The organism is Dactylosporangium sp. NPDC049525 (assembly GCF_040676755.1).
Lineage (GTDB): Bacteria > Actinomycetota > Actinomycetes > Mycobacteriales > Micromonosporaceae > Dactylosporangium.
This window is the reverse complement of the sequence record NZ_JBFAPO010000046.1, coordinates 1-56,679: the sequence shown is the minus strand read 5'-3', so window position 1 is coordinate 56,679 and position 56,679 is coordinate 1. Positions and strand designations below refer to the sequence as shown.

49 protein-coding genes and 1 pseudogene (1 of these 50 only partly in view) are annotated in these 56,679 nt (G+C 73.6%); 33 read left to right on the top strand and 17 right to left on the bottom strand.

Translation table 11 applies throughout. From position 1 onward, the window contains the following. The 4 genes from AB0K00_RS42145 to AB0K00_RS42130 form a co-directional block, all read right to left on the bottom strand. A protein-coding gene (locus AB0K00_RS42145; RefSeq protein ID WP_363533344.1) for a hypothetical protein crosses the window boundary here: on the bottom strand, nt 1-866 show its 5' portion. The gene continues 175 nt to the left of window position 1, outside the view; the window shows 866 of its 1,041 coding nt (coding positions 1-866); its start codon is at nt 864-866; the stop codon falls past the left edge of the window. Between the two features lie 44 nt (nt 867-910). Continuing rightward, entirely contained in the window at nt 911-1,339 is a 429-nt protein-coding gene (locus tag AB0K00_RS42140; protein ID WP_363533342.1) for a DJ-1/PfpI family protein, read from the bottom strand. A gap of 86 nt (nt 1,340-1,425) precedes the next feature. After that, on the bottom strand, nt 1,426-2,391 hold the full coding sequence (locus tag AB0K00_RS42135) for an ROK family protein (protein ID WP_363533339.1): 966 nt from the start codon (nt 2,389-2,391) through the stop codon (nt 1,426-1,428). Next, nucleotides 2,384-3,232, bottom strand: coding sequence for a cupin domain-containing protein (locus AB0K00_RS42130; protein WP_363533336.1), 849 nt, complete (start codon nt 3,230-3,232; stop codon nt 2,384-2,386). Before AB0K00_RS42130 ends, AB0K00_RS42135 begins: the two co-directional genes overlap by 8 nt. Before the next feature lie 138 nt (nt 3,233-3,370). On the opposite strand from AB0K00_RS42130, the gene AB0K00_RS42125 reads away from it, so the two are divergent. Then, the gene (locus AB0K00_RS42125; RefSeq protein WP_363533333.1) at nt 3,371-4,126 is read left to right on the top strand and encodes a GntR family transcriptional regulator; all 756 of its coding nucleotides are present in this window, start codon (nt 3,371-3,373) and stop codon (nt 4,124-4,126) included. A gap of 42 nt (nt 4,127-4,168) precedes the next feature. Here AB0K00_RS42125 and AB0K00_RS42120 read toward each other — a convergent pair whose 3' ends face one another. From AB0K00_RS42120 to AB0K00_RS42110, 3 genes are read right to left on the bottom strand one after another with little or no spacing between them, the layout of a single operon-like run. After that, nucleotides 4,169-4,993, bottom strand: coding sequence for a carbohydrate ABC transporter permease (locus tag AB0K00_RS42120; protein WP_363533330.1), 825 nt, complete (start codon nt 4,991-4,993; stop codon nt 4,169-4,171). Next, on the bottom strand, nt 4,990-5,949 hold the full coding sequence (locus tag AB0K00_RS42115) for a sugar ABC transporter permease (RefSeq protein WP_363533327.1): 960 nt from the start codon (nt 5,947-5,949) through the stop codon (nt 4,990-4,992). Before AB0K00_RS42115 ends, AB0K00_RS42120 begins: the two co-directional genes overlap by 4 nt. Nucleotides 5,950-5,953: 4 nt before the next feature. Next, nucleotides 5,954-7,219 carry an extracellular solute-binding protein gene (locus AB0K00_RS42110; protein ID WP_363533324.1) on the bottom strand — a complete coding sequence of 422 codons (1,266 nt, stop codon included), beginning with the start codon at nt 7,217-7,219 and terminating at the stop codon, nt 5,954-5,956. Nucleotides 7,220-7,595: 376 nt separating this feature from the next. Between AB0K00_RS42110 and AB0K00_RS42105 the strand changes: the two genes are divergently transcribed. Then, complete coding sequence (locus AB0K00_RS42105; protein ID WP_363533322.1) at nt 7,596-9,239, top strand: hypothetical protein; 1,644 nt, start codon at nt 7,596-7,598, stop codon at nt 9,237-9,239. On the opposite strand, the gene AB0K00_RS42100 is transcribed toward AB0K00_RS42105, so the two are convergent. Both AB0K00_RS42100 and AB0K00_RS42095 read right to left on the bottom strand, forming a co-directional pair. Then, entirely contained in the window at nt 9,190-10,134 is a 945-nt protein-coding gene (locus tag AB0K00_RS42100; RefSeq protein WP_363533319.1) for an amidohydrolase family protein, read from the bottom strand. The two genes, AB0K00_RS42105 and AB0K00_RS42100, sit on opposite strands and share 50 nt — an antisense overlap. Then, nucleotides 10,131-11,093 carry an acetylxylan esterase gene (locus AB0K00_RS42095; protein WP_363533316.1) on the bottom strand — a complete coding sequence of 321 codons (963 nt, stop codon included), beginning with the start codon at nt 11,091-11,093 and terminating at the stop codon, nt 10,131-10,133. The genes AB0K00_RS42100 and AB0K00_RS42095 overlap by 4 nt, the downstream gene beginning before the upstream one ends. Before the next feature lie 134 nt (nt 11,094-11,227). Between AB0K00_RS42095 and AB0K00_RS42090 the strand changes: the two genes are divergently transcribed. Continuing rightward, entirely contained in the window at nt 11,228-12,340 is a 1,113-nt protein-coding gene (locus tag AB0K00_RS42090) for a C45 family peptidase (protein ID WP_363533313.1), read from the top strand. A 43-nt stretch (nt 12,341-12,383) separates the two neighbouring features. Further along, the gene (locus AB0K00_RS42085; RefSeq protein ID WP_363533310.1) at nt 12,384-13,061 is read left to right on the top strand and encodes an FCD domain-containing protein; all 678 of its coding nucleotides are present in this window, start codon (nt 12,384-12,386) and stop codon (nt 13,059-13,061) included. A 16-nt stretch (nt 13,062-13,077) separates the two neighbouring features. Here AB0K00_RS42085 and AB0K00_RS42080 read toward each other — a convergent pair whose 3' ends face one another. The 3 genes from AB0K00_RS42080 to AB0K00_RS42070 all read right to left on the bottom strand — a co-directional run bounded on the left by AB0K00_RS42080 (nt 13,078) and on the right by AB0K00_RS42070 (nt 14,932). Further along, entirely contained in the window at nt 13,078-13,335 is a 258-nt protein-coding gene (locus AB0K00_RS42080) for a hypothetical protein (protein WP_363533307.1), read from the bottom strand. Between the two features lie 144 nt (nt 13,336-13,479). After that, nucleotides 13,480-14,037, bottom strand: a complete 558-nt coding sequence (locus tag AB0K00_RS42075; RefSeq protein ID WP_363533304.1) for a nuclear transport factor 2 family protein — start codon at nt 14,035-14,037, stop codon at nt 13,480-13,482. Then, complete coding sequence (locus AB0K00_RS42070; protein ID WP_363533302.1) at nt 14,024-14,932, bottom strand: LLM class F420-dependent oxidoreductase; 909 nt, start codon at nt 14,930-14,932, stop codon at nt 14,024-14,026. The genes AB0K00_RS42075 and AB0K00_RS42070 overlap by 14 nt, the downstream gene beginning before the upstream one ends. A gap of 148 nt (nt 14,933-15,080) precedes the next feature. Between AB0K00_RS42070 and AB0K00_RS42065 the strand changes: the two genes are divergently transcribed. Then, entirely contained in the window at nt 15,081-16,037 is a 957-nt protein-coding gene (locus AB0K00_RS42065; protein WP_363533299.1) for a DUF5996 family protein, read from the top strand. Between the two features lie 31 nt (nt 16,038-16,068). Here the strand turns inward: AB0K00_RS42065 and AB0K00_RS42060 are convergent, their stop codons facing one another. Beyond that, entirely contained in the window at nt 16,069-17,262 is a 1,194-nt protein-coding gene (locus AB0K00_RS42060; RefSeq protein ID WP_363533296.1) for a cytochrome P450, read from the bottom strand. Between the two features lie 199 nt (nt 17,263-17,461). Here AB0K00_RS42060 and AB0K00_RS42055 point away from each other — a divergent pair, with 199 nt between their 5' ends. Then, the gene (locus AB0K00_RS42055; protein ID WP_363533293.1) at nt 17,462-18,397 is read left to right on the top strand and encodes an NAD(+)/NADH kinase; all 936 of its coding nucleotides are present in this window, start codon (nt 17,462-17,464) and stop codon (nt 18,395-18,397) included. Between the two features lie 20 nt (nt 18,398-18,417). Here AB0K00_RS42055 and AB0K00_RS42050 read toward each other — a convergent pair whose 3' ends face one another. After that, nucleotides 18,418-19,542, bottom strand: coding sequence for an ROK family transcriptional regulator (locus AB0K00_RS42050; protein WP_363533290.1), 1,125 nt, complete (start codon nt 19,540-19,542; stop codon nt 18,418-18,420). Between the two features lie 457 nt (nt 19,543-19,999). Between AB0K00_RS42050 and AB0K00_RS42045 the strand changes: the two genes are divergently transcribed. The 5 genes from AB0K00_RS42045 to AB0K00_RS42025 all read left to right on the top strand — a co-directional run bounded on the left by AB0K00_RS42045 (nt 20,000) and on the right by AB0K00_RS42025 (nt 27,334). Then, nucleotides 20,000-22,345, top strand: coding sequence for an adenylyl cyclase (locus AB0K00_RS42045; RefSeq protein WP_363533287.1), 2,346 nt, complete (start codon nt 20,000-20,002; stop codon nt 22,343-22,345). An 80-nt stretch (nt 22,346-22,425) separates the two neighbouring features. Next, entirely contained in the window at nt 22,426-23,580 is a 1,155-nt protein-coding gene (locus tag AB0K00_RS42040; RefSeq protein WP_363533284.1) for a DUF916 domain-containing protein, read from the top strand. 94 nt (nt 23,581-23,674) lie between these two features. Next, nucleotides 23,675-25,420 (top strand): MFS transporter, encoded by a 1,746-nt coding sequence (locus AB0K00_RS42035; RefSeq protein ID WP_363533281.1) that lies wholly within the window; start codon nt 23,675-23,677, stop codon nt 25,418-25,420. A gap of 128 nt (nt 25,421-25,548) precedes the next feature. Next, nucleotides 25,549-26,022: a sigma-70 family RNA polymerase sigma factor gene (locus tag AB0K00_RS42030; RefSeq protein WP_363533278.1), complete on the top strand. Its 474-nt coding sequence runs from the start codon at nt 25,549-25,551 to the stop codon at nt 26,020-26,022. Further along, the gene (locus tag AB0K00_RS42025) at nt 26,012-27,334 is read left to right on the top strand and encodes a hypothetical protein (protein WP_363533275.1); all 1,323 of its coding nucleotides are present in this window, start codon (nt 26,012-26,014) and stop codon (nt 27,332-27,334) included. The genes AB0K00_RS42030 and AB0K00_RS42025 overlap by 11 nt, the downstream gene beginning before the upstream one ends. Nucleotides 27,335-27,363: 29 nt before the next feature. Here the strand turns inward: AB0K00_RS42025 and AB0K00_RS42020 are convergent, their stop codons facing one another. Beyond that, on the bottom strand, nt 27,364-27,927 hold the full coding sequence (locus tag AB0K00_RS42020; RefSeq protein ID WP_363533273.1) for a helix-turn-helix domain-containing protein: 564 nt from the start codon (nt 27,925-27,927) through the stop codon (nt 27,364-27,366). A gap of 102 nt (nt 27,928-28,029) precedes the next feature. On the opposite strand from AB0K00_RS42020, the gene AB0K00_RS42015 reads away from it, so the two are divergent. The 4 genes from AB0K00_RS42015 (at nt 28,030) to AB0K00_RS42000 (ending at nt 31,970) form a co-directional block, all read left to right on the top strand. Further along, on the top strand, nt 28,030-29,106 hold the full coding sequence (locus AB0K00_RS42015) for a hypothetical protein (RefSeq protein WP_363533270.1): 1,077 nt from the start codon (nt 28,030-28,032) through the stop codon (nt 29,104-29,106). 67 nt (nt 29,107-29,173) lie between these two features. Continuing rightward, on the top strand, nt 29,174-29,755 hold the full coding sequence (locus tag AB0K00_RS42010) for a SigE family RNA polymerase sigma factor (RefSeq protein ID WP_363533267.1): 582 nt from the start codon (nt 29,174-29,176) through the stop codon (nt 29,753-29,755). Then, nucleotides 29,755-30,510 carry a hypothetical protein gene (locus AB0K00_RS42005; protein ID WP_363533264.1) on the top strand — a complete coding sequence of 252 codons (756 nt, stop codon included), beginning with the start codon at nt 29,755-29,757 and terminating at the stop codon, nt 30,508-30,510. The genes AB0K00_RS42010 and AB0K00_RS42005 overlap by 1 nt, the downstream gene beginning before the upstream one ends. A gap of 116 nt (nt 30,511-30,626) precedes the next feature. Further along, the gene (locus AB0K00_RS42000) at nt 30,627-31,970 is read left to right on the top strand and encodes a YncE family protein (protein ID WP_363533261.1); all 1,344 of its coding nucleotides are present in this window, start codon (nt 30,627-30,629) and stop codon (nt 31,968-31,970) included. Between the two features lie 27 nt (nt 31,971-31,997). On the opposite strand, the gene AB0K00_RS41995 is transcribed toward AB0K00_RS42000, so the two are convergent. Both AB0K00_RS41995 and AB0K00_RS41990 read right to left on the bottom strand, forming a co-directional pair. Continuing rightward, a complete protein-coding gene (locus tag AB0K00_RS41995) occupies nt 31,998-34,811 on the bottom strand; it encodes a hypothetical protein (protein WP_363533258.1) in 2,814 nt (937 codons plus the stop codon). A gap of 207 nt (nt 34,812-35,018) precedes the next feature. Further along, entirely contained in the window at nt 35,019-36,263 is a 1,245-nt protein-coding gene (locus AB0K00_RS41990) for a PQQ-binding-like beta-propeller repeat protein (protein ID WP_363533255.1), read from the bottom strand. 182 nt (nt 36,264-36,445) lie between these two features. Here AB0K00_RS41990 and AB0K00_RS41985 point away from each other — a divergent pair, with 182 nt between their 5' ends. The 18 genes and pseudogenes from AB0K00_RS41985 to AB0K00_RS41900 form a co-directional block, all read left to right on the top strand. Further along, complete coding sequence (locus AB0K00_RS41985) at nt 36,446-36,820, top strand: YciI family protein (protein WP_363533251.1); 375 nt, start codon at nt 36,446-36,448, stop codon at nt 36,818-36,820. Nucleotides 36,821-36,900: 80 nt separating this feature from the next. After that, a complete protein-coding gene (locus tag AB0K00_RS41980) occupies nt 36,901-39,642 on the top strand; it encodes a WD40 repeat domain-containing protein (RefSeq protein WP_363533248.1) in 2,742 nt (913 codons plus the stop codon). Nucleotides 39,643-39,807: 165 nt separating this feature from the next. Next, a complete protein-coding gene (locus tag AB0K00_RS41975; protein ID WP_363533245.1) occupies nt 39,808-40,635 on the top strand; it encodes a CHAT domain-containing protein in 828 nt (275 codons plus the stop codon). Continuing rightward, nucleotides 40,622-43,885, top strand: a complete 3,264-nt coding sequence (locus tag AB0K00_RS41970) for a WD40 repeat domain-containing protein (RefSeq protein ID WP_363533242.1) — start codon at nt 40,622-40,624, stop codon at nt 43,883-43,885. Before AB0K00_RS41975 ends, AB0K00_RS41970 begins: the two co-directional genes overlap by 14 nt. After that, complete coding sequence (gene amrS, locus AB0K00_RS41965) at nt 43,882-44,925, top strand: AmmeMemoRadiSam system radical SAM enzyme (protein WP_363533239.1); 1,044 nt, start codon at nt 43,882-43,884, stop codon at nt 44,923-44,925. The genes AB0K00_RS41970 and amrS overlap by 4 nt, the downstream gene beginning before the upstream one ends. 2 nt (nt 44,926-44,927) lie before the next feature. Then, a complete protein-coding gene (locus AB0K00_RS41960) occupies nt 44,928-45,137 on the top strand; it encodes a radical SAM-modified peptide, FtsH ternary system-associated (protein WP_363533236.1) in 210 nt (69 codons plus the stop codon). Next, nucleotides 45,128-45,835, top strand: a complete 708-nt coding sequence (locus AB0K00_RS41955; protein WP_363533233.1) for a hypothetical protein — start codon at nt 45,128-45,130, stop codon at nt 45,833-45,835. The genes AB0K00_RS41960 and AB0K00_RS41955 overlap by 10 nt, the downstream gene beginning before the upstream one ends. Then, nucleotides 45,835-46,932, top strand: a complete 1,098-nt coding sequence (locus AB0K00_RS41950; RefSeq protein ID WP_363533230.1) for a ThiF family adenylyltransferase — start codon at nt 45,835-45,837, stop codon at nt 46,930-46,932. The genes AB0K00_RS41955 and AB0K00_RS41950 overlap by 1 nt, the downstream gene beginning before the upstream one ends. Beyond that, nucleotides 46,911-47,888 (top strand): effector-associated domain EAD1-containing protein, encoded by a 978-nt coding sequence (locus AB0K00_RS41945; protein ID WP_363533227.1) that lies wholly within the window; start codon nt 46,911-46,913, stop codon nt 47,886-47,888. Before AB0K00_RS41950 ends, AB0K00_RS41945 begins: the two co-directional genes overlap by 22 nt. Then, nucleotides 47,885-48,499: a ubiquitin-conjugating enzyme E2 gene (locus tag AB0K00_RS41940; protein ID WP_363533224.1), complete on the top strand. Its 615-nt coding sequence runs from the start codon at nt 47,885-47,887 to the stop codon at nt 48,497-48,499. Before AB0K00_RS41945 ends, AB0K00_RS41940 begins: the two co-directional genes overlap by 4 nt. 10 nt (nt 48,500-48,509) lie before the next feature. Next, nucleotides 48,510-49,523 (top strand): JAB N-terminal domain-containing protein, encoded by a 1,014-nt coding sequence (locus AB0K00_RS41935; RefSeq protein WP_363533221.1) that lies wholly within the window; start codon nt 48,510-48,512, stop codon nt 49,521-49,523. Further along, entirely contained in the window at nt 49,520-50,452 is a 933-nt protein-coding gene (locus AB0K00_RS41930) for a hypothetical protein (protein WP_363533218.1), read from the top strand. Before AB0K00_RS41935 ends, AB0K00_RS41930 begins: the two co-directional genes overlap by 4 nt. Next, nucleotides 50,449-52,443, top strand: a complete 1,995-nt coding sequence (locus AB0K00_RS41925; protein WP_363533215.1) for an ATP-binding protein — start codon at nt 50,449-50,451, stop codon at nt 52,441-52,443. Before AB0K00_RS41930 ends, AB0K00_RS41925 begins: the two co-directional genes overlap by 4 nt. After that, complete coding sequence (locus AB0K00_RS41920; protein ID WP_363533212.1) at nt 52,440-53,633, top strand: AAA family ATPase; 1,194 nt, start codon at nt 52,440-52,442, stop codon at nt 53,631-53,633. Before AB0K00_RS41925 ends, AB0K00_RS41920 begins: the two co-directional genes overlap by 4 nt. After that, nucleotides 53,626-54,393 carry a molecular chaperone DnaJ gene (locus tag AB0K00_RS41915; RefSeq protein WP_363533209.1) on the top strand — a complete coding sequence of 256 codons (768 nt, stop codon included), beginning with the start codon at nt 53,626-53,628 and terminating at the stop codon, nt 54,391-54,393. The genes AB0K00_RS41920 and AB0K00_RS41915 overlap by 8 nt, the downstream gene beginning before the upstream one ends. Nucleotides 54,394-54,397: 4 nt before the next feature. Next, on the top strand, nt 54,398-54,673 hold the full coding sequence (locus tag AB0K00_RS41910) for a hypothetical protein (RefSeq protein ID WP_363533207.1): 276 nt from the start codon (nt 54,398-54,400) through the stop codon (nt 54,671-54,673). Further along, the gene (locus tag AB0K00_RS41905; protein ID WP_363533204.1) at nt 54,666-55,262 is read left to right on the top strand and encodes a hypothetical protein; all 597 of its coding nucleotides are present in this window, start codon (nt 54,666-54,668) and stop codon (nt 55,260-55,262) included. The genes AB0K00_RS41910 and AB0K00_RS41905 overlap by 8 nt, the downstream gene beginning before the upstream one ends. Beyond that, nucleotides 55,259-56,679, top strand: a pseudogene (locus tag AB0K00_RS41900) (hypothetical protein); the annotation flags it as partial. The gene AB0K00_RS41905 and the pseudogene AB0K00_RS41900, both read left to right, overlap by 4 nt.

Sequence of the window (56,679 nt, the reverse complement as noted above, 5' to 3'; positions counted from 1 at the left end):
AAGAACCACCGGTCGAACGACAGGACGATGCGGTCCAGGTAGCCGTCCTCGATGAGCTCGATGAGGGCGTTGGCCATCGCCTCGTCCAGCTCCTCCGCGCTGCCGACGCGCCAGGGGATGCCGATGTGGTCCAGCTGGACGTTCGCGCCCATCTTGAGGACTTCGCGCATCATGGCGACCTGCGGCGGGACGAAGGCGTGGCCGATGATCACCTTGGACAGGTCCATGCCGACCTCGTCGAGGATCTCGAGCTGCTCGCGTCCCGGGTTCGTGACCTCGAAGTCCATCGGGTCGATGTGGGTGTTGATGCCGCAGCCGGTCTCCATGGCCGCCTTGCCGGCCGCCCGGATCAGGCGGTCCTCCACCTCGTGGACGTGGCGGCCGTAGGCGCCCACCGGGCTCGGCTTGGGAAAGACGCTCTCCTGCCCGGTGGCGATCTTGATGGCGCCGGCCTTGTACGGCGTCTGCTGCCACGCGAACACCATGCCCTCGGTGAGGTCGCGCACGAAGAACTCGGTGAGCTCCTCGATGGTCTGCCGGCGCCAGTAGTACGGCACGCCCATGCGCTCCGGGAAGAACCCGGTGATCGCCACGACGTTGATGCCGGTGCGCTTGGCGACGTCCACCATGAACTGCGGGTGGCGGCCGACCTCGGCCGGGGTCATGTCGATGAGGGTGTTGTACCCGTTGGGAATCATGCCGTCGATGACCTGGGCGCTGACCCGTTCGACGGCGGCTGGGTGGTCGAACGCGGTCCGGTGGTCCAGCTCGGCCCCGGGGTACCCGTAGAGCAGGTGCTCGTGGGTGAGGATGCGGCCCGACTTCTCGGCCGGGACGTCACCGAGCACGGTACGGAAGATCTGCATGACGAAACGCTCCTTCGACGTCGACGAGAGCAGGCGGGCGCGGCTCAGCCGGCCAGCTCGGTCCGCAGCCGGGTGAACATGGAGGGGAGGGCGTCGGCGTCCGCCGCGACGCGGTCGGGATCGACGTCGAGGACGAGCTCCCGGACCAGGTGGGCGCCGGAGCCGCTGGCGAAGATGGGCACCTGCGCGGCGCGCAGCCGGCGCAGGAGTGTCACCTGCTCGTCGCTGACCGCCGGGCGACCGGCCACGGTCCCCGGCACCACCAGTGCGTCCACGTCCTCGGACACGACCTCGTCCGGGACCGTGTCGCCGAGGACCGGGTAGCCCAGGTGGCTCTCACACGGACCCTCCCCAGGACCGACGACCTTGACCTCCGCCCCCTCCTCCCGGGCGCGCAGGACCGGGTACCAGAACTCGAGCTCCTGGTAGCCGTCGAAGGCGAAGACGACGATCGAACGGTTGGACAAACTCATGCGGAGTGACCTGGCCTCTCAGGAAAACTGGTCTACAAGAAGGACCAGTTGGAGTGTGTCACAGGATTGATTGGCAGGGAAGCTCGTCAGGAGCCGGGCCGGCCCGCGGCGAGCTTGTCGAGCGCGTAGGACGCGGCCCCACGCAGTGCCGCGTCCTCGTCCTCCGGCACGTGGTGCAGCTCCGTGCGGGCCCAGCGCGGCCGGGTGCGGTCCCAGTGTGTTCGCACCGCCCGCCCGAACCAGGTGTCCGGGGCCAGGGCCGCGCCGGCCAGGACGATGCGGTGCGGGTCATGCGTCGCGACGATCGTGCGCAGGCCCGCGGACAATGCGAGCGCGGCCCGGTCGAGCACGTCGGCCGCCCGCTGGTCGCCGCTCCCGGCCGCGTCCTGCAGGTCTCCGGCGTGCAGGACACGCCCGCTGCCCGCCCGCGCGGCGAGCACCGGACTCGACCCGTCCCCCGCGAGCGCGTTCGCGGCGTCGGCCAGGCCCCGTCCGGAGACCAGCCGCTCCAGGCAGCCGGTGCCGCCGCAGGGGCAGCGGGGACCGTCGACGTCGATCACCACGTGGCCGAAGTCGCCGGCTCCGCCGAGCCCGGGATCCAGCGAACCGTCCCTGATCACCGCTCCGCCGATGCCGGTGCCCATGGTCAGGACGGCGGTCGTCCCGTGCGGCCAGCGTGCCGCCACGCCCAGCGCGGTGGCCTGGGCGTCGTTGAGCAGATGGACGGGCAGCGGCAGGTGCGGACGCAGCGCGGCCGCGACGTCGGTGCCGTCGGTGAAACCGAGGTTGAGGGCGGTGCCGACGATGCCTTCCTGGACCACGCCCGCGAGTCCCACGCCCACCGCGGCCGGCGCCTGGGCGAGCTGCGCGGTGGTGCGCAGGACCAGGTCGGCGACCGTGGCGTACTGCTCGGCCAGGCCCGGCGGCTTGGCGCGGCGGTCCTTGCGCACGATCCGGCCGCCCGACACGGCGGCCGCCCGGATCCAGGTCCCGCCCCAGTCGACGGCGGCCACGAGGACGTCGTGACCACCGCCGACCGCGACGTCAGTCAACGCAGCCCGGCCGGTACTCGCCGGCCACCGAGAAGAGGCACGTGGCGGGCTCGTGGCTCATGTTGTAGAACGAGTGCGGTGTGCCGGCCGGGATGCGCACGCCGTCCCAGGGGTCCAGCTCGACCCACTTCTTCGTGCCGGTGAGCTCGACGTGCAGGTTGCCCGACTCCACGAAGATCACCTTGTCGGCGCCGTGGCTGTACACGTCGCTGCGCTGGCCGCCCAGGAACGACATCTTCCCGGCGGTGAGGTGCTCGGTGCTGGCCAGGATGCCCACGAGGATCTCGCGGCCCCGGGTGGAGCCCTCCATCCGCCAGAGGGTGTCGGCCTCCCGGATCATCCAGGTGGTCCGCTCGCGCGGGGTGTCGCGGGCCATCGGCCAGTTGCCGAGCAGCTCGTCCTGGCCCTGCTTCGGCGGGCCGTCGAGCGGGGGCTGGGAGCGGGCGTAGGCGCCGCCCGTGCCGGCCTTGGGGGCGGGCTGGAAGAACTCCAGCATCCGCAGCTGGACGTTGCTGTGGTTCCACTGGTAGTGCCAGGTGTCCTTGCGGAAGAAGATGGCCTCACCCGGGTTGACGACGAAGACCTCGCCGGTGACCGGGTTGCTCTGGACCATGCGCCCCTCGAGCACGTAGAAGAGCTCGTCCGCGCCGAACACGGTGGGGTGGGCGGGCGAGGAGATCGCGGAACCGTTCGGCGGCATTCCCACAATATTGAGGTTCATCGTTGCGTCGTCGGCGTAGAACCAGTCGCACAGCCGTCCGGTGGTCTCGTCGCCCCACGTGCGCCGCTCGAGGTCCCGGTATCGAAGGACCTGCGGCTCGCGGATGCTCTCGTCTGTCATGTCGCCCTCTCGTGGCACCAACTGGTCTGTATATTAGACCAGTCTGGAGGACCGGGCCGGGCGTGTCAATCGAATCGGCCATGCGCGGCAAGGGCGTTAGGATGCAGCGCACACGAACGAACCCGAGGAGTGGCAGCCGTGGCGAAGGCACTCGACCTCAAGGTCTCCCCGGCCCGGGTGGAGGGCCGCAACAACGCGGTCGAGGCCTACCGTGCCCTCTCCGAAGCGCTGACCGTGGGCCAGTTCCCGGCCGGCACCCGGCTGCCCGGTGAGCGGACCCTGGCCGCCGAGCTCGGGGTCAGCCGGGTGACGCTGCGGCAGGTGCTCAGCGCCCTGGCCGATGCCGGACGGATCGTGCCGTCGCCGCAGCGCGGCTGGTTCGTGGCCGAGAACCGGCTCGTGCACGAGCCCAACCGGCTGCGCGGGCTCAGCGAGGTCGCGCGCGAGCGCGGCATGGAGGCGACGTCCCGGGTCGTGCGGGCCATGGTCCGCCCGGCCACCCTGGCCGAGGCGGAGGTGCTGGGCATCGACGACGCCCAGCCGGTGGTCGACCTGCGCCGGGTCAGGTTCCTGGACGGCTCGCCGCTCAGCGTCGACCACTCGTGCCTCGACGCCGCCCGGGTGCCCGGCATCGAGGCCGTCGACTTCACCGGCCAGTCGCTCTACGACGTGCTGCGCGACCGGTATGACATCGCGGCCAGCCGGTGCGACTACGAGCTCGCGGCGGAGGCGGTCAAGGCGCGGGAGGCCAAGGTGCTCGGCCTCGAGCCCGGCGACCCGGTGCTGGTCGGTTACCAGAAGACCTTCGACCAGCACGACCAGTGCTTCGACGTGGGCCGCCAGCTGTACCGCGGGGACGCCTACCGGTTCCAGGCGTCCCTGTTCCGCTTCTAACCCTGCAGCTTCCCGCCTCTTCAGCGTCCAGCCCTTCCGCTTCTAGCCTTTCATCGCGCCCGATGCCATGCCCTGCATCAGCCGCTTCTGCACGAAGAGGAAGAAGATCACCACGGGGATCGTGAAGATCACGCTCGCCGCCATCACCCCGCCCCAGTCGGTGTAGTAGCTGGAGAAGTACTGCTGCAGGGCGACGGGAAGCGTTTCGATCTCGGGCCGCTGCATGTACGTCGCCGAGAACATGAGCTCGTTCCACGACGTGATGAACGCGTAGACGGAGCTCGCCGCCAGCCCCGGCCAGGCCAGCGGGAACACGATCGACCAGACGGCGCGCAGCCGGCTCGCCCCGTCGACCAGCGCGGCCTCCTCGAGCTCGAACGGGATCTCCACGACGAACGAGCGCAGCATGAACGTGCACAGCCCCACGGTCAGGGCCAGGTGGCTCAGGGTCAGCCCCTGAAACGTGTTGAGCAGGCCGGCGTTGCGGAACAGCGTGAACAACGGGATGACGAGGATGGTCTGCGGCAGCAGCTGCGTGACGAGGATGACGACCGTGAGGATGTGCCGGGTCCGCAGCCGGTAGCGGGCCAGGGCGTAGCCCGCCAGCAGGGCGATGAGGCCGGTCAGCGCCGTCGTGGCGACGGCGACGATGAGGGAGTTGCGGAACTGGGTGGGAATGTTGCCGTCGAGCAGGTGCGTGTACCGCTCCACGGTCGGCGACGTGACGATGAACCGCGGGGTGCGGGTGAACAGCTCGCTGTCGGGCTTGACCGACGTGACCAGCATCCAGAAGAACGGGAACAGGCTGCTCACCACGATCACGGCGACGAACAGGAACAGCGCACCACGGCGCAACAGTGACGTCATCGAACGTCCTCTCGATTCAGCCGGACGTACAGCACGCTCACCGCGGCCAGCATGAGGAACAGGACCACGGCCATGGCCGCGGCGGAGCCCTGATCGAGCTGGGCGAAGGCCTCCAGCCAGGTCAGCAGGGACAGCACCTCGGTCGAGTGGTCCGGGCCGCCGGGCGGTGTGGTCATCACCAGGAAGTGGTCGAAGGACTGATACGCCCAGATGGTCGAGATCGTGGTCATCACGACCAGCAGGGGACGGATCATCGGCAGCCGGATGCGGCGCAGGATCTGCCAGGCGCTGGCGCCGTCGACCCGGGCCGCCTCCACCACCTCGCCGTGGGTGCCGCGCAGCCCGGCGAACAGGGAGACCGCCACGAAGGGGACCGAGTGCCAGACGACGGCGACCGTGATGGCCACCATGGCCGGTGTACCGGTGCTGAACCAGGAGTAGCCCTTGAAGGAGTCGAGGCCGAACCAGTTGACCAGCAGCCAGTTGACCACGCCGTACTGGTCGTCGAACATCCACTTCCAGACCACGCCCGACGCGACCCGCGGCATGGCCCAGGGGAGCAGCACGATGACGCTGAGCACCTTGGCGGCGCGGGGTGCGGCGTCCAGAACCAGGGCGATGGCCAGGCTCAGCAGGATCGTGGTGACGACCACCGCGGCCGCGAACAGGGTCGTGCGCAGCAGCGCGGCGGTGTAGTTCGGGTCGGCGAAGATGTCGCGGTAGTTCTGCAGCCCGACGAACGGTCCGCGCTGCAGGTACTCACCGTCGTAGAACGACAGCCAGATCGTGCGCACCACCGGATAGCCGACCACGCCGGCGATCACCGCGAGCAGCGGCGCCAGAAAGGCCCATGGCAGGAAGCGCTTCTCGAAGCCTTGCTGCCCGCGCGGCAAGCGCCGCTCGCGCAGCGCCCCCGGGGTTGCCGAGGACGCTGCGCGACGGATTGTGGTCTTCACATTCTTAACCAATTGCCTGGTTCACCTGGTCAGCGAGTTCCTTCATGGCGGCGTCGGCCGTCTTCTTGCCGCTCATGATCGATTGCATGGCGTTCACGATGGAGTTGGCCCCCTCGACCTTCCCCCAGCTGGCCACCGGAGGAATGGAACGGGTGTGGTCGGCCTGGTCGGCGTACGCCTTGAACAGCGGGGCCGAGAAGGACCCGGTGGCCTTCTCCTGAGCCAGCGCGTCGTTCGTCGCCGGGAGCAGACCCAGGTTCGAGGTGACCGGCACGAGGTTTTCCTTCGTCATCATGAACTTCACGAAGTCGTTCGCCACCGCCTTGTTGTTGCACCCGCGGAACACGGCAAGGTTGCTGCCGCCGGCGAACGTGTCGTTGTTCCCGCCCGGCCCCTTGGGCAGGACGGCCGTGCCCAGCTTGCCCTCCAGATCGGGGCTCTGCTTGAGAATGGTCCGCAGGTCCCACGATCCGCCGACCATCATCGCCGTCTGGCCCAGACCCATGGACTTGTCGACGTCGGCCGCGGTCCAGGCCGATGCGCCGGCGGGCGACAGGTGATCCTTGGTCAGCAGATCGGAGTAGAACTGGAACGCCTGGACGGACTGCGCCGAGCCGGCCTCGGAGACCCACTTGTCGCCGTTCTGCTTGGCGATCTCCCCGCCCCAGTTCCAGATCAGCGGCAGGTAGTACCAGTGCGCGCCGCCGATGATGCCGAACCCGTTGACGCCCTGATTCTTCGCCTGGATGGCCAGGGCGTCCTCGCGCAGCTCCTCCCAGGTGGCGGGGGCCGCGGACTTGCCGATTCCCTCGAGCATGTCCTTGCGGTAGATCAAGGCACGGACACCGGTGTCGTAGGGAACGGCGTAGGACTTGCCCTTGAAGATGGTCGACTCGATCATGCCGGGCACGTAGGTGCCCTGGAGCGTCTTCGGGTCGTCGGCGTACACCTCGAGGGCGTTGAGTGCCGCGAACTCGGGGGTCCAGGTGTTGCCGATGAGCGCGACACAGGGAACGCTGCCGCCCGCGATCGAGGTCAGGTACGTCTGATGTGCGTCCTTGCCGAGGAACCGGAGGTTCACCTTGGTCCCCGGGTGTGCGGCGGCGTAGTCGTCCGCCAGCTTCTGCATGATCGGCTGCTGGACGTCCCCGATGGGGTCGCCCATCCAGAAGTCAATGTTTCCCTTGATCTCGCCCGAGCTGTTCGCGCCCGAGTCACTTCCTCCACCACAGGCCGCGAGGGCCAGGGCCCCCGTCAGCCCGATGACCACGGCGACACGGCCGCGCCATACGTTCCTTGCACGCATCGCTGCTCTCCTCTGCTGGGGACCGAAGACCTGCCAAGCGCGGGGTACGCGGTGCCTCCGGACCTGTCAACCTGCCCGGCTGTCTGACAGCCCGATAGGTTGTCCCTCAGGGTGCACCGCGGTCGGATGGATCGCAAGGGCCTCCGCTCTGTTCGTTACGAACTTTCCTTGCGCCCGGGGGGCGCGGTTTGGTACACACGGGGGAGAGATCGGTTTCGGATCGCCGCTGGTCAGGTGGGGTGTCGGCCGGTCGCGAAGCGGCTCGGAAGGTGAACATGTAGTAACACGACTCAGTATCTTGACCTTGTGCTAGCAGGTCAAGAATGGTTTGGTCGTAGGCATGTTTCTGCGGTTCACGTCGCGGACCAACGCCGACGGCGCGGTGGTGCGCTACGTCGCCCTGGCCCACAACCGGCGGGTGGACGGGCGGATCAAGCCGGACGTCCTGATGAGCCTGGGCCGGGTGGACCAGGTCGACGCGGCCGGGCTGCGGCGGCTGGCGGCCTCGATCGGCAAGCACTTCGGCGACGAGCCGGCCGGTGCCACGCTGACCGGTGCCGCGCCAACCCGTGCCGCGCCAACCCGTGCCGCGCCGGCGGATGCGGCCGCCCGAACCGCGATGCTGGAGGTCGTCGACGTCCGGACCGTCGGCGCCACCTGGCTGCTCGACGGGCTGTGGCACCGCCTCGACGTGGGCGCGGCGATCCGTGCCGCCACCGGCGCGCGGCGGTTCACCGCCGGCCTGGAACGGGTGTTGTTCGCGCTGGTCGCCCACCGGGCGGTGGCGCCGGCGAGCGGGCTGCCGGCCGCGGAATGGGTGCGCGAGGAGGCCGCCGTACCGGGACTGTCCACGATGGACGATGAGCACGCCCGCCGGGTGATGGAGCTGCTCGTGGACGCGGACACGCAGGCGCGGGTGCAGGAGTCGCTGTTCCTCGCCGTGGCCGACCGGCCCGACCGGCTGTTCTTCGACACCGTCCAGTTCGAATGCGACGGGGAGCCGGTCGTCGTCGGCCTGGCCGTGACCAGGGAAGGCATCCCGGTCCGCTGCTGGTGCTGGCCGGGTGGTGCCGGTGCCGGCGCCGTCCCGGCCGAGGTCCGCGACGACCTGCTGGACCGGTATCCGGGCCGGGTCGTCACCGTGGTCGAGCGCGCCTTCTCCGGCGCGGACGACCTGGCCGGCCTGCGCCACGCCGGCGGGCACTACATCGCCGGGATGCGCATGTGCGACGGCAACCGCCTCGTCGCGGCGGTGCTGTCCCGCTCGGGCCGCTACCGGCACGTCCGCGACGACCTCCGCGTCCGGGAGGTCCGCCTCGACGGTCAGGACGCCCGGTTCGTCGTCTGCCACGACCCGGACCAGGAGCAGCGCGACCGCCGGCAACGCGACGAGGCGATCGGCCACCTCCAGGCCGAACTGGCCCGGATCGCCGAGCGGTGCGCCCGCGACGATGCCGCCCGGGTGCGGGCCGAGCGCGCGCTGCGCGACCACCCCACCCTCGGCCGCTGGCTGATCCGGCCGCCCGGCGGGCGCCTGAAGGTGGACCTGGCGAAGGTCAAGGCCCAGGCCAGGCTCGACGGCAAGCACCTCATCGCCACCTCCGACCCGCACATCAGCGCCGAAGACGTCGCCCTGGGCTACCGGAACCTCCTGGAAGCCCGTGACCTCAAGGCACAGCTGCTGCCCGGGCCGGCCGCCCACCGCTCGGGGCACAACATCCACGCGGACGTGCTGATCTGGTGGCTGGCCCTGCTACTGACCCGCGTCGCCGAGCACGCCAGCGGTCAGACCTGGCGGACCATCAACCGGCGGCTCGGGCGGGTGGCCCAGGTGACCCTCGCCGGTCCGGCCGGCACCGTCACGCAGACCACGCCGCTGGGACCCGAGCAGGCGGCCATCTACCAGGCGCTGGCCATCCGGCCGCCGGCCCGGGTCACCGGGTCCGCCCCAGCTCGCCGAGCAGCTCGCGGGCGTTCTCGCTGAGCACGGCCGAGCGGTGCGCGTCGCCGAGGTACTCGCGCAGGAGGGCGTAACGCCCGGCCACCTCGTCGAGCGACGAGAACGGGAAGTCCGTGCCGAGCACGACCCGCGAGTCGTCGATGAAGGACAGCAGCGCGCCGAGGTCGGCGGCGGTGTGGGACAGGGCGGTGTCGTAGCGGAACGCCGCCAGCGCGCGCAGGACGCCGTCCTGGGCGACGGCCGCGAGCTCCGGCATGCCCTCGGCCAGCACCATGCGCGGAGCGACGACCGGCATCGCGCCGCCGCAGTGCGAGAAGACCCACCGGATCCGCGGGAACCGGCGCGGCACGTCGGTGAGGAGCAGGTTCGTGATGAGGCGCGTCGAGTCGAAGAGATACTCCAGGACCGACGGCCGGAGGGGGATCTCGCCCTCGGGCCACCACGCGGGCAGCACCGGGTGCACGTGGACGAACGCACCGCGGTCGTTCAGGGTTTCCAGCAGGCGGTCGAACTTGGGATGGCCGACGTACGACCCGGCGTAGCTGGTGAGCAGGCCGACGCCGGCGAACTCCGGCCGGTCGAACACCCGCTCGACCTCGGTGAGCGCGGCGTCGACCGAGGGCAGCGGCAGGCAGGCGACCGCCGTGAACCGCCCGTCGCCGTCGCGGACCACCTCGGTCAGCTCGTCGTTGGTGTCCCGGCACAGGGCCGTGGTGAAGGCCTGGTCGCCGAAGTAGAACCCGGGTGAGGCGACGGACAGCACGGCAAGGTCGATGCCCAGCCGGTCCATCATCCGGACCGAGTCCGCCGGTTCCCACACCGGGAACGGGGCGCCCGGCTGGGCCTGGATCCCCAGCGCCGTCAACCGGCGGACGTAGGACGCCAACGGCGCGTGGTGGTGGAAGTCGACGATGGTCATGACACCAGCTCTCGGACGGCGCGAATGGTTCGCAAGAGGTCTTCGGGCCCGCCCGCCTCGTGGCCGTTGAACTGCCACACGGTCATCTCCTTGGGCCCGGCATAGGCATTGTATGCAGCGAAAACGGTGGAAGGCGGGCTCACGACGTCGTGCAGGGCGACGCAGAACCGGCCGGGACAGGCGGCTCGCCGGGCGAAGGACACGGCGTCGAAATAGGCGAGCGTCTCGAAGGCGCGCTCCACCGAACCACGGTGGGCGGCCAGCCATTTCACGATCTCCCCGTGGGGGCTGTGGTCCGTCACCTGGACCGCGCGCCGGAACGCGGACAGGAACGGCACATGCGGCATCGCCAGCCGGACGTCGTCGCGCAGGCCGGCGGCCACGAGCGCCAGGGCACCTCCCTGGCTGCGTCCTGTCACCGCGATCCGGTCGCGCGCCACGGCCTCGTGGGTCGCCACGGCGTCGACGAACCGGTACGCGTCGGTGAACAGGCGGCGGTAGTAGTACCGCTCGGGATCGAGGATGTCCCGGGTCATGAACCCCGGCGCGGACGGGCCCGCCCCGTGCGGGTCCGCGGTGTGGCCGGCCCGCAGGGCGCTGCCCTGGCCGCGGGAGTCCATGACGGCGTGCGCGAAGCCGGCGCTGGCGTAGGCGAGCGACTCGACCGGGTGCCCGCGTCCGCTGCCGTAGCCCAGGTACTCCACCACGAGCGGCAGGGGGCCGGTCCGCTCGTGCGGCAGCAGCAGCCACCCCCGTACGTCGTCCCCGGCGTATCCGGCGAATGTGACGTCGTACACCTCGACGGTCCGGAGCAGGGCGTCGACCGGCTCGAACCGCGGATCGAGGGGATACGCGCCCTGTTCGCGCAGCGTCCGGCTCCAGAAGGCGTCGAAGTCCCCGGGCTCGGGGTGCGGGTACTCGTACCGCACCAGTTGCTCGAGGGGAAGGTCTACCTGCATTGCGCGACTCCTGTCCGACAGTCCGACAGGAGTCTAAGCACTGGCGGCCGCACCGGGGAAGGACAACTTGTCATGCAACCTGATAGCCTGCTAGGCGGGCGAGGGCCAGGAGCTACAAAAGTGGAGGTGCGGGTATGGCGCGGACAGTCGCCTCCGGGTACGACGTCGTTACCGTCACGGGCGACCCGGAAGAGCGGGGATACCAGTACGGCCTCGCCGCGAAGACCCGGATCGAGCACGCGTTGCGGACCTATGCCGGCGTGTTCATGCACTACGCGTCGTGGGACTGGGAAACCGTGCGGCGACATGGACTCCGGTTCGCCGGTCCGATCGAGGACTTCTCGCCGGCGTCGGCGCGGGAGATCCGGGCGATCGCCCGCGGCGCCGGCGTCGAGGTGGCCGACATCCTGGCTCTGAACACCCGCAGCGAGATCATGTTCGCCGCTCCCGGGCGGGCCCGGGCGGTGGCATCCACGGAGTGCACGTCGTTCGCGCTCACCCCCGAGCGCACCACCTCCGGCACGGCGCTGATGGGCCAGAACTGGGACTGGATCGAGGGGGCCCGGGACACCGCGATCGTGCTGCAGGTGCGCCGCGACGACGGCCCGGACTTCGTCACGGTGGTCGAGGCCGGGATGCTGGCGAAGGTCGGGATCAACTCCAGCGGGGTCGGCCTGTGCACCAACACCCTCATCTCGGACGGGGACGAGGGCCGGTTCGGCGTTCCGTATCACGTGCTGCTGCGATCGGTGCTCGACAGCGACAGCGGCGCGGAGGCCGCCCAGCGGATCCAAGCCACCTCGCGGGCGAACTCCGCGAACTATCTCATCGCCGACGCGGGCGGGTTCTGCGCGGACATCGAGACCGGGCCGGGCGACGGCCCGTGCGGCGTGATCACCCCCGTCGACGGTGCGGTCACCCACGCCAACCACTTCCTGGTCGACGGCCTCACGGGGGTGGACCGCTATCTGGAGCGCAAGGCGCACACCCGCAACCGGCTGCACCACCTGACCGCGCGCGTGCGGCAGCACGACACGCACACGACCGAGAGCCTGCAGGACGCCCTCGCCGATCACGCGGACGCGCCGTACAGCGTGTGCCAGCACCCGGACGCGGCCCAGCCGGTGGCTGAGCGCACCTGCACCATCGCGGGGATCGTGATGGACCTTTCGGCCCGTTCGCTGGTGTACGCCGCCGGCAGCCCGTGCGAGTCGACCTGGTCGAAGCCGGTGCGCGTCGATGCCTAGTTCTGACCGGACGGCTGCCCGACAGGCTGTTAACCTGGCAGCCGTGAAGGTGATCCCCGTCGCGCAGCGCACCGCCGCGGAACATGTGCGATCGCAACTCGTCGAACTCATCGAGTCGGGCGAGTTCGCGGTGGGTCAGCGGCTGCCCTCCGAGGCCGAGCTGTCCAAGTCGTTCGCGGTCAGCCGTTCGGTGATCCGTGAGGCGCTGCACAGCGTGAACGCGCTCGGTCTGACCCGTTCGTATGCCGGCAAGGGCACCTTCGTCGACGCGCAGTTCGCGCCGTCCCAACTGCTGACCGGCAAGTATCTGCCCCGCGACCTGCACGAGGTCCGCCGGACGCTGGAGGTGCCCCTGGCCGCCCTCGCGGCCGAGCGCCGTTCGCGGACCGACATCAAGACGATGACCTCGCTGCTCGTGCGGTTCCGTGAGGAACAGGACCCCACCATCCGGGTCGGCATCGACGCCGACTTCCACGTGGCCATCGCCACCGCGACCGCCAACCCCCTGTTCCCGCGGCTGGTCTCGGAGCTCCGCTCGGTCCTGCAGGAGCAGGCCATCGCCGCGGCCGCCGTCCCGGGCCGGGCGACGCAGGCGGCCGACGAGCACGACGCCATCCTCGCCGCCATTTCGGAGCGGGACGCGAAAGCGGCGGCCGATGCGATGAAGCTGCATCTGGCCGCCGTGGAGGACACCGTGACCGGGCCGGGACGCCGCAAGTAGCGGCGCGGCAGGATCGTCAGGCGGACGCGCCGGCGAGCGCCGGCGCCATGGCGCGGGCGCACCGCTCGCGGGCCCACTGGATCCGGCCCAGTGCAACCTCGGGGCGGTCGCCGAACACCTCTGCGGCCCGGGCGTAGCACTCGTCCGGCCCGAGCTGCTCGAGCGTGCGGTCAACGGTCTCGCGAATCGTGGCGTCGTCCTGGTCGCCGGACGCGGAGACGTCGGAGACGAACAGTGCCATGCTCAGCATCGGCTCAACCGGGCAAGTCGTCATGGGGATCACCTGTTCAAGTGGGGCATGTAATGTTTCTCTATACCCAGGTTCTCTCGTACGGTTGGGGGACGGCCTCGGCGCCAGCGGGACTCTCCGACTGACGGTTTCCGTACCCGCTGATACCTGCTGGCAGGTATAGCCACCTCACCGTTCATCCTCCTCCCGGTTGCGTGGCGCGGGGTCGCTTTCCGGACCAGCCGATCCGGCACCTGGCCGCTCGCCGACTGCCGCGCTGAACAGGTCCCGCGCCTCGGCGCTGCCGTCGAGCTGGCGGTTGACCCGGTGGGTGACCTGCCAGCCCTGCGCGGTGCGGACGAACTCCCAGCGGTTGGCGCCCGTGCGCCAGATCCGGAAGCTGTCGGTCGCCTCGTCGCGCAGCACCAGCTGCGAATAGGCGGTGGCGACGGCCCGGTCGCCGTCGACCTCCAGGTGCGGCAGGCCCTGCAGGTGGGCGGCGCCGGAATGGATCAGCCGCTGGTGCAGCTCGCCGGTCACCATGTCCTCGATGGCCGCGTGGCCGTGCAGCACCGCCGGATAGGTGTCGTAGACGCCGTCGCCGGTCCACAGCCGCGCGGTCTGCGCCGCCGACCCGCTGTCCACGGCGGGACCGTACGTGGCGAGCAGCTGCATGAGGGCCAGCCGGTCCTCGAGGTCCCGCACCCGGCGCTGCAGCTCGGCGATCGCCTGGTCATGCTCCGGCATGTCGTGCCTCCGCAACGCCGGCCGGCTGGTCGGCGGCCGGCCACGACGCCTGGTCGAAGAGCTGCCGGAAGGCCGCCAGCTGCTCGACACAGTGCTCGGCGCTGCGATGGCGCAGGACGATGTTCATCATCGTGGCCCCGGCCGCCTGCAGCTGCTCGACGTGGCGGCGCGCGCCGCCGGGGTCCGCGATCGGATCCAGCGGCGGTGGCGTGAGGATCACGTCGAAGCCTTCCGGCCGCTCGACCGCGGCCAGCATGGTGGTGAGCTGCTCGGGCGGCAGGCCGAACGGCACCCAGGCGTCGCCGAGCTCGACGGCCCGGCGCAGCGAGCGGCGGGTGTATCCGCCGATCCACAGCGGCACCCGGCGCCGGGGTGCGTGCGGATCGATGAGGAAGTCCCGGAACCGGTAGTGGGTGCCCTCGTACTCGGGCAGCGGCTGTCCCCAGGCGGCTCGCAGCGCCCGGATCGCGTCGTCGGCGGCGGCGCCGCGGCCGTCGAAGTCGGCCCCGAGCAGGGCGAACTCCTCTTTCAGGCTGCCCACTCCGAGGCCGAGGACCACCCGGCCGCCGCTGAGTCGGTCGAGGGTCCCGTAGCGCTTCGCGATCTCCAGCGGGTGGTGGTAGCCGAGCACGAGGACGTGGGTGGCCAGCCGGATGCGCGTCGTGTGCGCCGCGAGAAAGCCCAGGGTGGCCAGCGGGTCCCAGTAGGTGCCGCCGGCCCGCGCGGCGATCCTGGCAGGCACGCCGACGTGCTCGCTGCAGGTGAGGTGGTGGTAGCCGAGCCGGTCCGCCGCCTCGGCGACCTGGACCAGCTCGGCCGGGCCCGCGTCGGTCTCCCAGGCGCTGAACTGGCCGGGCGGGCGGAAGACGACGGGACTGAGAATGCCGAAGCGCATGCGTCACCGTACCAAGCGCTTGCTTGGCTCGGTAGGTGGACGGTCCCGCGGACGTGCATGATCGGATTCGAGCCGGGCAGCACAACCCCGACATCACACGTGCCGAGCACATCGCCCCGGTTCGGGGCGGTGACCTTGGGGGCGGAAGATGACCAACCAGGAACAGCGCTGGCCGGCGCTGCCGATCGAGGCATGGGAACCCACCTACGACACGCTGCACATGTATGCCCAGGTCGCCGGGAAGATCTCGCTGGCGTTGCGACCGATGGCGAACCACTGGTGGCAGGTCGCCCTGGAGCTGTCGGCCCGGGGCCTGCGGACGGCGGCGATCCCGTACGGTGCCCGTACCTTCCAGATGGAGCTCGACCTGCTCGACCATCAGGTCCGCATCGAGACCAGCGACGGGGAGCGGCGCGCCGTCCCGCTCGGACGGCCGGTCCGCGACTTCTACGCCGACACCATGGCGGCACTCGGCGACCTCGGGCTGTTCGTCCCGATCTGGCCGCAGCCGGTGGAGGTGCCGGACCCGATCCCGTTCGACCTGGACGACCGGCACGCCACCTACGACGGCGCCCAGGCCGAGCGCTACTGGCACGTGCTGTGTCAGGTCGAGGCGATCCTCGACGAGTTCCGGGCCCGCTTCACCGGCAAGGCCAGCCCCGTCCAGTTCTACTGGGGCTCCTTCGACCTGGCCACCACGCGGTACTCGGGCCGGCCCGCCGAGCCGCCGCCGGGCGCCGACACGATCACCCGGTTCAGCTACACCGCCGAGCAGAGCACGGTGGGCTTCTGGCCCGGTGGGACCTGGCTCAACGGCGAACGCGTCGAGCAGCCGGTCTTCTTCGCCTACAACTACCCGGAGCCGCCGGGGATCCGGGACCAGCCGATCGCCCCGGCGGCGGCGCGGTTCGACGCCGGCCTCGGCGAGTGCATCCTCAGCTACGACGACGTCCGGACCTCGGCCGATCCGCGCCAGGCGATCCTGGACTTCGCCCAGAGCACGTACGAGGCCGGGGCGCGGCTGCAGCAGTGGCCGCGCGAGGAACTCGAATGGACGCCGCCGATGCCACCGAGCCATCGCCGGGCGCTGCTGCTCACCCCGTGACAGCCGCCGGGCACCTGGCGGTCGGCCGGGCTCAGGCCGGGCTGACCGCCAGCGGCAGCTTGGTGGGGCTGATCATCACCCACGGGTTGCGCGACGCGATCGGTGCGCCGGCGTCGACGGTGATGTCGCGGTACCGGTCGAGCAGGATCCGCAGCGCGATCTTCGTCTCCAGGCGGGCCAGGGGCGCACCGACACAGAAATGGATCCCGTGGCCGAAGGTGAGGTGCGGGTTGGGGGACCGGTGGACGTCGAACCGGTCGGGCTCGGCGAAGACCCGCTCGTCGCGGTTGGCGGCCGCGAGCCAGGCCACGACGACGGCGCCGGCCGGGATGGCGGCCTGGCCGATCGTGACGGCAGCGGTCGCCCGCCGGGCCAGCCGCGGGAAGGGCGTGCGCAGGCGCAGCACCTCTTCGATCGCGGCGGGCAGCAGCGCCGGGTCGGCCCGCACCTCGGCCGCGGCGTCCGGATGGGCCTCGAAGCAGAGCACCGTGTTGCCCAGCGTCGCCGTCGTCGTGATGTGCCCGGCGAGCAGCAGCAGGCCGACGAACCCGACGATCTCCTCGTCGGTCAGGCGTTCGCCGTCGCCCTCGGCCACCACGAGCCGGCTGGTCAGGTCGTCGGCGGGCGACGCCCGGCGGGACCGGATGTGCGCCAGCAGGTAGGCGTTCATCTCGTGCATCACCGGCGCCAGCGCGTCCAGCGCGGCATCGTCCATCATCCGGACCAGCGACTCGTCGGGGCCGGCGTTCGAGCGCTCGAACAGGCCGTCGGCCCACCGCCGGAACACCGGGCGGTCGGACGCCGGGATGCCGAGCAGCTCGGCGATCACGATCACCGGCAGCGGATACGCAAGGTCGTCGACCAGGTCGAACCGGCGCTCACCGGCCCGCGCGTCGAGCAGTTCGGTGGTGACCTCTTCGATGCGGGGAGCCAGACCCGCCACCACTTTCGGGGTGAACGCCTGGCTCACCAGCTTGCGCAGCTTGTCGTGCCGGGGCGGGTCCATCCGGACGAAGTTGCCGCGCTGGAACAGGTCCATGTCCTCCTGCCGGGGCAGCAGATCGCCGAGATCGGAGGAGAAGGTGGCCGGATCCGTGAGGACCGCCGCGGCTTCGGGATGTCCGAGCACCGCCCAGGACTGCTGCCCGTCGTCGTAATGCACCTGACCGTCGCGGCGGGACCGTTCCAGCCACTCGTAGAGGTCCGGCAGTGTGGGAGCAGTCATCGATGAGCCTCCGATCGGGGTCCGGCGGTACGCGCGGCCTACCCGCCCGCCAGGCCCCGAAACGGTTGGACGGCGTGGCCGGAGCTGCCGGCGGCCGTCCGCGCCGTGCCGGGGGTTTCGTGTGACGGTGCCGGGGAAGCATGGCGCGGGGCCGCTTCTGGATGCGCGGCGACGAGGCACTGGGTGTGGGGGTCGGTCATTGACGTTCAACGACCAGCCGGCAACGCCCGTGGTCAAGACGATCGGCCTGGTGGTGCATCCGAGCAGGAGCGTGCTGGACTCGGTGCGCGTGATCACGACGTCCGCCGCGAGGCACCGCGCCACCGTCATCGCCCGCACGGCCGACGCCGTCCGGGTCGGCAGCGACATCACGCTGGTTGACGCGGAGGAGTTCGTGGACCGGGCCGACGCGATCGTCAGCCTGGGCGGCGACGGCACGATGCTCGGCGCCATGCGGCTGGTTGTCGACCGCCCGGTGCCGGTGCTCGGCGTCAACCACGGCAACCTCGGGTTCCTGGTGGAGATCGCGCCGGCACAGTTGGAGACCGCCCTCGCCCGGATCGTCGAGGGTGCCTACACGCTGGAGCCGCACGGTTGCCTCGACGTCCATGTCGACACCGCGCCGGCCTGCTGGACCGCTTTCAACGACGTCGTCATCACCGCGGCGGCACCGTCCACCACCATGAGCGTCGACCTGCTCGCCAACACGGTCCGGCACGGGTACTACCGCGCCGACGCGCTCATCGCCTGTACACCGATCGGCTCGACCGCCTACAACTACGCCGCCGGCGGACCGATCGTCTCGCCCGCCTCACCATCCATGGTCCTCACCCCGGTCGCGCCGATGTCCGGCATGAGCCGGTCCGTGGTCCTCGGCGCCGACGACGCGATCTCGCTGGCGAACCCCTCCGCCGACCAGCCGCTGCGGGTGTCCGTCGACGGCACGCCCACCGGCCGGCTCGACCCGCGCCGGACGATGTCGATCAGGCTCCACGCCGACGCGGTCTCCCTGATCCGGCTGGACCCCGACACGCACCTCCAGCGCAACGCCGTCAAACTCAGCCTCCTCAACCTGCCGCTGCGCGAGGACCAGCTCCGCGAGCTCTTCCCGGAGCCACCGGACCCGCTCGGGTAGCGCGCAACGCGGCGGCTGCGTCAGGCCGGCAGCGCGGTGGCCCGGAGCCGCCTGGTGCGGGACGCCGGGCTCAGCTGGAACGCGCTCGCCCAGGCCTCCTGCGTCGCCCGGTCGAAGGCGCCCCACAAGGGTGAACGCAGGCCGAGCCGCGCGGCGGTGAAGGCGACCCGGCGGGACGGTTCGTGGCGCCGGTAGGAGTCGCTGACGCTGTCGACGAACCCGGGATCGCAGCTGCCCAGCGCGCCGCCGAGCACGACCAGGTCGGGGTCGACGAAGCTGGAGACCTGGGCCAGCACGGTGCCGACCGCCCGGCCGGCGGCACGGACGCTGGAGGCGTCGCCGGCGCTGGCCGCACTGACGAGGGCGTCGAGACAGCCGGTGCGCCCGCACCGGCACCGCAGCCGGCAGCCGGGCACCGGCACGTGACCGATCTCGCCGCTGATGCCGTGCGTGCCGCTGAAGACCTGTCCGTTGATGACCAGGCCGCCGCCGACCCCGTCGCCGGCGCTGACGTAGATGAGGCTGCGCACGCCGGGGTCGGCGACCTGGACGAACTCGCCCCACGCGGCCAGGTCCGAGCTGTTGTCGACGATCACGGCGGTCGCGTTGGGCAGGCCGAGCAGGTCGCTGGGGCGGACCCCGTCCCAGCCCGGGACGCTGCCGATGGGCTGGACGGTGGCGTCGACGACCGGGAACGGCACGCTGACCCCCAGCGCCCGCAGATCCGCGCGGCGCCCCGCGTGGCGGCCCAGCGCGTCGGCGAGCATGCTCTGGGCGAGCGCCAGGGCCTCCTGGGCCGAGCGGTCGACCCGCCACCCGACGCGCGCCTCGTCCACGACGTTGTGGTGCATGCCGCCCAGCGCCACCGCGACGTGCCGGTGACCCAGGTCGATCGCGCCGACCCAACCGGGGTGCGGGACGAGACGCAGCTGGGTCGAGGGGCGTCCGCGCCGCTCCTCGCGGTCGGTGCCGTGCTCGGACAGGTCGGTGACGTGCTCGGACAGCAGGCCCTCGGCGACCAGCTCCGCGACCGTCTGGGCGACGGCGCTGCGGGACAGGCCGATGAGCCGGGACAGGTCGCGCCGGGTGCGGGCCCGGCCGCGATGGACCAGCTCCAGCACCGTGCGCCGGGTGGTGGACTGCATGCGCGACTCCTCGACCTGGGCGCCGTGGACACGAAGGCATCGGCCCACCGCCTTTTGTCACGACGTGGAAGAAGTCTGTGCGCCCGACGGGCCGGCAGGCAATGGGTCGAAGGTTCCTTGCGTTCGCGGCCTGAGCAAGATCCATGACCCATGTGCCGTCATGGGCGGAAAACGCGGGAAACGTCACCGTATGAGCGGCGGGCGGCCGGACCGGATCACTTTTCGTCCTGCCGGTGGACGAAATGTGGTCCTACCGTCAACGCCGCGACACTTCGGCTCCCGCCGCTCCGACGTGCCGGTGCCGCACACCCCACCCGTTGTGGTCTTTCCCCGCCGCTCGGAGCCCGGCGAGGAAAGCGCTTTCAAGGGAGACCAGCAAGTGACCCGACACAGACGTCTACCCGTTTCCCGAGCCAGGCCCAGCTGGCGTACCACCACCGCAGGACTCACCGCGATCGTGTTGGGGGCGGCCGGCTCGGCGCTGCTGGCGCTGCCCGCCGCAGCGGCCCCGGGCGACCCGGACTTCGGCCCCAACGTGACGATTCTCGACCCGGGCATGTCCGCCGACGCGATCAACGCGATCCTGGCGGCCGCGTCCGGGGAGTCGGAGTTCAGCACCGCCCGGAAGGCGATCTTCTTCAAGCCGGGCACGTACGGATCCGCCGCCGGAGCGGCGAACCCCGCCACCGCCACCGGCATCGTCCTGGGCAAGGTCGGCTACTACGAGACGGTCGCGGGCCTCGGCGCGCTTCCGGGCGACGTGCTGATCAACGGCGCGTTGCACGTGGAGCCCGTCCACGGCGCCGAGACCGACCCGTGGAACCACCAGTCGCCGGGGTCGCTGACCCAGTTCTGGCGGTCGATGAGCAACCTGGCGATCAACCCGATCCAACGGCCGACCGACCCGAACGCGCCGAGCATCGACCCGGCGCGCGCCGACCCGCATCAGCTGCGCTGGGCGGTGTCGCAGGCGGCGCCGATGCGCCGCGTCGACATCCAGGGCAACCTGACGCTCATGGGCCGGTACGGCGAGTACGCCAGCGGCGGGTTCCTCGCCGACTCGAGGGTCTCCGGCACGATCGTCTCCGGGTCCCAGCAGCAGTGGTACACCCGCGACAGCACGATCGGCACCTGGAACGGCGGGGTCTGGAACATGGTCTTCTCGGGCGTGCAGGGTGCGCCCGCGCAGGACTTCCCGGACAGCCCCTCCGGCGACACCGCGCACAGCAAGTTCACGACCCTCAACGCGACGCCGATGTCCCGGGAGGCCCCGTTCCTGACCTGGAACGAGGCCAACGGGTATGCGGTGTTCGTCCCCAACGCCCGTCCCAACGCCTCGGGCGCACCGTGGCAGAGCGGCACCGACAGCGGGACGTCGCTGCCGATCGACGGGTTCTACCTCGCCAAGCCGTCGGACTCGGCGGCGACGATCAACGCCCAGCTCCAGGCGGGCAAGAACCTGATCCTCACCCCCGGCGTCTACAGCCTCGACCAGGCGATCAACGTCACCCGGGCCGGGACGGTCGTCCTGGGCCTGGGCATGGCGACCCTGTCGCCGACGGCCGGCAACGCGGCCATCACGGTCGGCGACGTCACGGGCGTGAAGCTCGCCGGCATCACCGTCGACGCCGGCGCGGTCAAGTCCGCGGTGCTGGTCCGGGTCGGGCCGGCGAACGCCACCCACTCCGACGCCGCCGACCCGACGACCCTGTCGGACGTCTTCATCCGGGTGGGTGGTCCGCAGGCCGGCAGCATCGACACCGCGATCGAGGTGAACTCCGACAACGTGCTCCTGGACGACATCTGGTCCTGGCGCGCGGACCACGGAGCGGGCGCGGCCTGGGGGACCAACACCGCCAAGCACGGGCTCGTCGTCAACGGTGACAACGTGACGGCCACCGGCCTGTTCGTCGAGCACTACCAGCAGCAGCAGGTCATCTGGAACGGCAACGGCGGCACCACCGTCTTCTACCAGAGCGAGACGCCCTACGACCCGCCGAGCCAGGACGCCTGGATGGACGGGACGAAGAAGGGGTACGCCTCGTACAAGGTGGGTGCGAACGTCACCAGCCACCAGGCGTACGGCCTCGGCATCTACTCCTTCTTCAACCAGGGTGTGGACGTCCGTCTCGATTCCGCCATCGAGGCACCGAAGTGGAGCACCGTGCAGTTCCACGACTCGGTGGCCCGGTTCCTCAACGGCAGCGGCGGGATCAACAACGTGGTCAACGACGCCGGGGGACCGGTGGCGCAGGGCAACGACGCCGCGGCGACGAAGTACCTGCGGTCGTACCCGCCGGCCGGCACCGCCGATCCGCCGCCCTCGACCGGGGGCGACGACCAGCAGACGATCACGGCGACGATCCCCGAGGCGCCGGGTGAGTTCTCCTGGACGATCGACGCCACCGACCACTCGGTGACGTTGTCGAACGCGGCGAACATGGGCACGTTCCTGCAGTCGACCGGTCAGCTCAAGCCGGTCAAGGTGACCGACACCCGGGCCGGCGGCCCGGCGTGGTCGCTGTCCGGGCAGGTGGGTGACTTCACCGGCGGGCTGTCGGGCAAGTACCTCGGCTGGACGCCGTCGGTCATCGTCGCCGGTGCGGGCGCGGTGGCAGGTGGCGCGGTGGCATCCGGGTTCGACTCGGGGAACGGGCTGACCGACGCGTCGGTCCTCGGTTCCGCCATCGACGGCCACGGCAAGGGCACCGCCACGCTCGGCGGCGGCCTGGATCTGCGGGTGCCCGCGGAGACGGCGGCCGGGACCTACACCACGACGCTGACGCTGACCGCGCTCAGCTAGCGACACCGCAGGGTCGCGGTGCCCCGGGCGTGCGTCCCGGGGCACCGCGGCCCGATCGCCCGTCCGCAACGGAGGTAACGATGAACCAGTGGCCACCGGCCCCGTGGACGGCGAGCCGCGTCCCCGGGCCCGTCCGGACGGTGCTCGTCGCGGCGCTCCTCGCCGCCGCGGTGCCGCTCGTGACCTTCGCGGCGCCGGCCGGCGCCACCCCCACGCCGCAGCCGTCACCCGCGGCGGCGCCGTTCGCGCAGGCCAGACTCGAGGACCAGGTGTCCTGGGGGGTCGCACCGGCGCAGAACGCGCTCGGGTCCGGCCGGGCACACTTCGACTACAACGCCGACCCCGGCGGCACGATCACCGACGGGCTGACGCTGGTGAACCACAGCACCAGACCCCTCACCCTGCGCATCTACGCCAGCGACGCGTTCACCACCCGCAACGGCGGCATCGACGTGCTGCCGTCCGGAGCGACGTCGACCGACGTCGGCGCCTGGATCAGCGTGGGCACGGACACCGTCACCATCGAAGGCGGCAAGTCGGCCACCGTCGCGTTCACGCTGCGGGTGCCGGCCAACGCGACGCCCGGCGACCACTCCGGCGGGCTGGTCACGTCGCTGGTCGACACCGCGGCCACCGGCGGCGTCCGCGTCGAGCACCGGCTCGGCTCACGGGTGTACCTGCGGGTCAGCGGCCAGCTCAGTCCGGCGCTCGCGGTCACCGACGTGCACGCCGACTACAGCGGCAGCGTCAACCCGGCCGGCACCGGCGGCGTCCGGATCACCTACACCGTCAAGAACACCGGGAACGTCCGCCTGTCGGCGCGCCAGCAGATCACGGTCGCGGGACCAGGGGGCGTGCTGTCCCGCGGTACCGCCGCCGCGGACCTGCCGGAGGTCCTGCCGGGCAACTCGGTGACGAACACCGTGACGGTGCACGGTGTGTGGCCGGCAACCCGGATGACCGCACGGGTCGGCCTGACGCCTGTGGCCGGCGCCGGCATCCCCGCCGTGCGCACCGGCCCGGTGTCGGGGTCGGCGACGCTGTGGGCCACCCCGTGGGGGCAGTTGCTGGTGCTTCTGGTGCTGGGCGCGGCCGTGGCCGGGTTCTTCGTGGTGCGGCGCCGGCAGCGGCACCGGGTCGCCGCCGCCATCTCCAGCGCCGTCGCCGAGGCGCTGAGCCGGTCCGCGGCGCAGCCGAAGGCGGAGAGCGAGGCGGAGAAGCTCGAGTCACGCTGAGCCGTTTGCCGTCCAGCGCGTGGGGTAGCGACGCGTCCGTGAACAGTCGGCACGTACCGGGTCGGCCGGCGCTCGACCGCGTCCGGTAGGGCCCATGTCCTCCACCGGCTCCACGTCGCCGGCGGTGCGGCCGGGCGGTCGCATTCCGTACAAGTGGTCGGTCCTGTCCAACACCACGCTGGGCATGCTCATGGCCACCGTGAACGCATCGATTCTGATCATTTCGCTGCCGGCGATCTTCAACAGCCTCCGCCTCAACCCGCTCGCCCCCGCCAACGTCAGCTACCTGCTCTGGATGCTGATGGGCTACCTGCTGGTCACCGCGGTGCTGGTGGTCACCCTCGGGCGGCTGGGCGACATGTACGGGCGGGTGCGCGTCTACAACGCCGGCTTCGCGGTGTTCGCCGCCGCTTCGGTCGCGCTGGCGCTGACGCCGTGGGACGGCCGGGCCGGCGCGCTGTGGCTGATCGGCTGGCGCCTGGTGCAGGGCGTCGGCGGCGCGATGCTGATGGCCAACGCCGCCGCGATCATCACCGACGCGTTCCCGGCCCGGCAGCGCGGCACCGCGCTCGGCGTCAACCAGGTCGCCGGCCTCGCCGGCAGCTTCATCGGACTGGTCCTGGGCGGCGTGCTGTCGGTGTGGAACTGGCGGGCGATCTTCTGGGTCAGCGTGGTCGTGGGCGTGATCGGCACCTGGTGGGCCTACCGCAACCTGCGTGAGACGGCGACGTCCAGGCCGGGCGTGCGCATCGACTGGTGGGGCAACCTGACGTTCGCCGTCGGGCTGACTGTCCTGCTGGCGGGGATCACGTACGGCATCCAGCCCTACGGCGGGCACACCGAGGGCTGGACCAACCCGTGGGTCATTGCCGGCATCATCGGCGGCCTCGCCCTCCTGGTGGTCTTCGCCGTGATCGAGACCCGGGTCCGCCAGCCGATGTTCGATCTCGGCCTGTTCCGCATCCAGGCGTTCTGGGCGGGGAACGCGGCCGCCCTGCTCAACGCGATCGCCCGCGGCGGGCTGCAGTTCATGCTCATCATCTGGCTGCAAGGCATCTGGCTGCCGCTGCACGGCTACAACTTCGAGGAGACCCCGCTGTGGGCCGGGATCTTCCTGCTGCCGTTGACGCTCGGCTTCATCGCGGCGGGACCGGTATCCGGCTACCTGTCCGACCGGTACGGCGCCAAGCTCTTCGCCACCGGCGGGCTGGTCATCATGGCGTTGAGCTTCCTGGGCCTGCTGGCGATCCCGGTCGACTTCAGCTATCCGGTGTTCGCGGTGCTGCTGCTGCTCAACGGGGTCGGCTCCGGGCTGTTCTCGGCGCCGAACACGACGGCGGTGATGAACGCGGTGCCCGCGGCGCAGCGCGGGGTCGCGTCCGGCATCCGCGCGACCTTCCAGAACGCCGGCATGGTGCTGTCCATCGGCGTCTTCTTCTCGCTCCTGGTCGCCGGGCTTTCCCGGTCGCTGCCGGACGCGCTGCACAGCGGTCTCACCGCCGAGGGCGTGCCCGCGCCGGTGGCCACGGACGTCGCCTCGGTGCCGGCGGTCAGCCTCATGTTCGCCGCGTTGCTCGGCGCCAACCCGATCGCCTCGCTGCTGGACACCGCCGGTGTCCTGGACCAGCTTCCCGCGGCGACGGTGGCGACGCTGACCAGCCGGACCTACCTGCCGCACTTGCTGTCCGGCCCGTTCCACGGCGGGCTCGTCGTGGTGTTCACCCTCGCCGCCGTCCTCGCCGCGGTCGGCGCGGTCGTGTCACTGTTCCGCGGCGGTGTCTACATCCACGACGAGCACGTCCACGACGAGGACATCCGCGCCGACTCCGACTGCATATGAGCGCCGGCGCCGGCCTCCGGCGCTGATCGGGACGCGCTTTCGGATGCGGTGCGTCGCGGGGTCGGGGCCGGTGATCTTTCGATCGGGTGGAACCGATCGTGGGTGGTGTGCGCCTGTAAGACGTGACCGTGTTCTCCGATTCGGCCGTCCGGAGCGACTTCGACGCGCTCTACGCGGCGCAGTTCGCCCCCATGGTGCGGCTGGCCTGCGTGACGACCGGCAGCGTGCCGGCGGCGGAGGACATCGTGCAGGAGGTGTTCCTGGCCTTGCTGCACCGTCCGGACGTCCGTGAGCCGACCGCATGGCTGCGCCGCGCCGTCGTGTCCAGGTGCACCTCCTGGATGCGCCGCCGCCGGCTGGAACGCCGCCATGCCGGCCAGCCCGAGCCTGAACCGCTCGTGCCGCTCGGACCCGACGCGATCGCCGTCCGCGCCGGCCTGGCCCGGCTGCGTCCGCGGCACCGGGCGGCCATCTTTCTGCGCTACTACCTCGACCTGTCCGAGGCCGACATCGCCGCCGCGCTGAACTGCCGGCCGGGCACGGTCAAGTCCCTGCTGCACCGGGCCCACTCCGCACTGCGGGAGCACTTCGATGACCATTGATCCGCGCCTGCGCGCCGCTGTCCACGAGCTCGTCGAGGCCATCCCGGTGCCCGCGGTGGCGCCGCCCGTCATCCTGCCGGCCGCGCGCCGATCGTGGCGGCCCGCGCTCGTGTCCGCCGCCACCGCCGTCGTGGTCGTGGTGCTGCTGCTGGCGGTGGGGCTGGTGCGCCTGCCGGTGGCGCCGGGTGTACCGGCCGCCGGTTCCGCCACGCTGCCGCGCGTCTTCGCCGGCCATTCGTATTTCACCGCCACCGTCTCCGCCGCGCCCGCCGGGCCTGCCATCGCCGTCTACGGGTACGGGCAGGGCGACCTGCCCTTCCAGACCCCGCAGCTCATCGCGGTCGGGGTGGACGGGCGCACCTACCGCGAGATCGACCTCGCCAGCAAGCGCGGCCAGCCGGTCGACGCCCCGCTGTGGAAGTCGCCGGCGGCGCCCGTCCTGCTGTCCCCGGACGGCGTCAGGGTCGCCGTCGCCGACGCGCGCGGGCCGGTCCACGACGTGGCGATCGTGGACCTGACCACCGGCCGTACCCGCAGCTACCCGGTGCCGGCCGGCTCGGCGGTGCAGCTGCTCGCGTGGTCGCCGGACTCGACGCGGCTCGCGTACGCCGTGGCGCCGTATCGGGCGGACAGCCATGGCGACCCCCGGGTCGCGCTCGCCGCCGACGGTGAGCTGACCGTGCTCGACCTGGCCACCAGCGGCACGTCCACGGTCGCCGGGCAGCGCGGGGCGCTCGCCGCGGCGTTCTCCCCCGACGGGGGGACGCTGGCCGTCCAGGTCGGCACCGAACTGCGCCTGCTCACCGCCGGTGGGCGGAGCGCCGTCGTCCCGCTGCCGGCCGGGCACCGGCTCGGCGGGCCGGCCGCCTGGTCACCCGACGGACGCCGGCTCGCGCTCTTCCGGGTGGCCGCGGGCAGCCCGTCCTGGGCGACGGGGTACTGGTCGCCGGACGGGCTGGCGGTCCTGGACCTGCCCAGCGGGGTGTCCACGCCGCTGAACACCAACGCGACCGCGGTCCTCGGCTGGCAGGGCGCCGACCTGTTGGCGAGCACCGGCGACGCGATTGTCTCGGTGCCTGTCGCGGTGCCGCCGGCCGGGCCGGCCCGGGTCCTCGCCCGCCTCCAGCCCGGCAACGACCACTGGATCGACACGGTGCAGCTGGCGACCGCCCGCACCGGCGACCTTCAGGTCCGCGACACCGGCGTCGATCGCGGCCCGTGGCCGTGGTGGCTGCGGATGCTGAGCGTCGGGCTGCTCGTCCTGGCCGGTGGCGTCGTCCTCGTGCTGCTCCGCCGCCGGCGGGCCGGTTGACGCCGTCGCACTGATGTCCACCGTCGCCGCTACGCGTCGAGCGTTGCCCGCAGGGTGGCGAGGGTGGTCTCGATGATGTCGGCGAGCCTGCGGTCGTCGGTCTCGAGCCAGGCGGTGACCGACACGTGCATCAGGGTCGTCGACGTCTCGGCGAGCAGGGCGGCCCGGGTCGGGTCGAGGCCGCGGGCGTGGAAACCGTCCCGCACCGCGGCCGCGAGGGCGGCCCGCTTCTGCAGCTCGCGCTCGCGCAGGCCGGCGTCGGTGGCGACGATGGCGCGCCACTGCCGGATGGTGTCCTTGCGGCCCTCGAACCGGGCCTCGGCGACGGCGCGCAGCCCCGCGAGGATGACGGCGAGGGGGCTGGTGCCGGCGGGTGCCTCGGCGATGAGCCGCTCGGCGTATGCGGGCAGCTCGGCCTCGCCGGCGAAGAGCACCTCGCGCTTGTCGGCGAAGTGCCGGAAGAACGTGCGCGTCGTCAAGCCGGCCCGCGCGGTGATCGCCGGCACCGTGGTCGCGGCGAAGCCCTGCTCGGCGAAGAGCTCGAGGGCCGCCTGCTGCAGCCGCTCGCGCGCGTCGGGTTGCCACCGTGCCATCCCGGAAGTGTACCGGTGATGACATGACGTGTCATTGGCGCTATGGTCATGACACGGCGTGTCGTCACTGGGGCGCTCGCCGTACCAGGGCGGAGCTGTGCCATGACAGACGTGTGGATTCTCGGCGGGACCGGCCGCAGCGCGCGGGCGATCGCCGCCGAACTGCGGCACCGCGGCATCCGGCCGGTGCTGGTCGGGCGGGACGCCGGACGGCTCGGGGCCGCGGCGAACGGCCTGCCGACGATGGTGGCCGGGTCCGTCGCCGAGACGGCGGACGCGATCCGGCGGGACCGGCCGGCCGTGGTCGTGAACACGATCGGGCCGTTCACCGACACCGCCGCGCCGCTGCTGGACGCGTGCCTGTCGGCTAGCGACTACCTCGACCTCGCCAACGACCTCGCCGCGGTGTCGGCGACCCTCGGCCGCGCCGACGCGTTCGCGGCCGCCGGGCGCACCGCCGTCACCGGTGCCGGGTTCGGCGTGACGGCCACGGAGAGCGTCGTGGTGAAGCTGTGCGAGGGCCGGCCGGCACCGCGGCGGGTCCGGATCGACATGGTGCCGTCGCTGACCGTCGAGGCCGGCGCCGTCGGCGACGCGCTCGCGGGCACCATCGTGGAGGGCCTGCCGGGCGTCGAGGGCGGTGGGAGGTTCCAGGGCCGGCGGTACCGCGACGGCCGGCTGGTGCCCGACAAGCTCGCCGGCGACCCGATCCGCCTCGTCCTGCCCGACGGCTCGACCGTCACCACGGCGAGCATGCCGCTCGGCGAGCTGATGGCCGCCCAGCGGGCCAGCGGCGCCGCGGACGTGGTCTGCGCGTCCAGCGAGGCCCCGGCGTCGCCGGTCGTGCGCGCGATCCTGCCGGCGGCGACCGCGCTGCTGCACATCGGCCCGGTCCGCGCCTTCGCGCGCCGCCGGCTGGCCGCGGTGCGGTTCAAGGCCGCACCGAAGCCACGCGAGCACTCCTGGGGCCACGCCGTCATCGAGTGGGCCGACGGCAGCGTGCGCGAGGGCTGGCTGCGCGTCGGCGAGGCCCAGGCGTGGACGGGCGCGGTGCCGGCCGAGGTGGTCCGCCGGCTGCTCGACGGAGAGGGCAAGCCGGGCGCGTACACCCCGGCCGCGCTCTTCGGCCCGACCCTGGCCGAGTCCTGCGGCGGCGAGTACCAGATCCTCGGCAGGTAACCGCCGTCAGCCGCCGCCCGTCGCTGACAACGTTCGGCGGCACTGCTGCGTGGTGCTTGATGTGAGCATGGACAGCGAACCATCAGCGGTGGGCCCCGCCTCCGTGGTGCCCACGGTGGTCGACGGGCCGGCGGCGGCCGGCCGCCGCGTCGGGGCGGCGGGCACGCGTGACCACGAGTTCGTCGAGTTCGTGCGCGCGTCCGGTCGCTACCTGCTGCACACCGCCGTGCTGCTGTGCGGTGACCCGGTCCGCGCGGAGGAGCTCGTCCAGGCCACCTACGAGCGCACGTATCGCTCCTGGCGCGTGGCGCGCGACGGCGACCCGCAGGCGTACGCGCGTCGGGTGCTGGTCAATCTGCGGGTCGACGGGTGGCGGCGCACGCGGCGCGAGGTCGTCGTCGACCCGGCCGCCCTCCCCGACCGGCCCGGCCCCGACCACACGGGCGCCGTCGTCGCCCGCAACGCCGTGGTCCAGGCGCTGGTCCGGCTGCCGATCGCGCAGCGGCGGGTCGTGGTGCTGCGACACCTGCTCGACCTCACCGAGGCCGAGGTAGCCCGCGAGCTGGAGATCTCGGTCGGCACGGTCAAGTCCCACCACGCGCGGGGCATCGCACGGCTGCGCGAGATCTTCGCGGAAGGGGATCAGTGATGACCGTCCAGCGAGACGATGACGACGTCGTCGCCCGCCTGCGGGCCGGCGCCCCGGACTACCCGGAAGCCGGTCCCGACGCCGGGCGTACGCTCGCCGCCGCCCGGCGGGCGCTGCGCCGCGGCCGGGGCCGGCGGGCGCTCGGCGGCGTGGTCGCGGTCGTGGCCGCGGTCGCCGGGCTCACGGTGGCCGGCCCGATCGAGCTGCCCGGCGGCGGCGTGTTCGTCATGCCTGGCCGGCACGACGTCGACGCGCTCCCGAACCAGGGCGACCCGCCCTTGTACCCGCGCCAGCGGCTGCTCCACGACGTCGCGGACCTGGAACGTCAGGTGCTGCCGGCGGCCGAGGACCTGAAGCTCACCCTGTACATCGACGATGCAGGGGCGGGGGGTCTTCCGGCGTGCCGCGTGTTCACCTGGTCTCACGGCGCATTCCTGGACCGCGACTCGGGTTGCGTGAACCCCGACGATCCCGGGCTGCCGTTCGACACCGACAGCGAGGCCGCGTTCACCCGGGTGTCCGACGCGATCGAGCACTCCGGCGTGCACGTGTACCGGATCGAGAAGGGCGCCTGGGGCCCCGGCACGTCGTTCCACCTCCGCGACAGCTCCCCGAGGTGGAACTGGTACTACTCCTATGTTCCCGGCACCCCCGCCGACGCCCCGGAAGCGGTGCGGCAGGAGACGACGCTCGGCACCAGGCTGCAGGTCCACGTCAGCGGTGACTGGTGGTTCACCGTGGAGCCTGACGACTGACCCGGCGACTGGCCCGGCGACGCCGGTCGCCGGCCGTTGCTAGCCTGACATCGACCGGTGACACGCCAGGGAACCCGAAGCCGACGGAAAAAGCGTGACATTCTGGAGGGCCTGACGTGACAGCGCCGACGCCGCCCGATCCGCCGGCTGCCCCGGTACGGCCACGCCGCACAGCGCTGCACGTCGCCATTGGGCTGGTGCTGGTGCTGGTGCTGGTCGTGGCGGTCGCGGGTGTGCTGCCGAAGGTGCTCCGGGCCGCGTTCACCGGGGACGCGATGCGGGCCGGCCCGCTTCCGCTGTCGGTGTCGGCCACGGCGGTGAGCTGTCAGGGCGGCCCGGCGGCGTCGTGGTCGACGTTCGGCTCGGCTCCTGCGACACCACGGGCGAACGCGGATCACACCGCTTACCTGGTCGACTCGAGTGACGGTTCGGTCGTGCCGGTGTTCACCGCGTCCCGGACGGTCGGCAACCGGATCCGGGTGGGGAAGAATCCCAGCTTCATCGTGACGAACGGCGCCGGCACAACGGTGTACGTGCTGATCGGCGACAACGCCATCGTCCCGATCAGGACCGCCACCAACACGACCGCGGCACCGATCGCGGTGACCGCGCCGGTGTCCCGGATCATTCTCACGCCCGACCGCAACAGTGCTTACGTGTTCTCGTCGCCGCCCGGCAGCGCTGTTCTGCTCACCACGGTCAACCTGGTCACCGGGGTCGCCGCGGCCGCCGTACCGATCGGCGTCAACGCGGCCACAACGGTGGTCGCACCCGACGGTCGCACCCTCTTTGCCGTCGTCAACCCCGGGGGTGGGAAGGCCGGGAGCCTGGTGGCGATCAACACGGGCACCGGTGCGGCGAACCCGCCCATGCCCGTCGGCGTGAGCCCGTCCTATGTCGTCGTGACGCCGGACAGCCGGACCGCCTACGTGTCGAACGTCGTCTCCAAGACCGTGACGCCGGTGGATGTGGCGAGCAACCGCGCCGGCCCGCCGATCGAGATGATCGGCAACCCGCTCAACATGGCGGTCAGTCCGGACGGGCGCACCCTGTACGTCGTCACCGCGAACGCCACGGCGTGTCGTGGTGAGCCGGTGCTGGTCCCCGTCGACGTCCGCACCGGCATGACCGGCCCGCCGATCCCAGTGCCTGGCAGCGGGGAGGCGTCGCTGATCAGGGTGGCCCCCGACGGCAAGCGCGTCTACCTGTGGGGCGCCGGCCGCAAGAACGCGTTGCGATGGGTCGACACGACCACCAGGACGGCCGGCCTGCCCATCCCGCTGGGTTCGGATACCGGGGCCATCATGTTCGCGCCGGACGGTTCCACCGCGTACGGCCTGGGGACCGACGAGAACGCCGCGAATCGCGGCACGTCCTTGATCCCCATCGACCTGGCCACGAACACGGCCGGGACAGCCATCCCGCTGCCACCCGTCACCCTCCAGCTCGCGCTGCGATGACGGCGCGGCCCCGTCCGGAACGGACGCTCACCGGCAGCTCTCGAAGTACGGCACACCTGGCAGGTAGACGGCCCACTCGTCGGTGGTGAGCCCGCGGCCGGCGATGGTGCACGCTCGCTCGGGCGCATGGTCACGGGCGTCATTGAGCGCCGCGAGGTCCCACAGCGTCACCGTCCCGTCCTCGTAGGCGGCGGCCAGCGCGTCTCCGTCGGGGGCGAACGCCAGCGTGTCCGCACCACTGGCACCGGCGGTCAGGGGCACGCCCAACCGGATGGGGTGGTCCCGGTCGGACATGTCCCACAGGATCACCGTGTGGTCCGCGCTGGCCGTGGCCATGGTGCGGCCGTCGGGCGCGAACGTGATCGCGTTCACCCGGTCGGTGTGGCTGGCGAGGGGGGCGCCCAGCCGCACGGGATGCCGCCGATCGGCGAGATCCCAGACAATCACCGTCTGATCCGCGCCGGCGGTGGCCATCGTGCGCCCGTCGGGAGCGAACGCGATCGCGCGCACCGGGTCGGCGCCGGGGGCGGCGGGTGGGCTCAGCCGGCTGGTCCGCGCCCGTTCGGCCAGATCCCAGAAGATTGCCGACCCGTCGTCAAGTGCGGTACGCCGGGCGGGGTCTGACGCTCTCCCGTCCGTCGCAGCCGTGGAAACCTGACCCAGCCGCTTCGGGTGGGCCGGATCGGCCAGGTCCCACAGGTCCACCGACTGCCCGCTGACGGTGACCAGGGTTCGTCCGTCCGGAGCGAACGCCATCAGCGACGCCGCGACGCCGACCTGGCCCAGCCCGGCGGGATGGCTCCGATCGGCCATGTCCCACAACAGGATCACCGATGCGTCGCGGCTGGCCGTGGCCAGCGTCCGTCCGTCCGGGGTGTACGCCACCGCGGTCACCCGGTTCACGGGCGTGGCGAGGGTCGGCCCCAGCCGGGCGGGCCGGGTGCGGTCGGCCAGGTCCCACAGGTCCACCGACTGGTTGGTGGCGGTGACCAGGGTGCGCCCGTCGGGCGCGTACGCCATCACATACGCCGGTCCACCAGGGGTGGTGAGGGGCTGGCCCAACGGCACGGGCCGGGTCCGGTCAGCGAGGTCCCACAGGACAACTGAACCGTTGCCGCCGGCGGTGGCCAGCGAGTGTCCGTCCGGGGCGAACGCGAACTGGTTCACCGGCCCGGCGTGGGCGGTGAGGGGCGGGCCCAACTGGACCGGGCGCGTCCGGTCGGCCAGGTCCCACAGGATCACTACCTGGTCCGCGCTGGCGGTGGCCATGCTCCGCCCGTCCGGGGCGAACGCCACGGCGTACAACCGGCCGGTGTTGATGCGAAGGGGTTGGCCCAGCCGGACGGGCCGGCTCCGATCGGCGACATCCCACAGGATCATCAACCCGTCGTCGCCGCCCGCCAGGGTGCGCCCGTCAGGGGAGAACGCCACGGTCGTGGCGAACCTGAAGCCGGTCAGGCGCTCACCCAGCAGGGTAGGGGCGGCGCGGTCGGCCAGGTCCCAGAGGGCGACGGTCCCACCGATGCCGCCGGTCACCAGGGTGCGCCCGTCGGGGGCGAATGCCAGCGAGAACACGGCGTCACTGCCGCGGGCGCCGAACGGCTTGCCCAGCCGGACCGGGTGCGTCAGGTCGGCCAGGTCCCACAGGATCACCGACTGGCTCCCGATCGTGGCCAGCGTGCGCCCGTCCGGCGCGAACGCCACCCTGCTCTCCGCGTCGGTGAGCGGCGAGCCGATCCGGACCGGGTGGGCCGGGTCGATCACGTTCCACAGCACGACCGCCTCGTCGAAGCCGGCGGTGGCCAAGGTCCGGCCGTCCGGGGCGAACGCGAGTGACTGCACCTGGCCGGTGCTCGCGGTCAGCGGTTGGCCCAGCCGGACCGGGCGGCTCGGATCGGTCACGTTCCACAGGAGCACCGTGCGGTCCCGGCTCGCGGTGGCCAGGATGTGCCCGTCGGGGGCGAACGCGACCGCTGACACCTCGTCGGTGTGGCCGACGAGGGACGCGTCGATGCCGGTGCCCACGGCCGCGCGGACCAGGCCGGCTCGGGTTTCGGGGGTGTCGCCGACATGCGCCGCGGCGAGGATCAACCGGGCCGCGGTGAGCGGGTCGCCGTTGGTGCGGGCCAGATCCGCCTGCGCGACCAGCTGGCGCACGGTGGCGACGCGCCGCTGTTCCTGGGCGACGTCGCGCTGTTCCTGGGCGACATTGCGCTGTTCCTGCGCGACGTTGCGCTGCTGGACGGCGACGGTGGCGGCGATACCGGCCAGCACGGTCAGGGCGGCGAGCGTCGCGACGGTCGCGCGCACCAGTCGCCGGGTCGCGCGGTGCCGGCGGATGTCGGAGCCGACGAGGTCGTCCTTGGGCCTGCCGTGCAGCGGGGCGGCGAGATCGGCGACCTTGTCGCGAAAATCCAGCGCGTTCAGCGACAGGTGTTCCTCACTGCGGGCCTTGCGCAGGTCGACCCAGCGCGGCTCACTGGCGAACCGCCCGTGCAACACGCCCGGGAGGCACGTGGTTACGGCGAGGTCGAAGGCTCCAGTCGCCTTGTCCCAGACGATCTCGCCGTCGGTGACGGCAATGAGCATCTTGTCGGCCGGGTGACGGGCCAGCCAGTACTCCAGCTCACGTGCCACCCATTCGGAGCCGGCCGACCCCGGCGAGGCCAGCAGGATGAAGAACTCGCTTTCGTCCAGCGCCGCCGCGACCGAGTCCCAGAGGCCCGGATTGGCCGACAGGCTGGAGTCATCGTGAAACACCCGCAACGCCCGCAGCTGATACCACGCCTTGTCGAACCGCTGCAACGCGTCCCGCAACGCCGGGGCCAGTTTGCCGTCCACCGCGCGGTTGTAGGACAGAAACGCCGCGTAGCGTGGCACTCGAACCTCCGACACAGCACGCTCATGGGCCACCGGGGTACACCTGACGCGAAGCCTGTCATCCACGGATAGGAATACCAACCGGCCGTTCCGGCAAGGCCGTCGCAGTTCCGGCGCCAACCTTCTGCACGGACGTACCGCGACCCGGGCGCCGGGCCGCCGTGCCGGTCACAGCAGCCAGACCGACACCCGCTCGCGGTGGCAGGCCACCAGTGTGGCGGTGGCGAGGCACTTCGGCGGGGCCGGCCAGTGCTCCGTGCGGCCCAGCACCGTCACCACGCCCGTGGTGAGGTCGAGGCGGCCGACCAGCGAGCCGCCGGGGTTGCGCCCGGTCACCAGGGCGGCGTGGCCCGGCAGCGCCGCGACGACGTCCCACGCGCCGAAGCGGCGCACGACCCGGCCCGTCCCGGCGTCCAGCACCACGGCGCCGAGCGCCGGGTCGGCGGCGTTCGGCGTCGGCTCGGTCGCCCACATGTGGCCGGCGTCGAACGGGCCGAGGTTCGTCCAGCCCGAGACGCTCCACCGCGCGTCGCCGGTGTCGGGGTCCACCACCGTGGTCCGGCCGACGCTGCCGGTGCACAGCAGGGTCCCGCACCACCACAGGCCGCCGGCCGCCGCCATGTCGGTGTGCTGCCACAGGCGGCGGCCCGTCGTCAGGTCGAACACCGCGCTGTCCAGCAGCGTGGTGCGTTCGAAGTGGTAGACGAGCAGCCGGTCGCCGGAGATGTCGAAGCCGTCGACCGCGCCGAGGCCGGGCAGCGCGACGGTGCGCACGACCGCGGCCGAGCCGGCGTCGCGGATGAGCACCGTGTCGCCGGGGCCGAGGTCGGCGATCTCGGGCCGGCCGTCGCTGGCCAGCAGCACCCGGCGGACCGAGGGCGTGCCGAGCTCCCAGCGCACCGCGCCCGTGCCGATGTCGAGGCCGAGCAGGCGCCCGTCGATCACCCCGTCCCCGCGGGCGATCAGCAGCCCGGGTGGGCCCTCGCCGGAGGGGAGCGACGACACGTACCCGTCGCGGCGCCAGACCTGAGCACCCGTGGCGGCGTCGAGACCGACGAGGGCGGCCGTGCCGGTCGCCGCCTCCTCGACCGACAGCACCACCCGGCCGTGCGACGCGGCCAGCAGCTTCGCGCCGGGCTCGACCGGCACGCTCCAGCGGCGGGCGCCGCCCGGCATCCGGTACGCCGCCACGGCCGTGCGCATCAGCAGGACCAGCGTGTCGCCGTCGGCGCGCATGTCGCCGATCCCGTCGCCGCTCAGCACCACCGACGGGGCCGGTGGCATCGTCGGGTCGCCGCTGGGCAGCAGCAGCACGACGAGCAGCCCCAGCAGCCACCAGCGCCGGCGGGACGGCCGCGCCGGTGCCGGCACCGGCCCGGCCGGGCCCGGGGTGGAGACGTCGAGGTCGATCACCGCATCAGTCTCGCGCAGGACCCGCCGCGCGGGTACCGGGCCGGGCGCGGTGATGAGCTCGGAGCGGCCGGGTCGACGTCCGGTTCGGAAATCTGCCGGCATAGCGTCGATTCCGGGGCGCGTCGTTCGTAGCACAGGTCAGAGGCGGTCGCAGGAGACCGCCGGGACAAAGGAGTCATGGGATGGCCCGGTACTTGATCTCGTTCGACGACGGCGCGATGGACCACATCCCCGCCGAGGAAATGGCCGAGGTGGGCGAGGCCTCGCGCGCGGTGGTCCAGGAGGCATACCGCGCCGGCGTGTGGGTGTTCGGCGGCGGACTCGAACGGCAGCGGGCGAGCGTCGTGGCTCCGGATGGGGTGGTCACCGACGGCCCGTACCCGGAGACCAAGGAGGTCATCGGCGGGTTCTCGGTCGTGGAAGTGGCCTCACGCGAGGAGGCGCTGGCGTGGGCCGCCAAGATTGCCGTCGCCTGCCGCTGCGCGCAGGAGGTCCGGGAGCTCATGCCCGACGCCGACCAGGACGCGATGCTCCGCCAGCCGAACCCGCGAGGGTGACCCCCCGGCGGCCGGACCGGAGACCATCGACCAATCGGGCGACTTCGGCGGGTGGCCACCTGGGAGTAGCGTGACTCGCGATGCCCGGGCCCGACGACTTCGCCCTGCGGCGCTGGGCGACGATCCACGCCAGGACCGTCGGCCGCGGTCTGGAGGCCGGCCCTGGCGCCGGCCCGGATCCGTCGGCCGTCCCGGTCACGCTGTCCGCCGCCCCGCTCACCGCGACCATCGCGACCGGTGGGCCGGTGCACGCGCTGGCCGTGCGTCGCCTTGCCGACGGCCGGGTCGCCCTGGCCGTCGGCACGGCGGAGGGGTTGTGCGTGGTGGACCTCGCGACCCGCGCCGTGATCCTGCGCAGCGACGCCCTGCCCGTCCACGGGGTGGCGTTCGTCGGGGACGATGCGCAGCTGGTGTGGAGCGGCAGGCAGACACTCAACTGGACGGACATCGCGACCGCCTCGACCGAGTCCCGCCCGCTGACCTGGCCGGGGACGTACCGGTCGAGCGGCCTTTCGCGAATGTTCGGCCGGAACGACGGCGACACCGCCGGGCGCGCGGTCGCCGCGCTGGCGGAACTGCCCGGGGGCAGCGGCAGCCTGCTGGTCCTCGGCCAGGACGGTGGCTTCTACGTCGCCAACCCGTTCACGTCGTGGCGGGACGAGACGGGCATGACGGAGTCCCGCACGCGCGTGGCCGCCGGGATGGCCGTCGGCTGGTCCGCCGGACGGCCGCCGGTCCTGGTGGTCGGGCAGGACGGCAGCGTCGTGCTGGACGGGCTCCGGGTGCTCGACCGGCCGCCGTTCGGCCCGGTGGGCCGGCAACTGGCGCTGGCCGTCGGGGAACTTCCCGGGAACGCCCGGGTCTGCGCGGCCGGCGACAACGACGGCTGGATCCACGTGTGGACGGCGCTGCGCGGGCCGTGGGGAGAACGGTTCCAGGTCGGCGATGGCGCGGTGCGGTCCCTGGCGCTCGCCCGCCTCTTTGACGGCGGGGTGGTCCTCGCCGTCGCCGACGAGGCCGGGGCGGTGCGCATCTGCGACCCCCGCGCCGGCACCGTCGTCGCGGTGCCCGACCGCGGCGACGAGCCCGGCCACGGCCCCCTGGCCAGCGCGGTCCTGCCGGACGGTTCGGTCCTGCTCGTCGCCGGCACCGAGGGCGGGATCCGGATCTGGACCCTCCAGTCGGACCGTCCCGCGGACGGCGCCGCGCTCGTGGTCCGGGGGCGGTTCCTGCTCGGGGATGACGACGCGGACCCGGTGAGCGGGGTGGCGACCGACGAGGCGAACCCCGGCACCGTGCTCCTGGTTGACGTCCGGGGCGTCGTGCGGGCCTGGCGGTTCGACCTGGCCGGGCCGGCGCGGCTTCCGGACCGCCACGATGCCGGCTGGCCGGAATCGGCGAGGATCGCACTGGTCGATGCGGGCGGGCGCAAGCTGATCGTGTCCGCCGAGCGGGACGGGGTGGAGGTGTGGGAGCGCGGCGACAGGGGCGGACGGCTGCTGACACTGCCGGAGGAGGGCGTGTTCAGGGTGGCGGCCACCGCGATGCGGCCGGACCTGCTGGTCGTGGTGGCGGCCAGCGCCGGCAGGCCGGTGGCGCCGGCGTGGATCCTGCAGCTGACCAGCGACATCCCCGAGGCCGAACCGCTGCCGGTACGGCTCCCGGTGTGCGCGCTCGGCGTGGCGGCGCTCAGCGAGTTCGACGTGTGCCAGCCACTCGGCCTGCTCGCCGACCTGGTCGCGATGCTCGGCGGCGGCCGCCCGGCGGCACCCGAGCTGCACCCCCTGGAGACAGTCGGCGGGTTCGCGCGGCTGCGTGAGCTGGACTGGTCCCTCGCGGCGCGGGTCGGCCTGGCCGGGCTCCTGCTGGCCGACCTGCCGGCGGAGGCCGGGTTCGTGCCGCCGCCCGGCGACGCCCACGGGCGGCTCGCGGCGATCCGGGCCGCGCTGGCCACGCCGCCCGGGCCGGTCACCGCGCCGGATGCGCCGCTCACCGAGCTGCGGGAGGCGGCCGAGCGCGTCGACGACCAGCTGCTGACGCTGCTGAGCGTGCTGGGGGAGCACGCGATCGCGGCCGACCCCGCGCTGCCGGTGCGGATGCGGCACCGGGCCGCGATGTTCCCGCCGCTGGGACGGTTGCAGCGGGAGGTGCTGTCGGACTCGGCGCGGCTCGCGCGGCAGGACACCCGGTCGCGGGCGGGTGTCCTGCGGTTCGCGCCGGTGGCCAGCGGGGTCAGCCGGCGCGGGCGGGTGACGCACCTGCTGCCGACGCAGCTGGCGCTGCCCGCCGCGGCGTTCGCGCTCCGGTTCGCGCGAAGGGAGTTGCTGTACCGCCTCCATGAGGACACGACCGAGCCCGTGCTGCCGAGCGTGACCCTGGTCCTCGACACGACGCCGGCGACGTTCGGGCCGGTCGAGGCGGTGCTGCGGACGATGGCGCACGTGATCACGGCCGCGATGTGGGAGGTGTGGCGGTTCCCGAGCCTGGTGTGCCTGGACCAGCCGCAGGAGCTGCGCACCCTCGCTGCCGAAACGGACCTGGTGGCGGTGTGGGGGACCCGGACGCTGGAGCCGCCGGACCTCGCGACGGCGCTGGAGACGGCGGGCTCGGCGGCCAGCACGCTCACCGTCGTGCTGACCGAGCAGCACGCCGCCCGCGAGCACGCGATCGTCCCCACCGCCGGGCTGCGGCTGCTCACCACGAACGTGCCGGGCGACCCGCCGCCGCGCCGGGTCGCGAACCGGTTCCACGCGCACGTGTCGCCGCAGCCGTCGACGTCCGAGCTGGCCCGGTCGGTCGCCACGATGCTCGGGACCGCCTGATCAGATGACCACCCACGGACGTCGCCGCCGCCGGTGCCGTGCCCGGGAACGGACATCCGGAGTCGCATCGACCAATCGGGCGACTCCGAACGGTGGCCGCGCCGTACTACTGTGACTCGCGATGCTGTTCCCATCACCGACAGTCAGCGGCCCGAGGTGGACGACATGGACAGGCTGAGCGACGACGAGCTGTCGGCGCTTGCCCGGCTCCTGGCCCCGGACCGGCGCCTCACCGCGATGGTGCTGCGCGACGCCGGGTTCTCGGCCGAGCTCCTCCCGTCCGGGGCGCGCACCTCGCTGGAGTACTGGTCGGTCGTCAACGACCTCATCGTCGACGGGCTGCTGGCCGACGGGCGCGCCCGCCTGCTCGCCGCCGTCGCCACGCACTTCCCGCACCATCCCGTCCTGCGCCCGGACCGGCCCGCCGCCTGGCGGGTGCTCTTCCTCGGCGCCAGCCCGCGGGGGCTGGCCGGCCTGCGCCCCGACCGGGAGCTGCGCGAGCTGCTGGCACTGCCGGGCCTCGAGGTCACGTACCGGCCGGCCGCCGCCGCCACTGACCTCGCCGCAGTGCGCACCGCCCGGCCGCACGTGCTGCACCTCGCCTGCCACGGCCACGGGCCGCGCCTCACGTTCGAGGACCCGGGCGGCGAGCCGCAGTCCGTGCACGCCGCCGACCTGGCCGAGACCCTCGCCCTGTACGCCGCCGGGACCGGCGCCCGCCTGCGCGGCATCGTCCTGAGCTGCTGCACCGGCGGGGAGGCGGCCGCGCTGCTCGCCCCGCACGCCGACGAGGTGATAGCGCACCGCGACGACCTGGACGACAACCATGCGGTCCGCTTCTCCCAGGCGCTGTACCGAACCCTGCCCGAGACCGGCTCGCTGGTGCAGGCCGCCCGCCTGGCCGCCGCCGACCTCGTCCTCGCCGACCCGGCGCTGCGGCCCCTGCGCGACGGCCTGACGCTCCACCCGGCGGCGGCCGATGCCCGGCGCTGACGAGACCGCCCTGCGCCGCTGGGCGCTGCTGCACGCGCGGACCGTGGGCCGCGGCGCCGAAGCCGGATCCCGTGCCCGGCCGGACGCGGGGAACGCCCCCATCACGATGGCCGCGCCGCCCCTGTCCGCCACCCTCCACGTCAACGACGGGGTGCGGTCGCTCGCGGTGCGCCGGTCCGAGAGCGGCCGGGTGCTGCTGGGCGCGGCCGCCGGTCGGGACGGCGTCACCATCTTCGACCTCGACTCGCTCACGACGCTCAACCACGCCACGTCGGGGGGAGGGTCGACGTCGGCCGTCACGTTCGTGCGGACCGCGCGGGGTATGGAGGCCGTGTGGCACGCAGCCGGCGAGGAGCTGGTCGGCCTGCCGAGCAACGGCGGTGAGCTGGGGCGCATCCTGCTCGACCGACGGGCCGGTGACGGGGTCCGGTTGGTCGACGTCCAGAGCCTGGTCGAGCTGCCCGAGACGTTGAACGCCGAGCCGCTGGTGCTGATCATGACGGGGTCGGCGGAGCTGTTCGAGGCGAACCTGGCGACGGGGACGATGCGCCCGTTCGACCCGGGCACCGGCACCGGCGTCGTGGCCGGCTGGGCCCATGACCGGCCGGTCGTGCTGGTGGGTGGGCGGGCGGACGGTGTCTGGCTGGACGGCTCGCGGGCGCGCCCGGCGGTGTGGTTCAACATGACCACGGACCGGCTGACCCTCGCCGCGGGGGAGCTGCCGGGCCCGGGGGCCGTCTACGCCTTCAGCAACCACGCGGGCACGGTGCACATCCGGCCGGTCCGGGGCGGCCCCTGGCGGCAGGACATCAGCGCCGGCTCGCGGCCCGCCCGGGCACTCGCCTTCGCGCGCCTCATCGACGGGCGGACGGTCCTCGCGGTCACCGACTGGGCCGGCCGGGTGCGGATCTGCGACCCGCTCGCCGGCGCCGTCATCGCCGTCCCGGAGGGCGGCGACGAGCAGGTGCACGGCCCCCTCGCCGTGGCGACCCTGCCGAGCGGCGCCGTCGTGCTGGCGGCCGGCACCGAGCGCGGCGACATCCGGCTGTGGCGGCTCGCCGCCGACCGGGCCGGGAACGGGTCGGTGGTGGCCCGGGAGCGGTTCGTGCTCGGCGTGGACGGCGGCGACGAGGCCAGCGCCGTGACGATCGACCATCGGCGGCCCGACACCGTCGTCGTCGGGCACGCCGACGGGGCGGTGCGGGCGTGGCGGGTCGACCAGGCCGGAGGCGTGCCGTTGCCGGCTCACGCGGAGTGGCGGAACGCGGAGCCGTCCCAAGCGTCCCGGCCCGCGGAGCTCGTCGGGGCCGCCTGGGCCGGCGGGCGCAGCCACGCCCTCGTCGGCCAGGCAGCGGCGGAGGAGGACCTGCAGGGTGACCCGCTCGTTTACCGGGTGAACCTGCCACCGCTGGAGCGGGGCGCCGCCGCCGTGCTGGTGGCGCCGCTCTCGCTCGGGATCTTCACGCCGCCGCCGGCCCAGCCACGGCGGTTCAACGCCACGGGGGACCACCGGTTTCTTGCCGCTGCGCTGGGGCAGCTGCCCGACGGCGACCTCCTCGTCGTCACCGGCTCCGTGAACGGGGCCGTGTACGGGCGGAAGCTCAGCGATTTCGGGCAGCTCTGGGGGTCCCCCCAGGTCAAGTTCCCGGGCCACAACGGCCGGGCGCTCTGCGTCGCCACCGGGGCGCTGCCGGACGGGCGGCCGATCGTGGCCAGCGGCGGGACCGACGGGCGGATCAGCCTCGCGCACCTCGCCAGCGGGGCGCGGCGCAAAGTCCTGCACAGCGGGCTCGGCACGGTCGAGGGGCTGGCCTTCGTCCAGGCCGGCGACCGGCCGCTGCTCGTGGCCGGCGGCCGGGGCGGGGTCGAGGTCTGGGAGCCCGGCGCAGGCGAGCGGCTGCTGCACCTGGCCGAGGGCAACGTCACCGGGATCGCGGCCACCGCGCTGCAGCCCGACCTGCTGTTCGTGGCCGTGGCCGTGGAGGGACGCTCGGCGGTGCCGGCGTGGACGCTGCACCTGCCGGGCACGGAGGCCGAGCAGCCGGCCGAGGCGGAGCCGCTGCAGGCCCGGCTCGCGGCGTGCGTCGTCGGCGTGGCGGCGCTCAGCGAGGTCGACGTGTTCGCGCCGCTGAGCCTGCTCGCCGACCTCGTGGCGATGCTCGGGGGCGGGTCGCCGTCGGCGTTCGAGCTGCGCGGGCTGGCGGAGGCCGGCGGGATCGTCCGGCTGCGGGAGCTGCGGTGGTCGACCGCGGCGCGGGTCGGGCTGGCCGCGCTGCTGCTCGCGGACCTGCCCGCCGAGCCCGGGTTCACGCCGCCGCCGGGTGGCGCGCACGAGCGGCTCGCCGCGGTCCGCGCCGCGCTCGCCACCGCGTCGGGGCCGGTCACCCGGCCGGAACAGCCGGTCGACGCGCTGCGTGCGGCGGCCGCCGCGATCGACGACCAGCTCCTGACCCTGCTCAACGTGCTCGGCGAGGCGGCCGTCGCGGCGGATCCCGCGCTGCCGGTGCGGATGCGGCACCGGGCGGCGATGTTCCCACCGCTGGGGAAACTGCAGCGGGAGATGATCTCGGACACCGCGCAGCTCGTACGGCGGGACGTCCGGTCGCGGGCCGGGGTGCAGCGCTACGCACCGGCCGCCAGCGGCGTCAGCCGCCGCGGCAAGGTCACCCACCTGCTGCCGACCCAGCTGGCGCTGCCCGCGTCCCTGTTCGCGCAGCGGTTCGCGCAGCGGGAGCTGCTGTTCCGGCTGCACGAGGACGTGACCGAGCCGGTCCTGCCGAGCGTGACCCTGGTGCTGGACACCACGCCGCCGACGTTCGGGCCCGTCGAAGGGGTCCTGCGGACCGCGGCGCACGCGATCACCGCGGCGCTGTGGGAGGTGTGGCGGCACCCACGGCTCGTCTGCCTCGACCGGCCGCACGAGCTGCGGACCCTCGCCGCCGTGGCGGACCTGACCGCCGTGTGGTCGACGCGGACGCTCGAACCCGCCGACCTCGGGACCGCGATGGCGACCGCCGCAGCCGCGACCAGCACGCTCACCGTGGTGCTGACCGAGCAGCACATCGCGCGGGAGTACCCGATCCAGCCCGGCGCCACCGTGCGGCTCCTCACCACCAACGTGCCCGGCGACCCGCCGCCGCGCCGGCTCGCCGACCGGTTCCACGTCCACGTGTCGCCGACACCCGCCCCCGCCGAGCTGGCCGGGGCCGTCGCCGCGATGCTCACCCCACCGGTGGGGGTGCTGGCATGACGGCCGAGTCGACCGCGCCGCGGCCGGTGTGGGAGGCGGCGGTGCTCGGCCGGCCCGGACCGGACGGGCACGTCACCTGCGAGCTGTGCCCCGAGGCGTGCGACCTCGCGCCGGGCCAGACCGGCGTGTGCGCCGTGCGCCGCAACCACGACGGTGCCCTGCAGACCTCGACGTCGGCGGCGTCGGTCCAGCACGTCGACGCGGTCGAGCGCAAGCCGTTCTTCCACGTGCGGCCGGGCGGACGCGTGCTGACCCTGGCCGCGCCCGGCTGCACCTTCCGGTGCAACTACTGCGTCAACCACCGGCTCTCGCAGTACGGCCGCGACGCCGGGATCTCCTGGACGGCCCGGCCCGTGCAACCCGCCGACCTGGTCGCGCGGGCCCGCGCGGACGGCCTCATGCTCGGGCTCTCCTACGCCGAACCGGCCCTCGCGATCGAACTGACCCTCGGGCTAGCCGAGGCCGCCGGGCCGGACGGCCCGCCGGTGCTGTGGAAGTCCAACGGATACCTCACCGCGGCCGCCGCCGACCTCGTCGCGCCCGCGCTCACCGCCGTCAACATCGACGTCAAGGCCGCCCGCGAGGCGCCCCACCGGCGGCTGACCGGCGCCCCGCTCGCGCCCGTGCTGCGCACCGTCGAGCGGCTGCGCGCGGCCGGCGTCTGGGTCGAGGTGACCACGCCGCTCATCCCCTCGGTCAGCGACAGCGACGACGACGTGCGGGCCATCGCGCGGTGGCTGGCCGGCCTCGACCCGGCGATCCCCTGGCACCTCGTGCGGTTCGTGCCCGACTACCGCATGCGCCGCCCCGACCCCACCGCACCCGAGCGCCTGCGCCGGGCCGCGCAGCTCGCCCGCGAGGCCGGGATCCAACAGGTGTACTGCGAGCGCGCCCTCGGCCCCGACGGCCGCTCGACCCGATGTCCGCGATGCGACACCCGCGTCGTCGAGCGCGGCGTGTGGGAGACACTGAGCGACGACCTCGTCGCTGGAACGTGCCCCGCATGCCACACCACCATCCCCGGCAGATGGAGCGTCTGAGCATGAGCGAACACCGGTTCGTGGAGTCCCTGCCCGACCTCATCGAGCCCGCCGAGTACGCCGAGCACCCCGAGGGCCGCCTCGTGCGGCTGCGCATCGAGGTGAGCGCCGACGGCGTGCGTATCCTCGGCGACGCGTTCCGGCCCGCCGCGCTCGAGGCCCTGCTGCACGAGCTCGGCGGCGGCCCCGTGGAGCAGATGCTGTGCGGCTGACCGGCGACACGCCCGAGCCCGGCGGCCCGGCCCGGCCCGTCCCGGTCGACGTCGATGATCGATACGGTTCGGTCGGCCTGGAGGTGCAGTTCGCCACGGCGGGCGACGACTTCGAGGCGGGACTGGCGGCGCCGTTCGGCACGCGGCTGGCCGGCGGCACGGCCCTGGAACCGGGCGCCGAGTTCACCGTCGCCGGCGCCTCACCGTGGAACCACGCCACCTGCACCCGCTGCCGCCACACCTTCCGCCGCGGCGACCGGGTCCGCTGCGACGACGCCGGCGAACCCCGCCACCGCTCGCCCGGACTCGGCTGCCTCGGCGACGACGCCTTGCCGGCGCCCGCCGGACCCGGACCCGCGGCCGGGGCGAGCGCGTTCGTCGCCGGCCTGGAGGAGGCGTGGCGGCCGCCCGCAAACGTGCCGGTCGTGCGGCTTGACGCCGGGCATCACCTGCTCGCGCCGCCGGTCGGCGGGCTGCTGCGGGCGTCGTGCCTGTTCTGCGCGCACACGTTCCGCCCCGGCGAGGCCGTCGTGATCTGCCCCTGCCGGCCGTCGCAGCAGCGGTGCCGGGCGGCCGTGCACCGCGACCCGGCCGCCGGGCTCACCTGCTGGGAGAGCTGGCGACCGGGCGGGGCGCTGGCCGTCTGCCCGGTGACGCTGGTGGCGATCGACGCCCCCGGCCCGGGACAGGGGCACTGATGGGCACACCGGCGGGCGTTGTCGAGGACGACCGGTTCGCGCGGCAGCGGGCCATCCCCGACTGGGATCAGGAGCGGGTCGGCAAGGCCGCCGTCGTCGTGGCCGGCGTCGGCGCGCTCGGCAACGAGGTCGCGAAGAACCTCGCGCTGGCCGGGGTCGGCCGGCTCGTGCTGTGCGACCCCGACACCGTCGCGGCCAGCAACCTCAGCCGGACCGTCCTGTTCGGACCGGACGACGTCGGCCGGCCCAAGGTCCGGGCCGCCGCGGACGCGCTGCGCCGGCTCGCGCCCGGGACCGAGACCGTGACCCGGCCGCACGAACTGACCCGCGCGGCGGGACTGGGGGAGCTGGCCGACGCCGCCGCCGTGATCGGGTGCCTGGACAGCCGGCACGCCCGGCTGCGGCTGCTCGGCCGGTGCGCGCTCGCCGGGGCCGCGCTCGTCGACGGCGGGACGCACCCGTGGGGCGGCGAGGTCCGGCTGCGCGTCGACCCCGCCGACGGCTGCTACGGGTGCACGCTCACCCCCGGCCAGCGGGCCGAGGACGACCTACCGGCCGGGTGCCTGCCGCCGGTGCCGCCGCCACCGGCGCCCGCGTCGATCGTCGCCACGTCGATCGTCGCCGGGTGGCTCACCCTCGCGGCGCTCCGGCTCGTCCTCGGCCGGCCACCCGGGTGGCGGCTCCTCGACGTCGACGGGTTCACCGGCAGCACCGCCCCGGTCGCCGTGCGCCGCGACCCCGCCTGCCCGCACCACGAGCCGCTCGGCCCGGCCGAACCCGTGCCCGTCGGCACCGCCGAGCCGGTCGCCGCGCTGCTGGCCCGCGTACCGGACGGCGCCGAGCCCCTTGCCTGGCGGCCGTTCGCGGTCCCGACCACCTGCCGGTCCTGCGGCGCCGGCTACCGGCCGCCCGCCGGGCACCCCGGCGGCGTCGAGCCGTGCCCGGCCTGCGGCGCGCCGGTCCGGCTGCGGCGCAGCGAGCGGCTGCGCGCCGCCGGGCCCACCGTGGCACTGCACGACCTGGGGGTCGCCCCGGGAGAGATCATCCCCGTACGCCTGCCGGAGGGTCGGTATCGATGGTTACGACTGGCGTCCTGAGGTTCCCGGGCCGGCCCGAGGAGCCGGCCGCCCGCGACATCCAGCTCCGGCAGGAGGACCGGGTGCGGCTGTTCCACGAGGTCGCGCGCATCTTCAGCAGCGAGCGGGCGGCCCGCCCGCTGCTCAACGACCTCGGCTACCCACGTGCCCGGCTCCCCGGCTGGGGCGACACCACCGCCGAGGAATGGTGGGACGAGGTCTTCGCGCAGCTGGAGAACGGCATCGTCGCCGCGCCGTACCGCACGCTCATCGGCGCCGTCCTCAACCGTTACGAGCGCAACACCGTGATCCGCCCGATCGCGGTCGCGTACGGGCTGGTGGCCGCCGGCCCCGACGACGTGCTGCCCGACGAGCCGGACGAGCGGCCCGTGGCACCGGTCGCGGCGTTCGCGGCCGCCGTCGCCGCACCGCCCGCCGCCGAGCCCGCCGACACCGTCGCCGCGGCCCCGCCGGCCGTCGCCGAGCCGCCGCCGCGCTGCCACGTGATCCTGCGGGCCTCGACCGAGGACGCGCGCGCCCACGCGGCCGCGACGCTGCACCGGGCCGGGCTGCGCGCCACCGAGGTGTGGTCGACGGAGCACGCGGTGTCCTACGAGGTCGACTCCGACGACGCCGCCGTGGTGCGGCAGCTGCTCGCCGGGACCGGCCTCGGCTGGACCGTGGTGGCGCCCGGGCAGCCGAACTACCTGTTCCGGCAGCTGTTCTTCCAGGGCCCGGACGGGTCCCGGTTCCGGGTCACCGACGCGCCCGCGCAGCAGACCGTGGGCAGCCTGGTGACCGAGGTGGTGGAGAAGTACCCGTCCGGCGCCCAGTCCGCCGGCCGCCCGACCGTCGTGGACCGGGTGCTCGGCGACGGCGGCCGGGAACGGCTCAACCCCGCGGACACCCTGCACGACGCCAACGTCCAGGACGGCGACAACTTCCGGATCGCATTCGAGGGACGGGCCGGCCGATGAACCCGATCCAGCGCCAGGACGCCCTGCAGCGGGTCCTCAACCAGGTGCTCGCCTACGCCGCCGCGCACCCGACCTTCGCCGTCGAGGCCGACTCGATGACGCTGCCGACCGAATACGACGTGGCGTTCGAACAGCCCGGGTTCCGGCCGCCCGCAGTGCCCGGCGGCGAACCCGAGGTGATCGGCCGGCACGAGGTGCTCATCCAGCTCGGGCCGGAGTTCCCGGCGAAGCCACCGGCCGTGTACTGGCTGACGCCGGTCTTCCACCCCAACGTCTACCCCAACTACGACAGCCCGCAGCACCGGGAGAACCCGAACGCGGCCGGCCTGCTGTGCCTCGGGCTGCTCGACACGGGCTGGTATCCGGCGTACGACTTCCGCGACCTGTGCCAGACGATCGTCGACATCGCCGGCTACCGCAACTACGACATCTTCGAGACCACCGGCGCGGACGCCGCCGGGCCGCAGCTGCGCGGCAACTTCTACGACCCCAACGCGGCCGGCTGGGCCCTGGACCACCAGGCCGACATCGAGGCGATCGGCGGCCGCCCGGTGATCCACCGCCCGCCGGTCGGCCTGACCTACGACAACGTCATCGAGCAGCTGGAGTAGGGGCCGGACGATGGCGCTGGGGATCGAGATCTACCGCACCGACGACTACGTCGCCGTCGGGCGCATCGACGTGCTGCCGGTGCTGCTGCCGGAGCTCGAGCGGCTGCTCGGCGAGCCGCTGCGCAACGTGGAGTGCAAGCTGACCTTCTACGCCATCGCCGACGACGAGACGATCGACGGCGAGCCGTCGGTGGTCAACCTGCGCGGCGGATACGGCTTCGTCCAGGTCCGCATCATCCGCGACGGCCGCGTCATCTACCAGCACGCCCACGCCGTCCGTGAGCTCATGGGCCGTCCCCTGCAGCGGATCCTTGCCAGGCAGGCGCCGCAGGAACGGTACTGGGGCTTCGGCCTGGTCGGCCCGGAGCTGCCGGCCGCCCGCCTGGTCCGTCCGGCCCCCGAGGCGACCGGCACGATGCTGGTGCCGGGCGAGGGCCGCGGCGCCCGCGCGTCCGTCTTCCACCTCGAGGAACTGCCCGACCCGGAGCCGGACACCGCCGCCGCCGCGGACCTGGCCCCCGGCGCGGACCTGGCACCCCCCGTCCCGGGCCTCGGCCTGCGCGTCCTGCTCGCCCCGAAGGTCGCTGCCGACCTGCGGGGCGGCCTGCCGCTGTCCACCGAGACCGAGGACGGCGGCTTCCTGCTCGGCCGCCTCTACCGCGACGCCGAACACGACGGCGCCCACCTGGTCCTCATCACCGACGTCGTCGCCGCCGAACGCACCGGCGCGTCCATGGTGCACTTCACGTTCACGGGCGAGAGCTTCCTGCGCGCCGGCGACGTCATCGCCCGGCGCGACGCGGGGGAGCGGCTCGTCGGGTGGTACCACACCCATCTCTTCCCGGCCTCGACGCGGATGGGGCTGTCGAGCATCGACGTCGACCTGCACCACCGCACGTTCCGCCGGCCCTGGCAGATCGCCGGCCTCATCAACCTCGACGGGACCGAGCGGACGCTGCGGTTCTACGGTCCGGCGGGCGACGGGCCCGGCATGCTCGAGGTGCCGTTCGGGGCGGCCCCATGAGCGCGCTGGAGACCGCCCGCCGGGTGCTGCGCTGGGCCGCCGCCCCGTCCGGGCCGCCACCCGCGGCGCCGCTGCGGGACGTGCCCGACCTGGCCACCCCGGCGCCGGCCGACGTCGCCGCGCTCGCGCGGCTCACCGCGGAGACCGCGGCCCGGCTCGGCGCCGGGCGGCCGCCGTTCGGCGACGCCGGCCCCATCGGCGGCGGGGCGCTGCTGCTCGCCGCGGCCATCGGCGGGCGCGTCGAGGCCGAACGGGCCGAACTGGTCGCGGACGCCGCGGCGCAGCGGGGGCCGGGCCCGGTCGGCTGGGCCGACGAGCTGGCGCGGCTGGCCGTGGTGTGGCCGGCCGTGTATCCGGGCCTGCTGCGCCGCGACCATCCCCGCGCCGGAGGCCGGCACGCCGGCCTGCCGGAGCCGCTCGTCGCCCGGGTGCTGCGCGCCGCGCCGCTCGCCGGCGTCCTGCTGCACCCCGGCGCCGCCGACCGGACCGCCGCGGCGTCGTTCGCCGCCCAGCTGGTGCGCCGCCCGCGCGGGCCCGAGGTCTTCGCCGGCGCGCTCGCCGACCCCGACGCCGGCGCCGTCGTACTGACCTGGCGGGCCGAGCTGCTCGACCGGCTGCGCCTGGACCGGCCCGCGGCGGTGCTCGAGGTCTTCGTCACCGCCCGGCTGCGCCACGGCCCGGCCTGGACCGACCGGGTGACCTGGGCCGGTCGCCGGCTCAGCTCCCTCGTGCGGCTCGACGACGCCGACGCCGCCCTCGCCGTGGCGACGGTCCGCTACTGGGCCGTCCTCGCCGCGCTGGCCACCGCCGAGCCCGCGCTGGTCACGGCCCGCCCGTTCCTGGAGGGCCACGAACCGGCGCTGCGCCTGGCCCGCCGGTACGGCTTCGTCGGCGCGGCCGGCCCTGCGACGGAAGGAGCGACGCGATGAGTCACAGCCGGCGGCGGGAACTGAGGATGGTCCCGCTCGACCCCGCGGCGTTCGACGACCGGTACGTGCTGGCCGACGACGAGCTGACCCTCGGCGAGCTGCTGGCCGAACAGCCGGCGTACGCGCTGGAGCCGCTGGACCCCGACGACCTGAAGATCCGGGTCTCCCGGCTGCTGATCAGCGCCGTGGAGGCCGACGCCGCCACGCCGCTGTTCCGGCCGCCGGGCATCGCGTTCCCGGTCGGCACCGCCGCGGTCGCCCCGGCCGTGGCCGCCGGCGCCGCCGAGGAGCCCGCGCCGGGCTCCGGTGCGGCCGTGGTCGCGGCCGTGGAGCATCCCGAGGCGGTCGACGAGCGCTGGGCCGTGCTCATCGCGCACGACGTGGAGATCAGCCGGGCCGCCGGGTACCTCGACAGCGGCCTCTCGGTCCTGGTCACCTGCGAGAAACTGCTCGTCGAGCACCTGGTGGCCGAGATCGCCGGGCGCAGCGGGCGCCGGGCCCGGATCGTCGAGCCCGAACGCGGCGACGGCGGACCGGCCGACCCGATCGGCGGCGCCGGCGGGCGGCGGCAGGAGGTCCTCGCCGCGATCAACGCCGCGGTGCGCGAGGCGAAGCCGAACGACGTGGTCGTCGTCCCGCACCTCGACCTGCTGGCCGGCGGGACCGACGCGACCCTCAACGCCGAGGCGCGGGAGCTGACCGACGTCCTGTACGAGCGCAGCGCCGTGACGCTCCTGGCGTTCACCGATCCGTCGCTCATGGTGCCGGAGGTGCTGGCGAACCGGTTCGCGGTGCGGCTGTCGATCGACATCCTGCCGCGGGAGGTCGCCTCGGTGGGCGGGGCGGCCGTGCCGATCGGGGCGGCGCTGGTCACCCGGGCCGAGGCCGAGCTCTTCGCCGGGTTCGAGGCCCGCACGCTGTACAAGCACATCGCCGGGATGAACCCGGTGCGGCTGCGGCACGCCGTGCGCTACGCGTACCACATCCATCGCGGCCGGCCGGCCTCGTTCGGGGACCTCGTCGCGCAGCTGCGGACCTTCAAGGCGCGCACCGCCGGCGTCGAGGTGCCGAACGTGACCTTCCGCGAGATCGGCGGCTACGCGGACGTGCGGCGCGAGCTGGAGCGGGCGATCGAGATCATCCGCGCGGCCGACCGGCTGCCGGACAAGCTGCGCTTCGACCTGGTGCCACGCGGGTTCATCTTCCACGGGCCGCCCGGCACCGGTAAGACGCTGTTCGCCAAGGCCATCGCGAACGCCTTCGACGCCACGATCCTGATCGTCTCCGGGCCGGAGATCACCGACATGTACGTGGGGGAGAGCGAGCGGAAGGTACGGGAGATCTTCGCCGAGGCCCGCCGCAACGCGCCCGCCGTGATCGTGTTCGACGAGTTCGACTCGATCGCCTCGCGGCGCAGCGGCCGCGACGACGGCGGGTCGCGGGCCGGCAACGCGATGGTCGCGCAGCTGCTGACCGAGATGGACGGGTTCCGGCCCGAAGTGCCGGTCATCGTCATCGGCACGACGAACCGGATCGACATCATCGACGACGCGCTGCTGCGGCCCAGCCGGTTCAAGCCGATCCGGATCGACCTGCCGGACGAGGAGGCCCGGCGGGCCATCGCCAAGGTGCACGCCAGGCACTTCGATGTGGCCGTCGACGAGGACCTCATCGACCGGATCGCCCGCGCCACCGCGCAGCTCAACGGCGACGAGATCCGCTCCGTGTTCCGCGACGCGCGCGCCGACGAGCTGGTCGGCGACCCGCCGCAGCCGGCGGACGCGCGGCGCCTCGGTGAGCTCGTCGGCCGGCTGCGGCTGGCCAACCAGGAGCGCGACGCCGAGAAGCAGGCCGCCGCCGGCCCGGCCCGCCGTGCCGCCACCCGCCCGGCCCGCGTGCCCCTCACCCCGCCGCGCCCCGCGGCGGCGAACCCGAACGCCACCACCGCGAACGCCATCAACCCGACCGCGACGGAAGGAACCAGCCGGTGACCGCACACGAGCTCGACCGGGAGGTCGTCAAGCTCGCCCGGACCTTCGGCCTGCGGGTCGAGGCGATCAAGCAGCAGTTCGTCGACCGCGACGAGGTGCTCGACGTGGTCGCCCTGGCCGTGCTGTGCCGCGAGCACGTGCTGCTCGTCGGCCCGCCGGGCACCGCCAAGACCAGCATGCTGCAGCGCTTCGCGGCCATGCTGGAGACCGAGCCGTTCCACTACCTGCTCACGAAGTTCACCGAGCCGGCCGAGCTGTTCGGCCCCGTCGACGTGCGCCGCTTCCACGAGGGCTTCTACGAGATCAACACGGCCGGGATGCTGCCCACGGCCCGGATCGCCTTCCTCGACGAGGTCTTCCAGGGCAGCAGCGCGATCCTCAACTCGCTGCTGACACTCATCAACGAGCGGGTGTTCCACAACGGCGGCCGGCTCGTGAACGTCGACCTGCTGACGCTGCTGGGCGCGACGAACGAGGTCCCGAACGATCCGGTCCTGCAGGCCTTCGGCGACCGGTTCCTGTTCCGGTGCCGGGTCGACTACGTCCCCGACGCGGCCGTCGAGGAGATGCTGGCGATGGGGTGGAAGGCCGAGCGGGAGGTGATCCGCGGCAACGGGGGCGGGCCGGGCGGGCGCGCCGCCGTCGACCGGTTCCCGATCGAGCAGCTGAAGGTGCTGCAGCACGCCGTCGCCGAGATCGACCTCGGCGACACCCGCGGGGCGCTCGCCGACCTCATCAAGGCGTTCCGTGAGGAGGGCATCGCCTTCTCCGACCGCCGGATCGTCAAGTCGCAGCGGGCGATCGCCGCCTCCGCGCTGCTGGCCGGGCGCGGCACCGCCACCGTCGAGGACCTCGCCCCGATCGTGCACCTGTGGTCCAGCCCGCAGGACGAGGTCTCCATCCGCCGGATCGTCGAGGCGCAGGGCGTGCCGGTCCGCTCGATCGCCGCCGGGGTCCGCGAGCTGCCCGAGATCATGTTCGAGCTGCGCCGCCTGCGCCGGGCCGCGCCCGACGTCGGTTCGGTCGAGGAGGCCCGCGAGGCCATCCGGGTCCTCGGCCACCTGGTGCAGGAGATCCGCGCGAGCCACCCGGACGCGCACCACGAGCTCGGCGAGGCGCAGGGCGCTCAGCGTGAGTACCTGCAGCTCGTCCGCGACCACTTCACCGCAGAGGAGTCCGGCCGTGTGTAACCCCCGCCGTATCGACGTCCAGGCCACGCGGCTGCTGGCCGAGGAGTGGCAGCGGCAGGTCGAGCGGGTCGTGAGCCTCAGCGGCGAGGCCCGCGCCGAGGCCCGCATCCGCGAGAGCCTGTCCGCGACCGTCGCCCGGCCCACCCTCGCCGCGCTCGAACGCATCCTGGACCGCTCCGACGAGTGGACCGCGGACGGCGACGGCTACACCCTCGCGCTCGACGGGGGGTTCGTGCGGTACCTGCCGGAGACCCGCGAGCTCGAGCTGGTGGCGTACCTCGCCGAGCAGGTCACCGGCGTCGGCCGCTCCGAGCGGGAGCTGAGCGGCCGGATCGAGGAGACGCTGACCGCCGCGGGCCGCGGCGACTACTACGACGACGAGTTCGGCGGCGAGGCCCGCGCCCGGGACGCCGCCGCTGTCGCCGCCGCCCGCAGCCTCGACGCGCTCGCCGACGAGCGCCGCGAACGGGCGTACGCCGAGGCCGCCGCCGCGCACGCGGCCGAGCTCGACGCGGCCGCGACCGAGCGCGCCAAGGCCGACCTGGCCCGGGCCCGGGCCCAGCGCACCGCCGACCTCGCCCGCGGCGCCGAGAGCCGGCTGCTCATGATCGGCGTCACCGGGCGCAACGCCTTCCACCGGGTGCTCGCCGAGGCGTACCGCGACGCGATCCTCGCCTACGCCCGGGTGCACGGCGCGGAGCGGCTGTCCGTCTCCGAACGCGACGGCACGGTCGAGATCCAGTTCGAGATGACGGTGTGACGGGATGAGGCTGCGGGTCACGTTCGTGTTCAACCCCGAAACCGGCGAGGCCGAGGTCCGGCTCGACGACGTCGACGACGGCCCGCGCGCCGCGGACCACGACGCCCGGCACGACCGGGCGGCCGCGGACCTCGGCCGGGTCCTGTCGCCGGCCCCGCTCGTCGGCCGGGTCACGCACCGCCCGGCCGAGCCCGCCGCCGGCGAGCACCAGCGCGGCGGCCCCGAGCCGGCCGAGGAGCGCGACGAACGGCGCCGGCTCGAAGGCGGCAGCCGTGGCTAGCCCGCTGCTGGCCCCGGCCCGGGCGAACCTGCTGGAGCGCGCCGCCTCGTGCTACGAGCAGGCCGGCCTGCCCGCCGAGGCGGCCCGCTGCTACGCCGACGCCGGCGCCCACCTGCGCGCCGCGACGCTCTACGACCGGCTCGACATGGCGGCCGAGGCCGCGGCCGCGTACCGCGACGGCGGGCTGCTCGAGCAGGCCGCCTGGACCCTCGTCGACCGGCTCGGCGACACCACGGGGGCACGGGCCGTGCTGCCGCACGTCACCACCGCCCGCACCGAGGCCCAGCGGCTGTCGATCGAGCTGGTCCTGGCCCGCTGCCACCTCGCCGAGGACGGCGGCGGGCGGCTCGTCCCGGCGACCCTGCGCCGCGCCGCGGACCTGCTCGCCAACCGCTCCGTCCGGGTCGAGCTGCGCCTCGAGGAGTGGGCGGTCGCGGTGGCGATCGCCGCGCACCGGTTCGACCAGGTCGCGCTGATCTTCGCCGCCGCGATCCGGGGCCGCCGGCCGCGGGCCCGGGAACGGTGGCAGGCGTGGTCGGAGCGGCAGTTCGGCGCCCCGGTGCCGCTGGCCTGGTTGGAGGAGCGGTGACCAGCTGGTTCCGCCGCCGCCGCGATCCGGCGCCGGCCCCGCCGCCCGTGCGCTCCGTTTCCGCGCCGCCACCGCAGTCCGCGCCGTACGCGCCGCCTGTGCCGCCCGGCTCCGCCGCGGGTGCCGAGCCGGCGCGACAACCGCTGCCGCCTGTGCCGCCTGTGCCGCCCGCGCCGCCCGCGTCGCCGCCCGTGTTCGCCGGCCGCTTCGGGTCGGCGGCCGGGGCGCTGCGCTTCGTCGGGCACGTCACCCGGCTGGGTGGCGAGGACCGCGTCCGCCTGTACCGCTCGCCGCGGCACTGGTGGGTCGTCGCCGACGTGTCCCTCGACGCCGGTCGGGAGCTGGTGCAGCTGGGCGACGGCGTCGCGTACACCGGCACCGCCCAGGCGATGCGCCCGGTCGGCGCCGTCCCCGCCGGCGATCCGGTCGCCGACCCGGCCACCTGGACCGAGGCCGCGGTCGCCGACCTCGTGCGGGCCGGCGGGCTGCACCCGATCGACCGCGCCCCGCTCGGCGAGGCCGTCCTGGTCATGCCCGGCGTCGAGGTCGCCGCCACCGTCCGGCGGGCCCTCGACCTCGGCCTGACCGTCCAGCACCGCCTCGCCCGCCTGCACGCGCTCTTCGGCCCCGACGGCTCCACGATGATGGTCGAGCTCCGGCTGCGCTCCCGCGACCAGCCCGTGCCGCCGTCGCTGCTGGCCGCCGTGGCGCAGCGCCCGCTGACCGCGGTGTGCCGCCGCGCCGGCCGCGACGGGCAGCTGCTCGTCCAGCACGGCCTCGGCGGCCCGGTCCCCGACGACGAGCTGGCCGCGCTGGTCGCCGAGGGCACCTGGCTGCTCGCCGACGCCGCGTTCGGCTGCTGGCGCGTCGAGCCGCTCGCCGAGCGGTACGCCGACAGCGCCGGCCTGGCCCGCCGGCACGCGGTGCCGGAGCTGGTCTCGGGACCGGACCTCGGTGACCTCGCCGCCGTCGATCCCCCGCCGGTCCGGGTCGTGCCCGCCCGCCTCCCCGGCCAGGTCGCCGACGCGGCCCTGCTCGACGACGGCGACCTGCCCAGCGTCGCCCTGGTCCTCGAGGGCCACCCCCTGGCCGAGGCCGCCCGGCTGATCCCGGGCCGGGGCGTGCACCTCCTGCTGGCCGCGGGCGGCATCCTCGCCCGCCTCCCGCTCGGGGAGCCCCTCGCCGCCGTCGGCCCCGGCCTGGTCTACCTGCCGCTCGGCCACCGCCTCAGCCCGCAGCTGCCGCCCGGCGCCCGCGCCGAGCTCTTCGAGCCCGACGAGGAGACGGCGGTGGTCGTCCTGCGCGATCGCGTGCTGCGCTTCGCCCTGGCCGGGCAGGCGCCGGTGTGGCGGCTGTGGGCCGGCCAGCCCCCGCCCGTCGACCTGCAACTGCCGGCGCCGGCGATCGAGCTGCTGGC

Coding starts and splice junctions, on each gene's coding strand:
- AB0K00_RS42140 (WP_363533342.1), bottom strand. CDS start 1,339: ATGAGTTTGTCCAACCGTTCGATCGTCGTCTTCGCCTTCGACGGCTAC.
- AB0K00_RS42130 (WP_363533336.1), bottom strand. CDS start 3,232: ATGACAGACGAGAGCATCCGCGAGCCGCAGGTCCTTCGATACCGGGAC.
- AB0K00_RS42120 (WP_363533330.1), bottom strand. CDS start 4,993: ATGACGTCACTGTTGCGCCGTGGTGCGCTGTTCCTGTTCGTCGCCGTG.
- AB0K00_RS42105 (WP_363533322.1), top strand. CDS start 7,596: ATGTTTCTGCGGTTCACGTCGCGGACCAACGCCGACGGCGCGGTGGTG.
- AB0K00_RS42100 (WP_363533319.1), bottom strand. CDS start 10,134: ATGACCATCGTCGACTTCCACCACCACGCGCCGTTGGCGTCCTACGTC.
- AB0K00_RS42095 (WP_363533316.1), bottom strand. CDS start 11,093: ATGCAGGTAGACCTTCCCCTCGAGCAACTGGTGCGGTACGAGTACCCG.
- AB0K00_RS42090 (WP_363533313.1), top strand. CDS start 11,228: ATGGCGCGGACAGTCGCCTCCGGGTACGACGTCGTTACCGTCACGGGC.
- AB0K00_RS42080 (WP_363533307.1), bottom strand. CDS start 13,335: ATGACGACTTGCCCGGTTGAGCCGATGCTGAGCATGGCACTGTTCGTC.
- AB0K00_RS42075 (WP_363533304.1), bottom strand. CDS start 14,037: ATGCCGGAGCATGACCAGGCGATCGCCGAGCTGCAGCGCCGGGTGCGG.
- AB0K00_RS42070 (WP_363533302.1), bottom strand. CDS start 14,932: ATGCGCTTCGGCATTCTCAGTCCCGTCGTCTTCCGCCCGCCCGGCCAG.
- AB0K00_RS42065 (WP_363533299.1), top strand. CDS start 15,081: ATGACCAACCAGGAACAGCGCTGGCCGGCGCTGCCGATCGAGGCATGG.
- AB0K00_RS42060 (WP_363533296.1), bottom strand. CDS start 17,262: ATGACTGCTCCCACACTGCCGGACCTCTACGAGTGGCTGGAACGGTCC.
- AB0K00_RS42050 (WP_363533290.1), bottom strand. CDS start 19,542: ATGCAGTCCACCACCCGGCGCACGGTGCTGGAGCTGGTCCATCGCGGC.
- AB0K00_RS42040 (WP_363533284.1), top strand. CDS start 22,426: ATGAACCAGTGGCCACCGGCCCCGTGGACGGCGAGCCGCGTCCCCGGG.
- AB0K00_RS42035 (WP_363533281.1), top strand. CDS start 23,675: ATGTCCTCCACCGGCTCCACGTCGCCGGCGGTGCGGCCGGGCGGTCGC.
- AB0K00_RS42025 (WP_363533275.1), top strand. CDS start 26,012: ATGACCATTGATCCGCGCCTGCGCGCCGCTGTCCACGAGCTCGTCGAG.
- AB0K00_RS42020 (WP_363533273.1), bottom strand. CDS start 27,927: ATGGCACGGTGGCAACCCGACGCGCGCGAGCGGCTGCAGCAGGCGGCC.
- AB0K00_RS42015 (WP_363533270.1), top strand. CDS start 28,030: ATGACAGACGTGTGGATTCTCGGCGGGACCGGCCGCAGCGCGCGGGCG.
- AB0K00_RS42010 (WP_363533267.1), top strand. CDS start 29,174: ATGGACAGCGAACCATCAGCGGTGGGCCCCGCCTCCGTGGTGCCCACG.
- AB0K00_RS42005 (WP_363533264.1), top strand. CDS start 29,755: ATGACCGTCCAGCGAGACGATGACGACGTCGTCGCCCGCCTGCGGGCC.
- AB0K00_RS41985 (WP_363533251.1), top strand. CDS start 36,446: ATGGCCCGGTACTTGATCTCGTTCGACGACGGCGCGATGGACCACATC.
- AB0K00_RS41980 (WP_363533248.1), top strand. CDS start 36,901: ATGCCCGGGCCCGACGACTTCGCCCTGCGGCGCTGGGCGACGATCCAC.
- AB0K00_RS41975 (WP_363533245.1), top strand. CDS start 39,808: ATGGACAGGCTGAGCGACGACGAGCTGTCGGCGCTTGCCCGGCTCCTG.
- AB0K00_RS41970 (WP_363533242.1), top strand. CDS start 40,622: ATGCCCGGCGCTGACGAGACCGCCCTGCGCCGCTGGGCGCTGCTGCAC.
- amrS (WP_363533239.1), top strand. CDS start 43,882: ATGACGGCCGAGTCGACCGCGCCGCGGCCGGTGTGGGAGGCGGCGGTG.
- AB0K00_RS41960 (WP_363533236.1), top strand. CDS start 44,928: ATGAGCGAACACCGGTTCGTGGAGTCCCTGCCCGACCTCATCGAGCCC.
- AB0K00_RS41950 (WP_363533230.1), top strand. CDS start 45,835: ATGGGCACACCGGCGGGCGTTGTCGAGGACGACCGGTTCGCGCGGCAG.
- AB0K00_RS41945 (WP_363533227.1), top strand. CDS start 46,911: ATGGTTACGACTGGCGTCCTGAGGTTCCCGGGCCGGCCCGAGGAGCCG.
- AB0K00_RS41940 (WP_363533224.1), top strand. CDS start 47,885: ATGAACCCGATCCAGCGCCAGGACGCCCTGCAGCGGGTCCTCAACCAG.
- AB0K00_RS41935 (WP_363533221.1), top strand. CDS start 48,510: ATGGCGCTGGGGATCGAGATCTACCGCACCGACGACTACGTCGCCGTC.
- AB0K00_RS41930 (WP_363533218.1), top strand. CDS start 49,520: ATGAGCGCGCTGGAGACCGCCCGCCGGGTGCTGCGCTGGGCCGCCGCC.
- AB0K00_RS41925 (WP_363533215.1), top strand. CDS start 50,449: ATGAGTCACAGCCGGCGGCGGGAACTGAGGATGGTCCCGCTCGACCCC.
- AB0K00_RS41910 (WP_363533207.1), top strand. CDS start 54,398: ATGAGGCTGCGGGTCACGTTCGTGTTCAACCCCGAAACCGGCGAGGCC.